This window comes from Bradyrhizobium sp. UFLA05-112 (assembly GCF_053572325.1).
This window is the reverse complement of sequence record NZ_JBANBK010000031.1, coordinates 1-55851: the sequence shown is the minus strand read 5'-3', so window position 1 is coordinate 55851 and position 55851 is coordinate 1. Positions and strand designations below refer to the sequence as shown.

Here is a 55851-nt window from a genome sequence, read left to right as displayed (position 1 = left end):
ACTTCCGCCTTCAACAGATTGTAACCCGGCGTCGGCGTCTCTGCGATCGCGGCGATGTTGTTCTGCGGGAAGGCGTGCAACAGGTTGACGCGCATCAGCCAGTTGTCGTCGCGCCAGAATAGGCCGCCGCCCATCCTCAAGGGAGGAATCCGCGGCACGTTGGTGCCGTCGGTGAAGGTGGCGCGGACCACGTCGCCCTGGGTCTCGATGCCCCAGATCCCGCCCTGGATAGCTCCGACGTCGAGCTGCGACTGGAATTCACCGCCGCGGAAGTTCGCGTTCGCCTGCGAGTAGACGGCCTGGTTCACTTCGGCACCCGGCGTACCGCATGAGGCAAAGTCGTCGCCGCACATCACGCCGGTGAGCCGGCGATAGATGAAGTTGTCGAAGTGGGTGTAGTAGGCGGTCGCCTCGAAGCGGAACGGCCCCGTGGCGTTGCGCAGGCCGATCTCGACGGATTTTGCCGTCTCGATGGTGAGGTTCGGATTGCCGATGTCGAATGTCGCGGTCGCATCATGCGCGCCGCGCGAAAACAGCTCGGCAGGCTTTGGTGCGCGCTCGACATATTGCGCGGTGATGCTGCCGACCATGCCGCCCGGAAGATCCTGCAACAGGCCGATGCTGCCGCTCTTCGGCGTAAAGGACGGATTGCGAACGATGCTCGTCTGTGGCGTGCCGTCGGGCAGGAAATCCGCAGGGAAGTCCGGCGTCGAACCGTGCAGTTCGACGCGCTCGACGCGGCCGGCGATCTGCGCCCTCGTATGGTCGCTGAATTTGAACTCGTTGAAGGTGTAACCGGCAACGCGATAGTTGCGGTTCGGGTCCCACAGGCCGTTGAACAGCGTGCCGGGATTATCCGGGCTCGGTGCCGTCAGCTCCTGATGGCCGGCCTGGAAGCCGAACGCGGTCGTCACTTCGGCAAAGCGGGCATTGAACGGCATCAGCTGCGTTTCGATGCGCATCTCCTCTTCGCGGTTGGTGAAGGTCTGCCGGACACCGTCTGTCGTCGGGTCGGCGGGATCGGCGAGCCCGAGCTCGTTGTGGCGGTAGTTGGTGGCGCCCATCCACAGGCGAATAGTGTCGATCGCGGCGGCATCGGGGCGGTATTCGCCCTTGACGTTGATCTTGGTCTGATGCGCGTCGATGCGGGTCTGGTGATCCGCGCCATCGATGCCGGGGATATGATAGAGTGCGTCATTCTGTGTGATCGACGCGCCGATGAAGCCGCCCGTGAAGATGTAGGACCCGCCGATCGACGCACCGTCAGCCTGTGTCGCCGAGTTCGGCTGATGGCTGCCGACCGGCCGCGTCTGGTCGAACAAATAAGGATAGCTTGGAATCGAATAGTCGGACGTCTTCCGGCCGTAGACATCGGCATGGAATGCGAAATTGCCGCCGCCGGTATCGAGCAGGAGACCGCTTTCGACGCCGCGATCGACCGAGCTGAACGAGGTGCGGGTCTCGGCCGTCACGCAAGGCGAGGTTTCAGCGGTGGCGAGCGGTGCCTTGGCCGGCATGCCGTAGCTCTGGAACGAGGGCGCGCAGGAGGGCAGGGCATCGGGAATGCGATTGTTGGTCGCGCTCACCACGCCGCCGATCGAGGTCGAGCCGTAGCGCAAGGCGGCGGGGCCGCGCACCACCTCGATCTGATTGGTCGCGAGCGGATCGATCGGAACGAAGTGATCTTCGCCGAGATCGGAGGCGCCGCCTGCATTGGTGCCGTTTTCGACGATGCCGACACGGTTGACGTCGAGCCCCCGGATGATCGGCCGGCTCGACGCGCCCGGTGCGAAGCTCGAGCCGGTGATGCCGGGCTTTGCGAAAAGGAGGTCGCCGAGCTGTCCGCCGCCGTCGCGGCGGATCTCGTCGTTGGGTACGACGGTGACGGTTGCGAACTGGTTGGTGACGACCGGCAGCACACCCTGCTGGGGCGTGGCGGGCGCCGGTTCTGCTGCTGGCTCCGGCGGATGCTCGCGGTGGCGGGTGGGGGCGCTACGCGCGACGCGCGTCGTCGGGCGCGCCGGCACGATCGCTCTGCGCACGATCGGGCTTGGTGCGGTTACCTCGACCGCCGGTAGCTCTGTGGAGGGTTTGTCCTGTGCGATGGCGGGGGTCGCGGCAAGGCCGAGCACGAGCCAGCTCGCTCCGCTCAGACGCTGCGCGCGTCTTGGATAAGATGTCATTGTCCTGATTCCAATCAGGCGCCGACCAACAGCTATGTGCGGGTACGTGGCGACCTGCCGTCTTGATCTGACGGAATTCGACCTCAACTGCTCCCGGGTGCTCGTCCGCGTGTCAAAAGCGAACGAATCCAGGCTTGCTCAATGCTGGAGAGATCAGGACGCGGGAGGCGCGCGCGGCTGGAACGCGTGGCTGGCCGACTTCAGATGGATGAATTCGGCATCGGTGGTGCGGTAGAGGAATTCGACCGCCTGCGGCAGATGCAGCAGCGGCGGCGTCGCGAACACCACGGTGCTCGCCATCGCGACCACGGCGCAGATCGCGCAATTGTCGTCGCCCTGCTGGTCGTGGTCGGGATTTGCCGGTGCCTGCTTCTGTAGCGCTGCACGATCGACGGACGCGATGCCGCTCGCCTGTTGCGACGACTGGAGCAGCGGGGCAGCCCGCGCGAACCAGTGGCTGTGGCCGAAGGTCAACGCGAACTGCACCAGCATCGCGAAGATCGCGAGCCGGGCACCGTGCCTGATGTTCGAGCGGAACCACTTCATTGGAAAACGCACCCCGCATCGCGAGGGCCAATCCCCCGGCCATCACGATGTTACAATGTAACATCGCAGGATCGTGGCGCGCATGTCAACTGCGGGAGGCGCGGCCGCTGTGGCCGGCCTCCCGATGTGATCTTCATGCAACGGAATTCGTAGTCCTAGAGCATGATCCGGAAAAGTGTGGAGCGGTTTTCCGAAAAGATCATGCTCAAACAATAACCTAAAGCGCGATGACGATTCATCCCAATCTCATCGCGCTTTAGCGCCCTTCGCGCACCCAGGTCGCGGCGAATGCTCCGAGCAGCAAGAGCAGCCCGATCAGCCCGGCGAAGATCGGCAGCACGCCGACGCCCTTCACCACGCTGGCATCGCGCATCCTGACCCCCATCCAGCCGTCGCCGTGGAAGATGGAGGCGGAATGCACCGGCACGACGCGTGGCAGCTCGACGCTCGATCCGTCGACGACGCGCACGGCATCGCCGCCGGTCGCCTGCGTCAGCGGCCTCAAGGTCTCGGTGGTGGAGGTGACCTCCGAAAATTCCTTCGGGTTGGTCGGCCCGACATTGATCAGCGCCTTCAGCGTGCCGTCGGTGGCCTGCCAGAGACCGAGCTCGCCGGCCGGCAGGCTGGCGCGCCACTCGCCGGGGTCGCCGGCATTGAGCGTGAGGTCGCGCGTCACGCCGGAGGGCGAGGTCACCGTCACCGGCTGCACGCTGTCCGACATCGTCTGGCGCACCACCACGAGATCCTTGCCCTGCACCTGGAGGCGCAGTGCCTCCTCGTCGAGATCGGGCTGCTTCATCAGCCAGTGCGACATCCGCCTGAGCAGGTCGAGATGCGGGCCGCCGCCCTCATAGCCACGCGCCCACAGCCAGATGTGGTCGGAGAGCAGCAGCGCGACGCGCCCCTCGCCGAAGCGCGACAGGAACAGCAGCGGCTTGCCATCGGCGCCGGTCATCACTGGCGAGCCCGTCGCATTCCTGGTGTCGACGGTGCGGAAGAAGCGGGCCCAATGCGGTGGCTCGCTCGCGGAGCCCTCGAGGCCGCGCGTCACCGGATGGCGCTTACCGGTGTCGGAGAGATGCGCATAGAACGGCTTCTCGGTGACGCCGACCGGCTCTGCCGGCAGCACCGAATCCAGCGGCGTGCGCCAGATGCTGGTGTTGGAGGCATAGTCCGGACCCGCCGAGACCAGCACCGCGCCGCCCGAGCGGACATAGCGCGCGATGTTGTCGAAATAGGCAATCGGCAGCACGCCCTGGCGGGCGTAGCGGTCGAAGATGATCAACTGAAATTCGTTGATCTTCTGCTGGAACAATTCGCGGGTCGGAAACGCGATCAGCGACAACTCGTTGATCGGCGTGCCGTCCTGCTTCTCCGGGGGGCGTAGAATCGTGAAATGCACGAGATCGACGCTGGCGTCGGATTTGAGGAGGTTGCGCCAGGTGCGCTCGCCGGAATGCGGTTCGCCCGAGACCAACAGCACGCGCAGCTTGTCGCGCACGCCGTCGATCGCAACGACGGCGCGGTTGTTGACCGGCGTCAGCTCCTTCTCGAGCGGCGAGGCCTCGATCTCGACGATGTTCGGGCCGGCATGCTTGATCTCGACATCGACGCTTGCGGTCTGGCCGCTCGACAGTGTGCGCTCGTTGATCGTCTCGCCGTCGCGGCGCACCGTGACCTTGGCGCGATCGCCGCTGACGCCCTGGTCGTCGAGCCGGTAGGTGATCGTCTGGGTCTGGCCGACGATGCCGAAGCGCGGTGCGGCCGTTATCGCGATGCGGCGGTCGCGCTCGTTCTTCTGGCCGGTGATCAGCGCATGCACCGGCGCCTGGAAGCCGATCGCCGCGGCATTCGCGGGGATGTCATGGACGCGGCCGTCGGTGATCAGGAAAGCGCCGGCAACGCGATCGACCGGCACGTCGGAGAGCGCGGAGGTGAGCGCGCCGAACAGTTTCGTGCCGTCGGTCTCGCCGTCGGCCTGTCCGGCTTCGACGACGCGCACCTCGAGGCCCTTGATCCGCTTCAGGCTGTCGACCAGCGCCTCCTGCGCCTGGGCAGCTTCGCGGGTGCGATTGCCAAAATTCTGGCTCGGGCTCTTGTCGACGACGACGGCAGCAACCGAGGTGAGGGGATCGCGGTCCTCGCGGGTGAAGGAGGGATTTGCGAGCGCAAGCAGGAACAGCGCCAGCGCCGCGACGCGCACCGCTGCGCCACGTGCGCGGGCCAGCAGCAAGAGGGCTGCGATGACCACGATCGCGGCGAGCGCGATCCACAAGACGATCGCAGGGACAAGCGGCGTGAACGCGATGCCGTAATTCATGTCGCTCCTATTGCCCGAGCCGCTCGATCAGCGCCGGCGCGTGCACCTGGTCGGCCTTGTAGTTGCCGGTCAGCGTGTACATCACGATGTTGACGCCGGCGCGGAAGGCGAATTCGCGCTGGCGCGGCTCGCCCGGCGTCATCGGCAGCATCGGCTGGCCATCGGGACGGATCGCCCAGGCGCCTGCGAGATCGTTCGAGGTGATGATGATCGGCGAGACGCCGTCGCCGCCACGCGCCGGGCGCTGCGCGCTCTCGTCCTCTTCCTCGCGCGGCAGCGTCTCGACCCAGGTCTGCCCGGTGCTGAAGCGGCCGGGGAAGTCGCGCAGCAGATAGAAGGTCTTGGTCAGCACGTGCTCGCGCGGCACCGGCTCGAGCTCGGGCACGTCGAGCGAGGACAGGATCTCGCGCAGCGCCTGCATGCCCGGCGTCTGCGAGGCGCCGTTCTCGCCTGGCGATGCTTCGACCGCGTCGCGGGTGTCGAAGATCACCGTGCCGCCTTGCTTCATGTAGGCGTCGATCTTGTTGATGGCGTCCTGCGGCGGTTTTGGTGCGCCCGGAACGATCGGCCAGTAGATCAGCGGGAAGAAGGCGAGCTCGTCGCGCGCCGGATCGACGCCGACGGGATCGCCGGCCTCGAGCGCAGTGCGCTGCGCCAGGAACAGCGTCAGCCCGGACATGCCGGCCTTCACGATGGAATCGACGTCGGCATTGCCGGTGACGACGTAGGCAAGGCGCGTCTGCGAGACCGCCTTCATCGCAAAATCGTCCGATGCGCTGTCGGCGCGTGACGGTGCGGGAGACGTGAGGCTGGCGAGCACCAGTCCGATCGCGAGCACGGCGGGAGCGGCGCGTCGGCGCAGGAGCGCGGCGAGGCCGCCGCCGAGCAGTGCGACGATGATGGCGTCGATCAGGAACAGCGCCAGCGAGGTCGAGAGCAGCCAGCCGCGCAGATCGCGCGGCTCGGCGTTGGTATAGGTCGCGTGCCGGGCGCGCAGGCTCGCGGTGTTGAGCGGAGCGATGCGGTCGGCGGCGGCGAGCGTGTTCACGGCCAGCGGTCCCTCAGCCGGGCCGTAGAAGCCGGGCGGATGATCTGATGTGGCGCGGTCGCGGAAATCGGCCGACAGCGGCTTGGCGGTCGCCGGCGGCGGGCCAAAGGCGCCAAAGCCGTCGAGGATGTGCAGCGGCGCCACCGTCTCGGTGCTGGCCTCACCGGCAACGCCGGCGCCGGGCTTGGAGGTGTAGCCGGACATGTCGACGATTCGTCTCAGCATTTCGACAAAGGTGCCCGACATCGGAAGGTCCGACCAGCGCATGTCGGCAGACACATGGAACAGGCTGACCAGACCCTTGCCGCGATGCTCGCCGGTGACGAGCGGCGTGCCGTCTTCGAGCGAGGCCCAGCTCTTGGTCGCCAGCACTGCATCGGGCTCGGCCAGCACCTGGCGGGTCACGGTGACGTCCTTCGGCACAGGGACGCCGGTGAACGGACCATCCGCGGTGAAGGCGGCGAGGTGCTGCGGCTTCTCCCAGGTCAGGCTGCCGCCGAGCGTGCGGCCGCCCTTGCGCAGCTTCACCGGCACGAGGTCGTCTTCGGCCTGTGCAAGGCGGGGACCTGCAAAGCGCACCAGCACGCCGCCCTGGTCGACCCAGGCGTTGAGGCGCTCGCGGATTTCAGGGGCGATGGTGCCGACATCGGCCAGGATGATCATCGGCAGCTTCTGGTCGAGGAATTGCGTGATGCCCTGCTGCGGCGCGCCCTTGTCGGCGAGACGGACGTCGGCGAACGGCGCCAGCGCGCGGGTGAGATAGAAGGTCGGTGCCAACAGTGGCTGCGCCGTCTCACTGGTCGCGCCGGAGACGATGCCGATGGCACGGCGTCGCCAGCGCTTGTCGAGCAGTTGCACGGCGCCCGCGGAACGCTCGCCGGAGATCTCGAGCCGGGTGATGTCGTTGCGCAGCTCGACCGGAAGGTCGAATGACGCCTCGGTCTCCCTGTCCTGCGGGGCGAACGCGTAGCGGGCTTCGCCGATCGGCGATCCCTTCTGGTCCAGCGCGCGCACGGTGCCGGCGGCAATGCCGCTGTCGGTGCGCAGCACCTTCACGACCATCTTCGCGGCTGCGTTCTCAGCCGCGACCAGCGCCAGCGGGGAGGGCGTGCCACCTTCAAACACCGTCAAGGTGCGGTCTCCAATCGTCTTCGTCAGGCCTTGCAGGAATTCCTCGCCGCGGCCGGTGTCGACGCCGTCGGACAGCCAGGCGATCTCGCAATCACCGGTGGCTTTCAGGAAACGATCAATCGCGGTGAGAGTTTCAACACGCTCGATGGAATAGGGTTTCGGCGCGAGCTGTCGCAGCGCAACGCGCGCTGCGCCTGCTTGCAGCAACGTGATGTCGCGGTTCGGCTCCGAGAGCGGCACCAGCGCGATGGCGCGGCGATCGCCGTCGGCATTCGCGATCAGTTCGTCGGCCGCCTTGATCCGCGTGTCCCAGTTCGAAGCCGCGCTCCAGCCGTCGTCGAACATGATCATCAGCGGCGCCTTGCTGCTGGCAAGGCCGGTCTGCGGATTCCAGATCGGGCCGGCGGCGGCGAAGATCACCAGCGCCGCGGCGAGCAGGCGCAGCGCGGTGAGCCACCAGGGCGTGCGCGAGGGCGTCTCTTCCTTTGGCGCGATGTCGAACAGCAGCCGCGTCGGCGGGAATTCGATGCGGCGCGGCCGCGGCGGCATCACGCGCAGCAGCCACCACAGCACCGGCAGGCTGACGAGCCCGATCAGGAGCAGCGGTTCGGTGAAGGCGAGCGGCAGGCTTCCGATCATGCGGCGGGTCCCGCTTTGACGGTGGTCGAGCGCACGCCCGATTTGCTGACCTGCATGCCGGCATGCAGGAACAGCAGCAGTTCGGCGGCGGAGCGATCGGTGACGTGGGTGGCGAACAGCCAGTCGAGCTTGTTGGTCTCGTCGCGAATCTGATCACGATGCAGCGCGAGCCGCGCGGTGTAATCCTCCGCCCAGCTTTCGGCGCGCCCCGCCGTGATTACGCCAAAACCCTCGGGCTCGACGAATTCGACACGGCCGGAATAGGGGAACGTCTCCTCGGCGGGATCGACGATCTGCACCAGCGTGCCATGGGCGCCGGAGCCGGAGAGCGCTGCAAGCATGCTCCTGATTTCGGCGATCGGCGACCAGAAATCGGACAACACTACCGTCTCGGCGAGCGCGGAGGGTACGAAGGACGGCGGCAGGCTCGGCCGTTCGGCGTCGTCATGCAGCATCGCCTGCGCCATCTTGTCGATGACGCTGCGGCTCGCGGTCGGCGCCATCAGGCCTGGAATGCCGACGCGTTCGCCGCCGGAGACGAGCAGCTCGGCCAGCGCGAATGCCACGATCAGCGTGCGCTCGAGCTTGGAGTCACGCGTGTTCCTTGATGCAAACGCCATCGACGGCGAACGGTCGGGCCAGATCCACACGGTGTGCGCGGCTTCCCATTCCTGCTCGCGGACATAGAGATGATCGTCACGCGCCGAGCGGCGCCAATCGACGTTCTGCGACGGCTCGCCGGAGACGAAGCGGCGATACTGCCAAAAACTTTCGCCCGAGCCGGCGCGCCGGCGGCCATGCAGACCGTGGATGACGTTGGCGGCAATGCGGCGGGCCTCGAGCACCAGGCGCGGCAGCGAAGCGGCGAGCGTACGGCTTTCGCCATCGGCACGTCGGATCGCAATGATCTCCTTCGCTGTGTGCCCGTTGTCTGCGGCCATCAACCGATCCGTGTCTTCAATTGCCGGATCACGTCCGGAATCGTGCGGCCTTCGGCGCGCGCCTGGAACGTCAGTGCCATGCGGTGCTTCAGCACCGGCTCGGCGAGGTCGAGCACGTCGTCGATCGACGGCGCGAGGCGGCCGTCGAGCAGCGCGCGTGCGCGCACCGCCAGCATCAGCGACTGGCTGGCGCGGGGACCGGGTCCCCAGGCGATCAGCTTGCCGGTTTCGCCACCCTCGGGGCCCGGACGCGCCGAGCGCACCAGCGACAGAATGGCCTCCACTACGGAATCGCCGACCGGCAGGCGCCGCACCAGCCGCTGGGCCGCGATCAGCGCATCGGCGGTCATCGAGCCCTTCGCCAGCGTCTCTTCGGCGCCGGTGGTCTCGAACAGGATGCGCCGTTCTGCATCGCGATCGGGATAGTCGACGTCGATCTCCATCAGGAAGCGGTCGAGCTGCGCTTCCGGCAGCGGGTAGGTGCCTTCCTGCTCCAGCGGATTTTGCGTCGCCAGCACGTGGAAGGGCTTGGGCAGGTCATGACGCGCGCCGGCGACCGTGATGTGCTGCTCCTGCATCGCTTGCAGGAGCGCGGACTGCGTGCGCGGGCTGGCGCGGTTGATTTCGTCGGCCATCAGGAGCTGCGCGAAGACGGGGCCGGCGATGAAGCGGAAGGAGCGCTTTCCGGCGGTGCTCTCGTCCAGCACTTCGGCGCCGAGAATGTCCGACGGCATCAGGTCGGGCGTGAACTGGATGCGCTTTGCATCGAGGCCGAGCGTGACGCCGAGCGTCTCGACCAGCTTGGTCTTGGCAAGACCCGGCACGCCGATCAGGAGCGCATGGCCGCCGGAGAGGATCGTTACCAGCGTGTTCTCGATCACGCGGTCCTGGCCGAAGATGACGGTCGCGATCGCTTCCTTGGCGGCGCGAATCTGTCCCGACACCTGCTCCGCCGAGCGGACGATCACGTCTTCAAGTTTTTCGACACTTTCCGCCATCCGTCAGCTCCTTAAGCCGTTCACGCGGCCCGCTTGCGTCGTCATCTTACGTCATGTCAGCTGGTGACATGTTCGCTCTTGGGCCCCATGCTAGACTTGCAGGAAGGCCCTGTATTCGCTGAATTAACCTATCCCCACCTTATCGGCTTCGGGATATGTACGGCATCACGAAGTGGCGACCTTGCACACCGGATGATTCCGGTGTGGAACCGCTCACCGAGGTACAACGTAGACCTGCACCAATCGTGCCAAAGACAAAGTCAGGGCAAACCATGGCGAACCAAGGGCAGAGCAGCAATCGGGGTCTTGACGGGTTGACGGCCGCCGCCAAGAACGCCGGCGCTGCCCAGAAAGGGTTGCCCCCGGTACATCTTTGGAATCCGCCGTTCTGCGGCGATCTCGACATTCGAATCGCCTCCGATGGTACGTGGTTCTACATGGGGACGCCAATCGGCCGCCCGGCGCTGGTGCGCCTGTTCTCGACTGTCCTGAAACGCGAAGGGGACAAGCACTTTCTCGTCACGCCCGTGGAGAAGGTCGGGATTCGTGTCGATGACGCGCCGTTCATGGCAGTCGAGATGCAGAAGGAGGGCGAGGGCAGCCATCGCGTGCTGAGCTTCCGCACCAATGTGGACGACTGGGTGAGGTGCGATGCTGCGCATCGCTTGCGCTTCGAGCAGGCGCACGACGGCGGGCTGACGCCCTATCTGCACGTGCGCTCTGGCCTTTGGGCCAAGGTGACACGCGCACTCTACTACGATCTGGTTGACATGGGCGAGGAGCGGATGGTCGATGGCCTGCCAATGTTCGGTGTCGAGTCGGCCGGCGAATTCTTCGCCATGGCGGATGCCGAGCAGGTGAGGGCTGCGCTTTGACCAAGCCGTTTCCGAGGGACGAACCTGCCCGGTTGGGCGCGGCGGATTTCTTCGCCCGCTCCAAGGCGCGGCTGACCTTCGACGTGCCGCCCGCCCTCTATGATCCCAACATCGTGCCGATGTCGGGTGATCCCGGCACCGACAAGATGCTCGAGATCATTGCGCGCGAGCAGCCGGTCCGCCCCGCGGCGGTCCTGATCCCGGTGATCGATCGGCCCGAGCCGACCGTGCTGCTGACGCTGCGCTCGGCGCATCTGAACGACCATGCCGGGCAGATCGCCTTTCCCGGTGGCAAGATCGACGCGGTGGACGCCTCGCCGCGCGATGCGGCGCTGCGCGAGGCCGAAGAAGAGGTCGGACTAAAGCGCGATTTCGTCGAGCCGGTCGGTTATCTCGATCTCTACGGCACCGGCTTCGGCTTCCGCATCCTGCCGACGGTTGCTAGGGTCCGGCCGGGATTTGAGCTTGTGATCAACCATTCTGAGGTTGATGACGCCTTCGAGGTGCCGCTATCCTTCCTGATGAATCCGGCGAACCACCAGTTGCACAGCAAGGAATTCCGCGGCATGGAGCGCTTCTATTACGCGATGCCGTTTGCCGAGCGGTACATCTGGGGCGCCACCGCCGGGATATTGCGTGTGCTGTATGAGCGGATCTATTTGCCATGATCCGGCCGGCGCTGACCGAGATCGGAATTTTCCTCGTTCCCTTCGCGGTCTATGCCCTGTTCCTGGTCGCAACGCGCTCGGGCCTGTTCGTGCAGTCGTCCTGGCCGGTCTACACCATCGCCCGCCTCGGGCTGGTCGCGCTGGTGCTGGTGATCGCAAGCCTGGTCGGACTTGCACATTTCACGGGCGCATCGCCGAACTCGACCTATGTCCCCGCGCATGTCGAGAACGGCAGGCTCGTGCCAGGCGTCGAGAAATAGGGGTTGGCAGATGAGCGCGGAGCCCATGCTTGCCGATGCTTCCTGGCTGACCTCCGGCGGGACGGCGCGCGTCCTGAAGCTCCTGAACGCGGACGGCGAGGAGGCGCGCGTGGTCGGCGGCGCCGTGCGCAACGCGCTGCTCGGCTTGCGGCCGGGCGACATGGACATCGCGACCACCGCATTGCCGGAGGAGGTGGTGCGGCGTGCAAAAAACGCCGGCATCAAGAGCGTGCCGACCGGCATCGAGCACGGCACCATCACCCTGGTCATCGACGGGCACCCGTACGAAGTCACCACGCTGCGCGAGGACACCGAGACCTTCGGCCGCAAGGCCAAGGTCGTGTTCGGCCGCGACTGGGTGAGGGACGCCGAACGGCGCGACTTCACCATGAACGGGCTGTCGGTCGACGGACACGGCGTGGTGCACGACTATGTCGGCGGGCTTGCCGATGTCGCCGCACGCCGCGTGCGTTTCATCGGCGATCCCGACCAGCGCATCGCCGAGGATTACCTGCGCATCCTGCGCTTCTTCCGCATCCACGCCGCCTTCGGTGTCGGTGAGCCGGACCGCGACGGCTATCTCGCCTGCATCCGTGGCCGCGCCGGGCTGGCCGGTCTGTCGGCCGAGCGGGTGCGCATGGAAATGCTGAAGCTGCTGGTCGCAGGCGGTGCTGCGGCCGCGATGCTCGCCATGGCCGACGGTGGCCTCTTGCAGTCGCTGATCGGTGGCGTCGCCTATACCGGCTCGCTGGCGAGGATGATCGCGATCGAGCACGAGCTTGGCCTTGCCGCGAGCGCGACCCGGCGCCTTGCCGGCTTGACTGTCGCCGTCACCGAGGATGCCAAGCGCGTGGCATCGCGGCTCAGGCTCAGCAATGCGGAGGCCAAGGCGCTGGATTCGATGGGGCATCGCTGGTGGCGGTTCGCGAGTACGGACGAAGCCAAGGCGCGGCGGCTGCTCTATCGGCTCGGCGTCGAGCGCTATCACGATCGCGTGTTGCTGGCCTGGGCGAGGGATGCCGGCGAGGCGACTTCGGCGCGCTGGCGCGAGCTTGCCGAACTGCCGCAACGTTGGATGCCGCCGAAATTCCCGCTGAAAGCCGCTGACTTCATCGCGCGCGGCATGGCGGAAGGGCCCGCGCTCGGACATGTGTTGACGCTCGCCGAGGACGCTTGGCTTGCCGCGGATTTTCCCCTAGAGGAGGCGGCGCTCGCTTCCATCGCCGATCAAGCTGCGGCACGCTTCAGCCGCGATCAGAGAACGTGACCATCGTATCAGGCTTTGCCGATATCTCGGTTCTGCAGCTCCTGCTGGTCGCGTTGATGGCGTTGTTTGCTTCGATCATTGGTGGGCTCGCAGGTTACGGCACCGGCGCCCTGATGCCGCTGGTGCTGGTGCCGATGGTCGGCGCCGAACCCGTGGTGCCGATCATCGCGATCTCCGCGATCTTCACCAATCTTAGCCGCGCCATTGCCTATGTCAGCTATGCCGATCGCCGCCGCGCTCTCGTCGTGCTCGCCTGCGCAGCGCTGACGACGGCGCTCGGTGCCTACGGCTACACGCGCCTCACCAATGCCGGCGCGGCGCTGGTGATCGGCACCATGCTGATCCTCAGCGTGCCGCTGCGCCGCGTGCTGCGCCGCCGCCAGGTCAAGATCGGCAACACGGGCCTTGCAGCAGGGTCGGTCGGTTATGGCGTGCTGGTCGGCGGCACCTCGGGCTCGGGCGTGATCCTGCTCTCGCTGCTGATGGCCGCGGGCCTCGAGGGCGCGGCGGTGATCGCGACCGATGCGATGATCTCGCTCGGCACCGGGCTCATCAAGATCTCGGTGTTCGGCCTCGCCGGCGCGGTGACCGCGCAGGTGCTGGCGTTCGCGCTCCTGATCGGCGGAATGGCGGTGCCTGGGGCATTCCTCGCAAAGGCCTTCGTCGAGCGGATGCCGGTGCACATCCACGCCGCGATCCTCGACGTCGCTGTCATCACGGGCGGGCTCGTGATGATCTCGGCCGCGGTGAAGCAGCTCGTCGCCTAAGGCATGACGAGATTGGGGGCGGTCATCCCAAATTTCGCAATGATGGCATCATGCCCCTGATTTGCCCGACGCGTCAAGCGATTTCGTAAAATCCGTAAAAGGTCGCGTCGGCAATTGCCGGCTACTTTGCATGGGGTTGTTTTCGAGATTTTTGTCGGACGGGGCGAAAGCCGGAGGCCAAACCCGATCTCGTCGCGTTTTTCGAGTGGCTTTAGGTTAGCACGATTGGGCCGCGGGCTCGGTCGAACCTCCCCCGCGTGCGGGGGAGGTCGGCGCGAAGCGCCGGGTGAGGGCTCTCTCCCCTTGGGGATTGTCCACTGCGGAGACACCCTCTCCCCCGCAAGCGGGGGAGGGAGCGCACTTCCGACGTGGCAGCCATCGAATCCAATCTCGTAGCGCCTATTCGTCGTCCTCGTCGTCTTCCTCTTCGTCCTCGTCTTCATCCTCGTCGTCTTCGTCCTCGTCCTCTTCGGGCTCGGCCTGTTCGAGAACAGCGAGCGGCAGTGTCTCGCGAAACAGGTTGCCTTCGATGCCCATCCAGAGGCACAGCACGTCCTCCTCCTTGACATCGACGACGGTCAGCGGCTGGCCGCCGGATTTCAGCATCACGACATCGCCGGCTTTCAGTTCCATGGATTTGTCCTCTGTGTTGATCGACGCGGCAACGCTAGCAAGCCGTCATGACATGCCGATCACGCATCGGGAGAGAGACTTCGTTCCTGTGGATGATCTCAGCTGCGCTCGCTCACCGCGGTCCGGATGGGCGTGCACTGGTCGCTGAACAACCCGATGACATCGCGCGCCAGCGGAACATGACAGAGGAAACCGGAGGGACGGTATTTCACCCTGATACGCTCGAGCTGGGCCATCGTCAGCGTCATGTATGCATCGATGCGTCGGGCCTGTGTGTTGAGCCTCTCCTTGTAGTCTTCCTGCTGCTTTGAGAGTGCCGGTTTCCCGCTCTGGTTCATATCGATTGCGGCGCCCGGCCTGCCTCGCAGTGCCTCGAAGCAATGGTGCATGATCAGCACGTGGTGCTTGGCGCTCCACCAGTTGATGTTGACCACCTTCCGCAACGGATCGACCGCGCCGCTGCCCGGCAGTCTGGCACAGAGATCGACGTAGGTCTTCGGTCCATTGGCCGTCGGATCCGTGCACAGCTCCTCGTTCGGCGGCCCGTGATCGCTGCCGTCAAAGATGGCTCCCTTGAAGTGCGGCAGATTGGCTTCGGCGTCGCAGTCGAAATTATACTCGGTGAGCAGCGTGTCCGTGAGCGGGTCCTGATCGAGGGCGCGCGGAGCGGCCGGATCGCGGCTGAGATCGCTCGGCCAATCGATGTAGATCTCCGCCTTGCGCGCGAAGACGAGCCCGTTCTGTCGCAGCGCCGTCCGCGCCTTGGAATAGTCCGAAGCGAGGTCGGACGCTGCCTTCGCGTCCACTTGCACGACGGCAGAATCCGCCTTCGCCGTCCGAGCCTCGGCATAGTCGGCGAGGATGCTCTCTTGAAGCATCTGGACCTCGGCGAAGGCGTTGGAAATCTCGATGAAGGTCGAAGTGGCTGCGGCCATGTCCGCCTTGGCCTGCTCGCCGACTTTCTCCTCGTAGGAATTGAGATACTGGAAATAGCCGCCAAAAAACCCGGTGAGCAGGGTGACGATGGTTAGTCCCTTGGTGACGGAGAGGCGACTGTCCCAGGACTGGATGCTGTCCCACAGGCCCGGCTTCTTGGCGGGCGCCTGCGCGCGCTTGGTTTCCTTCGGAACGTCCTGCATCGCTGCCTCCGTTCGCGCCTCAACCCCCGCGCCCGAGCGCTATCGTACCGCAATCGCGGATTGCGGTCTGTGACGAATTTCACTTGCGGAGGTCGCGGCTAGGGCAGGGGCAACAACTCGGTCAGCGAGCGGATGATGCGGTCGGGCTTGATCGGCGATCCCGCAGGCAGGCCCTCGCCATGCACGTCCATCCAGACGGCGTAGATGCCGAGGCGCTGCGGCGTCACGACCTCCCATTCCAGATTGTCGCCGATCATCCAGGTATCCCCGGCGGTGACGCCGAGCGCTTCCATCGCGTGCAGATAGGCGCGCTCCTCGGGCTTGCCGAAACCGTGCTCGCCCTCGATCTGGATGTGGTCGAAGCGGTGGGTCAACTCGAAACGCTCGACCTTGGCGCGCTGCATGTCGGCAGCCCCGTTGGTCACCAGCGCGAGCTTGACCCCAAGCGCCTTCAGCCGGTCGATCGCCTCATGCGCGCCGGGGAAGACGAACATCTCCTCCTCGCGATAGGTGGTGAAGCGGTCGGCCAGGCGAATGGCGAGATCGTCGGGCAGGGCGCGGTGCCCGCTTGCGGCGAGCGCTGCGAAGCCTCCTTTCACCGTCAGGCGCCGGGCCTCGCCGAGCTTGAGCCGCCAGGCGGCTTCCGCATTGGCCCAGAAATTCCGCGCAAACGTCAGAACGGCTGCTGCGACCTGCTCCGGCGGCAGCGGTGCAAGCTCGGCCGCGAACTCGGTTGCGATCGTGTTCCAGGCGATCTCCGGACGGCCATAGGCCGACAGGATGGTATCATCCATGTCGATCAGCATGGCGCGGGGGAGGGGCTTTGCGGTCTTCATCGACGTCATGGCCATTTCACTTCCGGTGGCAGCGAGGACAGGATCGAATCCACGTTGCCGCCGGTTTTGAGCCCGAAGATGGTGCCGCGGTCGTAGAGCAGGTTGAACTCGACGTAACGCCCGCGCCGTACCAACTGCTCCTCGCGATCGGCAGCGGTCCAGGCGGTCGCAAAATTGCGCCGCACGAGCTCCGGATAGATCTTCAGGAAGGCGCGGCCGACGTCCTGGGTGAAGGCGAGATCGGCGTCCCAGTCGCCGCTGTCATGCCAGTCGTAGAAGATGCCGCCGATGCCGCGGGCTTCTTTCCGGTGCGGCAGATAGAAATATTCGTCGCACCATTTCTTGTACTTGTCGTAATCGGCGACTCCGTTCGGCCCGGTGCAGGCTTCCTGCATCGCGGCATGGAAGGCGATCGTATCGGCGTCTTCCTGTGTGCGCCGCCGCTCGAGCACCGGCGTCAAATCGGCGCCGCCGCCGAACCAGGCTTTCGTCGTGACGACGAAGCGCGTGTTCATGTGCACGGCGGGTACGTTCGGATTGCGCATGTGCGCGATCAGCGAGATGCCGGAGGCCCAGAAGCGTGGGTCCTCTGCCGCGCCCGGGATCTGCGCGCGAAACTCGGGGGCGAACTCGCCATGCACGGTCGAGCAGTGCACGCCGACTTTCTCGAACAGGCGGCCATGCATCATCGACATCACGCCGCCGCCGCCGGGCGCGCCAGTGTGGTCGCTGCGCTGCCAGGGCGTGCGCACGAAGCGGCCGGCCGCACCGGGATGGAGACCTTGCGGCGCGTCGTCCTCGAGCCGCTCGAAGCTTGCGCAGATGTCGTCGCGCAGAGCCTCAAACCAGCTCCGCGCGCGTGCCTTGCGGTCTTCGATCATCGAAACGTCCATGTGCAATTCCCGTCGCCGACTTGCGAGACGCGTAGGGTGGGCAAAGGCGCTCTAGCGCCGTGCCCACCACTTCTGCAACCGCTGCCACTGCGTTTGCCAAAGAGGTGGGCACGCTTCCGCCTTCGCTCTTTCGAGCTTCGGCGGAGCTTTGCCCACCCTACGAATCTAGCTCTGCGGACCGTAATAGGTGCAGCTCTCGTTGCAACTGTCGCGATGGATGCTGACGCGGGTCAGCCCGCCGAGATGTGCCAGGCGCTCCCAGACGTAGCGCGAGAGATTTTCAAGCGTCGGGATGCCCAGCGCCTCGATCTTGTTGAGGAACTTGTGGTCGAGCGTGAGGCGCACATCCTCGATCGCGCGCTGGAGGAGGCCGAGATCGACCACCATGCCGGTCACGGGATCCGGCGTGCCGCGCAAGCTCACCTCGGCGCGGAAGGAGTGGCCGTGAATCTCCTCGCTCGCCGCGCCAAAAGTGGTACCCGACAGCGTGTGCGCCGCCTCGAAGCGAAATGATTTCGTCAATTCCCACATCTTGTGAACGTCAGCCCTATCTGATGCCAGCTACCTGATGCCGAGCGTCTTGTGTGTTTGCACGCTGAGCCGCCATTGCGGGTGGCGCAGGCAATAATCGATGGCGCGCGCGGTGTTCTCGGCCACGTCTGGCCCGTCCATCGGTTGCAGCGAGAACCGCTCGAAGGCGAGAGCTTCGAAAGCTTCCGGCAGCGCCTGCGCTTGCGGATAGACAAGCTTCAGCTCGTGACCGCGCCGCACGACGAGATCGCTTCCCGCTTTCGGACTGACGCAGATCCAGTCGAGTCCGTCCGGCGGGAGGATCGTACCGTTGGTTTCGACCCCGATCTCGAAGCCGTTCGCATGTAGCGCATCGACCAGAGGGGCGTCTACCTGCAAGAGCGGCTCGCCACCGGTCAGCACGACATAACGGTTCCCTTGATGCCTTTCTTGGGTTCCCGTCCATTGCGCGGCGATCGTCGCCGCAAGCTCCTCCGCGGTGGCGTAGCGTCCGCCCAGCGTGCCATCGGTACCGACGAAGTCCGTGTCGCAGAACTGGCAAATGGCTCCGGCGCGGTCGGCCTCGCGCCCGCTCCAGAGGTTGCAGCCGGCAAAGCGGCAGAACACGGAAGCGCGCCCGGCATGGGCGCCTTCGCCTTGCAGGGTCAGGAAGATCTCCTTGACCGCGTAACTCACAAATCCTCTCCTTGAAACGCTAGGTTTGAATATCGCGGACCTGCCGCAGCGCTTCGCCTGCGGCCATCGCCGCGGTCATCGCCACATTGAGCGAGCGCAGCCCCGGCCTGATCGGGATGACGAGCCGCGCATCTGCGGCCGCGACCACCTCGTCGGTGACTCCTGCGCTCTCGCGCCCGAGCAGCAGGATGTCCGACGGCTGGTAGCGAAAATCAAGGTAGTTGGTCGCGCCCTTGGTGGTGAACAGCAGCAGCCGGTACCCTTGTTCCGTGCGCCAGGCCTGAAATTTCGACCAGGAGTCGTGACGGGTCATGCTGACCTGGTTCAGATAGTCCATTCCCGCGCGGCGGAACAGGCGGTCGGAGACGGGAAAACCTGCCGGCTCGATGATATGGGCGGCCATGTCCAGACAGGCACAAAGCCTGAGAATCGTGCCGGTGTTCTGGGGAATGTCGGGCTGGAAAAGCGCTATCTGCATGGCGTGATGACGGGTCGGTTGCGGCTGGAATTGTCTCAATAAAACATCGGTGGGCCGGGAATTCGTGCATTGCACGCTTCCGCGCCGATAGCGGGCTTGCGCTCGCCCGGCAAGGGTGCCAATAGAACGATTCTGGACTGCTGTTTCGCTCGTTTTGGCGCGGATCAAGCAAAGTTCTGCCGCCGCGGGGGGCCGCGGGCGCCGGCAGCCTGTTCTGGGGACCTTTGGGCGCCCCCTGGGGCGGTTCCGCCGGTCGCATAAGAAGAAAGGGTTGGAATCGTGACGACAGCGTCTTCGGCGGACCATCCGACACGCCGTGATTTCCTTTTCGTTGCAACGGGGGCAGCAGCGGCAGTGGGGGGCGTTGCGACGCTCTGGCCGTTCATTTCCCAGATGAATCCGGACGCCTCGACGATCGCCGCCGGTGCGCCGATCGAGGTCGATCTGACCCCGGTCGCCGAGGGCCAGGACATCAAGGTGTTCTGGCGCGGCAAGCCGATCTACATCAGCCATCGCACCAAGAAGCAGATTGACGAGGCGCGCGCGGTGAACGTCGCGAGCCTGCCCGATCCGCAGTCCGACGAGGCGCGGGTCAAGACCGGGCACGAGCAGTGGCTGGTCGTGATCGGCATCTGCACCCATCTCGGCTGCATCCCGATCGCCCATGAGGGCAACTACGACGGCTTCTTCTGCCCCTGCCACGGCTCGCAGTACGACTCTTCGGGCCGCATCCGCCAGGGGCCGGCGCCCGCGAACCTGACGGTGCCGCCGTATCAGTTCGTCTCCGACACCAAAATCCAGATCGGCTGAGCTTCGGACCCCGCGCCCGAAGCTTCGAGCCGTCGCGTCGTTTATTTCCTCAGGATCGCATCATGAGCGGACCCTCCGACTACCAGCCGAGCAATCCAGCCCTGAAATGGATCGAGCGGCGGCTGCCGATCTTTGGTCTTATGCATTCCTCGTTCGTCGCTTATCCGACGCCGCGTAACCTGAACTACTGGTGGACCTTCGGCGCCATCCTGTCTTTCATGCTCGGGATGCAGATCGTCACCGGCGTGATCCTGGCGATGCACTATACGCCGCACGCCGATCTGGCCTTCAAGTCGGTCGAACTGATCGTGCGCGACGTGAACTACGGCTGGCTGCTCCGCAACATGCACGCCTGCGGCGCGTCGATGTTCTTCTTCGCCGTCTACGTCCACATGCTGCGCGGACTGTACTACGGCTCCTACAAGGAGCCGCGCGAGGTGTTGTGGATCCTCGGCGTCATCATTTACCTCCTGATGATGGCGACCGGCTTCATGGGCTATGTGCTGCCGTGGGGCCAGATGAGCTTCTGGGGCGCCACCGTCATCACCAACCTGTTCTCCGCCATTCCCTATTTCGGCGAGAGCATCGTGACGCTGCTCTGGGGTGGCTATTCCGTCGGCAATCCGACGCTGAACCGCTTCTTCTCGCTGCACTATCTGCTACCGTTCATCATCGCGGGCGTCGTCGTGCTGCACGTCTGGGCGCTGCACGTCGCCGGGCAAAACAATCCGGACGGCGTCGAGGCCAAGACCGAGAAGGACACGGTGGCGTTCACGCCGTATGCGACGATCAAGGACCTGTTCGGCGTATCCTGCTTCGTGATCCTCTATTCCTGGTTCATCTTCTACATGCCGAACTATCTCGGCGACGCCGACAACTACATCCCGGCGAACCCGGGCGTGACGCCGCCGCACATCGTGCCGGAATGGTACTACCTGCCGTTCTACGCGATCCTGCGCTCGATCCCGAACAAGCTCGCGGGTGTCATCGCGATGTTCTCGGCGATCATCGTGCTGGCCTTCCTCCCCTGGCTCGACAGCGCCAAGACGAGGTCCTCGAAGTATCGTCCGCTCGCCAAGCAGTTCTTCTGGATCTTCGTCGTGGTCGCGGTACTGCTCGGCTATCTCGGCGCGCAGCCGCCGGAGGGCATCTACGTGATCGCGGGCCGCATCCTGACGGTCTGTTACTTCGCCTACTTCCTGATCGTGCTGCCGCTGCTCTCGCGCATCGAGACCCCGCGGCCAGTGCCGAACTCGATTGCGGATGCGGTGCTTGCCAAGGGCGGCAAGGTCGCGGCCTCCATCGTGGTTGCTCTGGTTGCTGCCGGCGCGCTGTTCGCAGCAACGCTCGGCGATGCCCGCGCCGAGGGCGGGGACAGGCCGCCAGGCAACAAGTGGTCGTTCGCCGGTCCCTTCGGCAAGTTCGACCGCGGTGCGCTCCAGCGCGGCCTGAAGGTCTACAAGGAGGTCTGCTCCAACTGCCACGGCCTGTCCTACATCGCCTTCCGCAACCTCGCGGAAGCCGGCGGCCCCGGCTATTCCGCGGCGCAGGCGTCGGCGTTTGCCTCCGAGTACAAGATCAAGGACGGTCCGAACGACCAGGGCGAGATGTTCGAGCGCCCGGGCCGCCCGGCGGACTACTTCCCGTCGCCCTTCCCGAACGAGCAGGCGGCTCGCGCGGCGAATGGCGGCGCGGCGCCGCCCGACCTGTCGCTGATCACCAAGGCACGCTCCTATGGTCGCGGTTTCCCCTGGTTCATCTTCGACTTCTTCACCCAGTACCAGGAGCAGGGCCCGGACTACGTCGCCGCGGTGCTCCAGGGCTTTGAGGACAAGGTGCCGGAGGGTGTGACCATCCCGGAAGGCTCCTACTTCAACAAGTACTTCCCGGGCCACGCCATCAAGATGCCGAAGCCGCTGAACGACGGCCAGGTCACCTATGACGACGGTTCGCCGACCACGGTCGCGCAATACGCCAAGGACGTCACCACGTTCCTGATGTGGACCGCGGAGCCGCACATGGAGGCGCGCAAGCAGCTCGGCTTCCAGGTGTTCGTGTTCCTCATCATCTTCACCGGCTTGATGTACTTCACCAAGAAGAAGGTCTGGGCCGACGCGCACTGAGCTGTCGAATAGCCATGGAAATGGAAAAGCCCCCGCCAGGGGGCTTTTTTAATGTTGGCGTCATTCCGGGGCGATGCGTCAGCATCGAACCCGGAATGCCGGGAGTGTGGATTGCGCCCCGCGCATACAACGGCCAAAATACCCGCAACGACCCCATAAACTCGTCGGAGGAAAGCATGGGCACCGTCATCACCTTCAAGCGTCCGGACGGCAAGGATACCTCGGGCTATCTCGCCAATGCCGCGCGCGGCAATGTGCCGGGCGTGGTCGTGATCCAGGAATGGTGGGGATTGTCGGACCAGATCAAGGGCCTGTGCGACCGCTTTGCGCTTGCCGGCTTCGATGCGCTCGCGCCCGACCTCTACAAGGGCAAGGTGGTGCCCTATCACGACACCGATGCGGCCAATCGCGAGATGAACTCGCTCGACTTCATGGACGCCACCACGCAGACCGTGCGCGGCGCCGCGCAATATCTTTCGCGCAACGGCGCCAAGGTCGGCCTGACCGGCTTTTGCCTCGGCGGTGCCGTGACCATCATCGGCGCGACCAAGATCCCGGAGCTTGCGGCCGGCGTTGTGTTTTACGGTATCCCGCCGGAGCAGGCGGCCAAGCCCGCTGACGTCAAGATCCCGCTCCAGGCGCATTTCGCCAACAAGGACGATTGGTGCACCCCGGAACTCGTCGGTGGTTTCGAAAAGGCCATGAAAGCCGCCGGCAAGTCGCTGGAGCTGTTTCGCTATGACGCCGAGCACGCCTTCGTCAACGAGCAGCGCCAGGCCGTGCACGACCGCGAGGCCGCCGAGCTCGCCTGGGGCCGCGCGACGGAGTTTTTCAAGAAGCATCTGGGATGAACGCAGCGGCGCGCTGATGCGACACAAGGCAAGCCGCCCGGCATCGGGCGGCTGCTTTGGCGCGGTCACGCGTCGGAGCCAACACATTGGCGCCGAGCATCCCCATGAAAGCCTTGCTGATCGCATCATTGTTCGTGACCGCCTTTATCGCGCCTTGTTGGGCCAAGGATCCGGCGTGCAACGGGCCGGAATTTCAGACCTTCCGGACTGACTTCGAAGGCGCGGCGAATGCGAACGACAAGAGCCGCATCGTCAAGCTGATCGCTTTTCCCGTCGAGTTCTGGTCGGCGGAAGGCAAGCACGACGTTCAGAGCGGCCCGGTCAAGAGCGAGGCAGAATTCCTGCAACGCTACGACACGCTGTTCACGCCCTTCATGCGCAAGCATGTGCACACCGCAAAGCTCCTGTCGCTGCCCGACAGCCGCTGCGCGCTGACCTGGCATGATGCGAATTCCGAGTTCACGTTCGAATTCCGCTATGTCCCCGACGCCGGATTCAGGGCGATCGGATATGGGGTCGGGGCGTATTAGGTCCCGCGGCGCGCCCATGACGACATCGACGAGGATCGCACAGTACGATCGGCGCGCAGGCACTAGCGCTCTTGCAGTGGCTTGACGTTCATTGCAAGTTACAAGTGTAGGTGTAAGACGTTACGCCATTGGGGCGAATGTGGGTGCGCGATGATCGTAGGTGGCCGTTTATCAACTGTTGTCGTACCTAGCGATGCGCTGGAAGCGGCTAGCAACCCCGAGAAGGCTTACTATCTGACCTGTGCTATCGTCGATTTCGTCAACGCAATTCAACGTGTCGGCATCTACGCGCGGCATGAAATGCCGGCTGTGGCCATGCAGGCATATCACGCCGACTATTATCTCGCTCAGGTCAACAACGGTGGTCATAGCCAGTTCATCGGCAACACGGGCGCCAACCAGCTTCCAACGACATCTGAAGATGCGCTCGCGGCACTGAAGGCGATGGGAGCGAGCGCGCAACACTAGATATTGCAAGAAATGGTGGCGTGGGTGGAAGCAAACCCCGGCGAGGCTGCAGCGCAGAACGGATTCTCCGAGCGCGCCGCAACCCTCGATGAACTTGATAGAGCGCTTCTACGAGGCGGAGCGACAGCAGCCGATGACCACGCTCGCGGCCCGATGGATCGCGGGCTGGCCGGAATTGCGCGCCGTAAAACGCGAGCAGTACGCTTCCGAAATCGATCGGCTTGCCCAACTCCAACCACATCTGACGCCGCGCCGGATTTGGCAAAGCGTGCATCAGATTCGCGTCCAGATGACTGATCGCCTGCAAATCACGATCGCCGCGGCATGCGGAGCAGCGGCGGAGCTCAAACTCGGGGTCGGGGCGGGCAGCTACATGGACGTGGAGGGCCAGCAATGCATGGCCTTCAGTGTCAGCACCGACAAGGGATCGCGGATATGCGTCTTTGAAGAAACGGGGGGACGACTCTATGAATACCTCGTGCGCAGTCCGATTCCGAAGCTCGAGGATGTGAAGCTTGAGAATTTGAAGACTTTCCAGCCGCCAGTTGTCGGTGCGCGACTATCTGTCGTGGGCGCGGACACTGTCGGGAATTTCTCTAGGGTTGCGGAGCAAAACCTGGCCGCCGAAGCCATCGATTTGCTCCTGCGAAGGTCGGATCTAGGTCCAGCCGCGATGATCACGGCAGTTGAGGTGGGCGATGAATGGGCGGCATGGTGCGCAGTCACCGGAACGACCGCCACTATGATTGCGACTCTCCGCGACCGCGCCGACATCGTCGGATCAGACGGCAAAGCCGCGCTCACCGTAACGCGCGCCGAAATCGAGCGCCATGCGGCAGAGGCGGCCGCTGGCCGCGACAGCATTCAGACCTCCGCATGATGCATTTTCGCGGCGCCGCCGCACCATTTTGGCGATCGAGGGGGCCTCGCCATCTTGACGCCGTCCCCGCGCCATGGTGTGTAGTTCCCCCATGAGCACCGCCGTCCGCCCATCCCGTCTTTGGTGGCGCACCTCCTAAAGAGGTGGCCGGTGCGATTTCATTTTCCCAAATCGTCGAAGGTCGCCAACGCAGAGCGGCGGCCTGATCGTTTGTCCTGTGTGGCGTTCCCTCGGCAAGTCTCGTAAGAGGAGCCCAAGAGGATCACATGAACAGGACAGTCTTTGCCCTTCCGGCCAGAAGCGACTATGTGACCCGCGCGGGTCTCGCGATCACGCGCGTGGCGGAGCAATTCAGCGGCGGCGCCAGCCGGCTCGACGATCTCGTCAACCTGCTCGACCGTCGCCGCGGTGTGGTGCTGTCGTCGGGCACCACCGTGCCCGGCCGCTACGAGAGTTTTGACCTCGGCTTCTCCGATCCGCCGCTCAAGCTCGAAACATCAGGCGTCAATTTCCAGCTCGAAGCGCTGAACCAGCGCGGCCAGGTGCTGATCGCCTTCCTCGCCGATGTCCTGCGCGAGCCCTGCGTGGTGATCTCCGAGAAGACGGCCTCGCGGCTTGCCGGCCACATCATCCGCGGAGATGCGCCGGTCGAGGAGGACCAGCGCACGCGGCGCGCCAGCGTGATGTCGCTGGTGCGCGATCTCGTCAGCGCCTTCTCCGCCAATGATGACGGGCTGCTCGGCCTGTTCGGGGCGTTCGCCTACGACCTCGTCTTCCAGATCGAGGATCTCGTGCAGAAGCGCCCGCGTGAAAAGGACCAGCGCGACATCGTGCTCTATGTGCCCGATCGCCTGCTCGCCTATGACCGCGCCACCGGCCGTGGCGTGGTGCTGAGCTACGACTTCACTTGGAAGGGCAAATCGACCGAAGGTCTGCCGCGCGAGACCGCGGACAGCCCGTATCTCAAGACGCCGCGGCAGGGCTTTGCCGATCATGCGCCCGGCGAATATCAGGCGACGGTCGAGACCGCGCGCGCGGCCTTTGCCCGCGGCGATCTCTTCGAGGCCGTGCCGGGACAGCTCTTCGCCGAGCCCTGCGAGCGCTCGCCTGCGGAAGTGTTCCAGCGTCTCTGCGTCATCAACCCGTCGCCCTACGGCGCGCTGATGAATCTCGGCGACGGCGAGTTTCTCGTGTCGGCTTCGCCGGAGATGTTCGTGCGCTCTGATGGCCGTCGCGTAGAGACCTGCCCCATCTCGGGCACCATCGCGCGCGGCACGGATGCGATCGGCGATGCCGAGCAGATCCGCCAGCTCCTGAACTCGGAGAAGGACGAGTTCGAGCTCAACATGTGCACCGACGTCGATCGTAACGACAAGGCGCGCGTCTGCGTGCCCGGCACCATCAAGGTGCTGGCGCGGCGGCAGATCGAGACCTACTCAAAACTTTTTCACACCGTCGACCACGTCGAAGGCATGTTGCGTCCCGGCTTCGACGCGCTCGATGCATTCCTCACCCATGCCTGGGCCGTCACCGTCACCGGCGCTCCGAAGCTCTGGGCGATGCAGTTCGTCGAGGATCACGAGCGCTCGCCGCGCCGCTGGTATGCGGGTGCGATCGGCGCGGTGAATTTCGACGGCAGCATCAACACCGGCCTGACCATTCGTACCATCCGCATGAAGGATGGGCTTGCCGAGGTGCGTGTCGGCGCGACCTGCCTGTTCGACTCCGATCCGGCCGCTGAAGACCGCGAGTGCCAGGTGAAGGCCGCCGCCCTGTTCCAGGCGCTGCGCGGCGATCCGCCAAAGCCTTTGTCGACCTTCGCGCCCGATGCGACCGGCTCGGGCAAGAACGTGCTGCTGATCGACCATGACGACAGTTTCGTGCACATGCTCGCCGACTATTTCCGCCAGGTCGGCGCCAGCGTCACCGTGGTCCGCTATGTGCATGCGCTCGACATGCTCAAGCAGAAGACATGGGATTTGCTGGTGTTGTCGCCCGGACCAGGCCGCCCGGAGGATTTCGGGATCAAAAAGACCATCGACGCGGCGCTTCAGAAGAAGCTGCCGGTGTTCGGCGTCTGCCTCGGGGTGCAGGCAATCGGCGAATATTTTGGCGGCGAGCTCGGGCAACTGACGTATCCCGCCCACGGCCGGCCCTCGCGGGTGCAGGTGCGGGGTGGGCGCCTGATGCGCAACCTTCCGAATGAGATCGTGATCGGCCGCTATCATTCGCTGTATGTTGAGCGCGACAGCATGCCGGAAGTTCTGTCGGTCACGGCGAGCACCGAGGACGGCGTCGCCATGGCCCTCGAGCACAAGACGTTGCCGGTCGCCGGCGTGCAGTTCCATCCGGAGTCGCTGATGTCGCTCGGCGGCGAGGTGGGTTTACGAATTGTCGAGAACGCATTCCGGCTGAGTGCGGGCGTCGATTGAGAGGCACCAATGACTTTTGACTACGATCTGAAGGCGAGCGTTCGAACGATCCCCGACTATCCCAAGCCCGGGATCATGTTCCGCGACATCACCACGCTCCTGGCCGATGCGCGCGCGTTCCGCCGCGCGGTCGACGAGCTCGTGCATCCCTGGGCCGGTAACAAGATCGACAAGGTCGCCGGTATGGAGGCGCGCGGCTTCATCCTCGGCGGCGCGGTGGCGCATCAGCTCTCGGCCGGGTTCGTACCGATCCGCAAGAAAGGCAAGCTGCCACACACCACGGTGCGCATCGCCTATTCGCTGGAGTACGGCATCGACGAGATGGAGATGCATGTGGATGCGGTCGCGCCCGGCGAGCGCGTCATCCTGGTCGACGACCTCATCGCCACCGGGGGCACCGCCGAGGGCGCGGTGAAGCTGCTCAGGCAGATCGGCGCCAACCTGGTCGCGGCCTGCTTCATCGTCGACCTGCCGGAGCTCGGCGGCGCTGCCAAGCTGCGCGCCATGGACGTGCCCGTGCGTACCCTGATGACGTTCGAGGGGCATTGAATAGAGCCGCGTAGGAGATGCGCTCCCTCTTCCGCACGCGCGAGAGGTGAAGGAGCCCGCGGCAAGCGCTGGCCTTAGATCGCCTCGGCCTTCAGCTCCGACAGCCAATGTAGCATGCGCTCCTTCAGCAGCGCGTCGCGGACATAGCTCACGTCCTCCTCGTCCAGCCGCTCGCATTCGGCGAACCTGATGCCCGCGGCGCCATGCGCGTTCCATGCCGCCTGAAGGGAGCGGCAGGGATGTCCGCCCTGGCGCAGCGTGAACCAGATCCGGTTGGGGACCTTCTCCAGATCGAGTGCCTGGCCGACCCAGGCTTCGCCTGTCGCCGCGCAGCGGACGACGTAGATGCCGCCAGCGGCCTTGCGCTCCTTGTAGGCGGCAATCGCGGCCTTTCGGTCGATGCTCATTGGCTCGGTCTCGCGGGGAATGGTGTCGCGCGAGGTCATACAAGCCGCCAGGCGATCAGTCAATATTACCCGGGTAAAATAATTAAGAACTCTGCAGAATCAGGCTGAGCTCGAGCTCCCGGAAGGCGAGATAGTTCCGCCGGATCCACTGGTGCAATTCGGTCGACGAGTCCTTCTCCTGGCGCAGATAGCCGGTGAAGGAGAAGTTGAGCCGGTCGATATAGGTCTTCAGGAAGCCCGGCAGCGCCGGCAGACGGAACAGCCGTCCGCCGGCCATGGCAGGCGGCAGCTCGCCGCGGACGACATATTCGTTGTCCACGGTGATCAGGCTGATCCGCGGGATCTGCTGGCGCAGCATTTCATGCGCGCGGCTCGACACGCGGTCGGTGTCGGCGACGAACAGGATCATCGGCGCCACGTGGCGGCGGGCGGCTTCCTTCAACAAGCCGATCTCGTCGGTCATCTTGAAGAATTCATCGAAGGCGTGGAAGCCGAGGTCGATCACCTTGCCGAGGCCGTCATCGACGATGACGCGGTCCATGAGCTGCATCTTGCCGTAGGTGTCGATGACGTCGGCCGTCTCGGTGACCTTCGGCAGATAGTCGAGCAGTGATGGTTCCTTCAGATTGACGTCGAAGGCGGCGACATCGCCGTTCTTGAGCAGCAGGAACTCGGTCAGCAAGCGCGCAAGCAGCGTCTTGCCGACCTGCGGTCGGGGGGAGCAGATGATGTAGACGGGCGTGGCGGCCATTGGCAGCTATATCAGGCGGGTTCGGCGCCCAATCCAGCCGCATCCGCAGCTTGCCCGCAACTATTTTTCGCTGCTACGGGCGGCGGGCTTGGAGCCCACGATGTCGGTCAGCCGGATGCGGTCATACTCGCTCCAGACGTTCGCCAGCCAGTGCCGGACATAGCCGCGCAGTACGAACGAATAGTTCGCGGCCTCGTCGTGGATGCCCTTGTTGGCGACGAATTTCAGGAACGGAACGGACGAAACCTCGACCTGCTCATAGGCCATTTCGTTGAGCTTGGGGATGGTCAGCTCGGTCGCATCCTTGATGCGGTGGAAGTAGGAGTTGTAGGTCGCCTGGTCCCACTGGAAGAACTGGGTGTCGTTGATGAAATTCTTCACCAGGAAATATTTTGCGCCGGTCATGAAGCCTGCGGTCTCTGCGATCTCCTCCAGCGAGGCGATCGAGGGCCCGAGGATGTGGAACACGGCGAAGGTGATCTGGCCGGCCTTGGCGGCGTCGAGGAAGCCGATGTCGCGCAGCGAAGCCAGCGCCGGTGAGAGCAGGCCGGCGCGGACGTCGATCACGGTCACCGACGGGCTCACCGCGTTGAGCGTGTCGAAGATCTTCATCTGATCGGCCGTCGTCGTCATGTCGACGATCTCGGTGATGTCAGGGTGGAAGCGCTTCAGGGTTCCGCGCGGCGACTCCGTGTCGAACGCGCGGGTCGGCACGTTGTTGGCGGAAAAATAATCGAGCAAGGTGCGCGATACCGTGGTCTTGCCGACCCCACCCTTGTCCGCGCCCACCACAACCACTGCCGGCTTTGCCATTGACGTCCCCTAAACGCGCGCCCCCGATCGCGATGCACGATCGGTCAGGTCCCAAATCGACTTTCCCAGCCGACTTGCCCAAGTCTGCTGTTGGGCGCGAACATGGCAGAAACAAGGGAGAATTCAATTCCTCCGGACCTCGTTGCAGCAATTCCCGCGGTTTTTCCCAATCGCACCAAAATCCCTCCGCATCCAGCCTCGTGGCGCGGCAAATTGTGCGATCAATGATGGCCCCAGGGTCCCATTGGATTGCCGACCGGGGTTCCGGGGCGGCTCGGCACGGTGGCATCGGCCGGCGTGCCAGAATCGGTCCACGGGCCGGTGGGCACCGCCGGCGGGATGTCCTGCCGTTCCGCCTGCGTTCCCGATTCCTCGGATTCGTCCGAGGGCGGCGGCAGCGGGCCCGGATCATGGCCACCGGCAAAATTGACCAGCGCCTTGATCCGCGAGTCGACCGAGGGGTGGGTCGCAAACAGGTCGGCGAAGCCCTCGCGGGGATTGTCGACGCAGAGCTCCATCACGGCAGAGGTCGCGCCCGGCAGCTCGCCGCGGCCGTCGATCTTGCGCAGCGCCGAGATCATCGCGTCGGGATTCTTGGTGAGCTCGACCGAGCCGGCATCGGCCAGGAATTCGCGCGAACGCGACAGCGCGAGCTTGACCACCTGCGACACCAGCCAGGCCACCACGATCAGCACGACCGCGATGATGACGACCACCACCGCGCCGCCGCCCGAGCTCTTGCTGTCGCTTGATGACGAGGATGATCGCGACGAGGAGGACGAACCCGACGACCACGAGCCGCCGGAACCGGAGCTCCAGCTGAAGCTCGTGAACATGCGGAAGAACAATTCGCCGAAGAAGCCGACCACGCCGGCGATGATGACGGCGACCACCATCAGCTGCACGTCGCCGTTCCTGATGTGGGTCAGCTCGTGGCCCAGCACCGCCTCGATCTCCTGGTCGTTCAGGGCTTTCATCAGACCCGTGGTGACGGTGATCGCATATTGCCGCGGGTTGAGGCCGGTCGCGAACGCGTTCAGCGCCGGGCTCTCCATGATCTTCAGCTTCGGCATGGTGATGCCACGCGAGATGCAGAGATTTTCGAGGAGATTGTAGAGCCGCGGCTCTTCCTGTCTTGTCACGTCGTGGCCGCCGGTGACGGCATCGATCATCGACTGGTGGAAGAAATAGGCGATCACGATCCAGGCGATCGCCGCGGCGGTCGCGAAGGGCGATGCCTTGATCAGGTCGGAGAGAGCGTGGGTCAGATAATAGGCGACGGACTGATTGCCGTTGATGACGACTTCGGCGATCAGCGCGCCGGCATAGACCAGCACGTAGAACAGCAGGAACAGGCCCGCGAGCAGCACCATCGAACGAAACCTGTTCGAGGCGATATGCGTGTAGAGACCATACGCGGCCATGGCGCGCTGTCCTGCCGGTCTATCGTTTCAGATCAGAACTTGACCTGTGGCGCCGCCTCGACCTCGGTGCGGCTCGCGCCGAGATCGAAGAACTCCTTGCGCGTGAAGCCGAACATGCCGGCGAACAAGGCGGCGGGCATCTGCTGGATGCCGGTGTTGTATTCCTGGACCGCGTTGTTGAAGAAACGGCGGCTCGCCGCGATCTTGTTTTCGAGGTCCGAGAGCTCGCTCGCGAGCTGCTGGAAATTGGCGTTGGCCTTGAGGTCGGGATAGGCCTCCGACAGCGCGATCAGCCGGCCGAGCGCGCCGGAGAGCTGGTTCTCGGCCGCGGACACCTGCGCCGGTCCCTGCGCCGACATTGCCGAATTGCGCGCCTTGATCACGTCGTCGAGCGTGCCGCGCTCATGCGCCGCGTAGCCTTTCACGGTCTCGACCAGGTTCGGGATCAGGTCATGCCGCTGCTTGAGCTGCACGTCGATGTCGGCAAAGGCCTGGCCCACACGCTGGCTCAGCGCCACCAGGCGGTTGTAGGCGCCGAAGGCGAACAGCACGAGGACGACGATGACGCCGAGAACGATCCAGCCGGTCGACATGGAGAACTCCTGAAGGGGAAGAAGGCGGATAGCGTAGACCAAAACGACGCCGGGCGGCAGGCCGGCGCGCAAGGCAGGCAAAAGGCAAGTAAGGCTTGGTCGGGCGCAAGCCTATTCCAGTTCAAGAGAAAAGCACTGATCGAGGTTAACTTTCGGCCATGACGGCGTCGCCCCAACGCCAGCGGCGGGCACCCGCATAGGCCGCCTTGTCCCGGCGCGGCACCTTCGCGAGCTCGGCGCCTTGCTCGGTGCAGAGCTTGGCCGTGATCTCGGCCTTGCCGACATCAGGCTCTGCCAGCACGCGTGCAAAGCGCGCGGCGACAGGCGCGCGGGTCAGCGCCACATAAATGAACTTCTCGTCCTCGAAGGGGACCTCGGCGCCCTTGAGCTGCCGGTGCGCCTGTGAGCGCGGCAGGCGCTGGGCAAAATGGCACCAGTCGGGCGGTGTGAGCGGGCAGGGTTTGTCGTGCGGGCAGGGCGCCGCGACATGCGCGCCTGATGCAATCAACTGCTGACGCAGCGCAAGGGTACGTGCGTAGCCGGCTGGCGTGCCGGGCTCGATCACGACGAGGGCGTGCCGGGCTTTCGCCCACATCGCGTCAGCGAGCGCGCGCTGGTCGTGCTCGCCGAGCTCACCGATCAAATAACTCGCGATGACGAGATCGGTGGGCGTGGCCCCCGCGAGGTTCGCGGCGGCGTCGCCCGGCAAATAGCTGATGTCAGCCAGTCGCGTGCTGTCACGCGCAAGCTCGAGCGCCAGGCTGCTCAACGTGCGATTCGCGTCGAGCAGGGTGAAGGATTGCAGCGAGGCAAAAGCTTCCGCGGCCGCCCAGCTCGCGGTGCCCGGCCCTGCGCCGACATCGAGCAGGCTCTCGGGAGCAAGCTCCGGCACGATCATGGTGAGCGCATTCAGGCTTGCAGCGACGGCGGCATAGGTCGCCGGCATGCGAGCGAGCGCATAGGCGAGTGCATCAGCTTCGGATTTGATGGCGGCGGAGCCACCGCCAGCGCGATAGGTGTTCGAGATGCGCCCGGCCCGCTGCGCGGCGTCAGTGCGGGAAAAGCCCACGAGCTTGGCGTCAAGCGCGGCTTTGAGCTCGGCAGGAAGGGTAGGGGAAATCATCATCCATCGTCATGCCCCGCGCAGGCGGGGCATCCAGTACTCCGAGACAGCGCCGTTCAACCGAGAGGCCGCGGCGTACTGGATCATCCGCTTTCGCGGATGATGACGTCAATGGGTGTGGAACGACTGCCGCTTCACGCCACGTTCTGGTCGAGAATGTCCACCGCCTCTGCCAGGCTCACCGACACGAGCTGCGAGACGCCGCGCTCGGCCATGGTGACGCCGAACAACCGGTTCATTCGCGCCATGGTGATCGGATTGTGCGTGATGATGATGAAGCGTGTGTCGGTCGAGCTGGTCATCTCGTGCAGGAGGTTGCAGTACCGTTCGACGTTGTGGTCGTCCAGCGGCGCGTCGACTTCGTCCAGCACGCAGATCGGCGAGGGGTTGGTGAGGAACACCGCGAAGATGAGCGCCATCGCGGTCAGCGCCTGCTCGCCGCCCGACAGCAGCGACAGCGTCTGAGGTTTCTTGCCCGGGGGCTTTGCGATGATCTCGAGACCGGCTTCCAGCGGATCATCGCTCTCGATGAGGTGCAGAGCCGCCTCACCGCCGCCGAACAGTTCGACGAACAGGCGCTTGAAGTGGTTGTTGACGACCTCGAACGAGGTCAACAGCCGCTCGCGGGCCTCCTTGTTGAGGCTCTGGATGCCCTGGCGCAGCCGCTTGATGGCTTCGACGAGGTCGTCGCGCTCGGTGGTGAGGCCGGTGTGCTGGGTCTCGACCTCCTTGAGCTCTTCCTCGGCGCGCAGGTTCACCGCACCGAGGCGCTCGCGGTCGCGGCGCATCTTTTCGAGGTCCTCCTCGATCTCGTGCAGCGGCGGCAGCTCCGCGCCGGGTTCGATCTCGGCAAGGCCGGCGACGGCCTGCGGCTCGACCTCCAGCATGTCGCGGATTTCGCGCTCGATGTCTTCCAGACGGCGCCGCGCGCCTTCCATGCGCTCCTCGGCACGCGCGGTCGCTTCGCGGGCGCTCGACAAGGCTTCGAGCGTCAGCTTTGCGACACGATCGGTCTCGGCCATGGCGGTTTCGGCCTCGGCGAGCGCGTCGGCGGCCACGCGGCGGTCGTTCTCGGCGTATTCGATCTCGTTGATCAGCGCGCTGCGCTTCTCGGCGAACACGGCAGGCGCATTCTCGAGATCGCCGCGCTCGACCGAGACCTCGGTGATGCGAGCCTGGATGGTGTCGATGTGGGAGGCCGCGCTTTCCTTGCGGTTCTGCCATTCGGTGCGCTCGGCGAGGATCGCCTGCACGCGACGATCGGCGAGCTCGGCCTCGCGCGCCAGCGCCTGTGCCTCGGCACGGACCTGGGCGGCCATGCGGCGCTGGCCCTCGATGTCGCTGCGCACGGCCGCGAGCCGCACTTCGGTGTCTTCGCTCGACGGCAGCTCGGAGATCGCGGCTGCCGCGTATTCATGCGCAGCCTCGGCCTCGGCGCGGTCGGCGGCGAGGCGGCTGTGCGCCTCCGACAGCGCCGACTTGCGCGCGGCGTGACGGTTGATCTCGCGCTCGGCGGTGGCATGGCGCTCGCGGGCGGCATTGAGCTCGCGCTGCGCTGCGCGCCAGGCCTCACGTGTGGCGCCTTCGGTGCTGGCGGCCATCTGCAATTGGCCTTCCGCGTTCTCCAGCGCCTGGCGCTTGATCTGCGCGTCGATGCGGGCCTGCTCCAGCTCGTTCTCGATGTCGACGAGGCGGGCGCGTTCGGCGAGCCGTCGCGCGGCGCCAGTCGGCGCGTGAGCTGCAGCGACAAAACCGTCCCAGCGCCAGACGTCGCCTTCGGGCGAGACCAGGCGCTGGCCGGTCTTGAGCTGCGAGACGAGCTCTGCGCCGCGTTCGCGCGGCACGACGCCGATCTGCGCCAGTCGGCGCGAAAGCTCGATCGGCGCCTGCACGTGATTGGCGAGCGGCACGACGCCCTCGGGGAGCGCCGGATCGCCTTCCGTGACGCCGGCATTGGTCCAGCGCATCGGCGCGGAGGGATCGACGGGCGCATCGAGGTCGTCGCCGAGCGCAGCGCCGATCGCCTTTTCAAAACCCTTGTCGACGGTGATGCCGTCGATGATCGGCGGCCACAGATTCTTGGTCTCGCCGTTGACGATCTTGGAGATCGTGCGCGCCTCGGTTTCAAGACGCTGCACGCGCTTGTCGGCTTCGTTCAGCGGCGAGCGCGAGGATTCCAGCGTCTGGCGAGCCGCGACATGCGCGGCTTCGCTGTCCTGCGCCGCGGCCTCGGAGGCTGCCAGCGTCTGCTCGGCATTCTCGACGGCAGCGGTCAGCTCGTCGAGATCACCGAAGCCGCCGGTCTCCTCCGCAAGCTTCTGCTCTTCCGCTGCGACATTCGCGATCTCCTGGTCGAGCCGCGCGAGCTTGTCGCGGTGGGTGCGGACATTGGCTTCGAGTTGATTGCGCTTGGCGGTGAGGTCGGCAAGCGCCGTGGTCAGCTCGGAGAACTGCTGTTCGGTCTCGGTGAGCGTCGCCTCGGCCTCGGACACGCGCTCATCGACACCGGAGCGCTTCTCGACGCGCGACTTGATTTCTTCCTTCAGCTCCAGATCCTCGGCGTCGAGCCGATGAAGCGCCACGTCGGCATCCATGGTCTGCTGCTGCGCGCGGGCGATGTCGCCCTCGAACTGAGCCAGTCGGCGCTCGAGCTCGGTAACGCGATCCTTTGCGCGCACTTCCTCGCGATCGAGCAGCTCGCGTGCATTGGTCAGCCGTTGCAGGCCTGCCGCGGCGCGCGCTTCGGCATCACGCAGCGCCGGCATCCCGGCGGCGCGGATCGCCTGGATGCGGGCGGCTTCGGCCTGGTGCTGGGTGCGCTCGGCCATCTCGCGAACCGCGAGATCATGGGTGTGGCCGGACTCATTGACCTCGGCATGGGCGCCGACCCAGCGGAGATGGAATAGCGTGGCCTCGGCCTTGCGCACCTTGGCTGCGACCTCGCGATAGCGCACGGCCTGGCGGGCCTGCTTCTTCAGGCCTTCCATCTGACCGGAGAGCTGGCCGATCACGTCCTCGACGCGGGTGAGGTTGGTTTCGGCCGCCTTCAGCCGCAGCTCGGCCTCGTGGCGGCGGGCGTGCAGGCCGGCAACGCCGGCGGCATCCTCGAGCACGCGGCGGCGCTGCTCGGGTTTGGCCTGGATGATCTCGCCGATCTTGCCCTGGTGGACGAGGGCCGGCGAGCGCGCGCCGGTGGCGGCATCGGCAAAGAGGATCTGCACGTCGCGGGCGCGCACGTCGCGGCCGTTGATGCGATAGACCGAGCCCGCCTCACGCTCGATGCGGCGGGAGATTTCGAGAAGCTGGCTGTCGTTCATCGCCGCCGGCGCGGTGCGATCGGCATTGTCGATCGTCATCGTCACTTCGGCGTGGTTGCGCGCGGGGCGATTGCCGGAGCCTGCGAAGATCACCGCGTCCATGTCGGCGGCGCGCAGCGATTTGTGCGAGGTTTCACCCATCGCCCAGCGCAGCGCTTCGACCAGGTTCGACTTGCCGCAGCCGTTCGGTCCGACGACGCCGGTGAGGCCCGCTTCGATCACGAAGTCGGTGGGCTCGACGAAGGACTTGAAGCCATGAAGGCGCAGGCGGGTGATCTTCATAAAACACGCTTCTCTGTTGGCAGGACGCGAATCTCCCTGCCGTGACAATACCATAGAAGGCAAATGTCGGGGTCCGGATGAGTCGCTTGATGCGGCTCATGCGGCTGGACAATGGCCGCGCCGGCGCGTCAGGGCAACCGGCGAAAGCCGCTTTTCACAAGGGATTTGAGGCTTCGCAGGTCGCGAATCAGGATCAAAACGTGAAGATCAGCTCTTCAACACGGGGCATGATTTTCGGCAGGTGTGTCGGCATTTATCAACAGCAAACAAAGCTTTGGGCGTTGGTCGGGCAGGGGAGTTAGAGCGCTCGGCAAACGAGCCATTGCCCGCGCCGGAGTTGGTCCTGACGTGACGATCCAGCTATTTGCCAAGCCTTCGGGTTGCATCGCCGCTCAGGTGGCCTTTTCCTTGAGGTCAAAATCCATTGTCCAGGTCGACTTGCCTGGCTGCTTCCGGAATATCCAGATCGTCAGAGTTGAGCCGGTTGGAATGACGATACTGTCGCCCTCGAACATCGTGAACTGCCGGATATTGTTTTCTGTCGCCCAGATTGAGTGAGAATAGACGTCCTTGCTGCTTGTTTTGGTGCAGCTCAGAACCCCTCCATTCTGAACAGCGCACGTGATCGTTTGGCTCACGGAAGAGTCCATATGGATGGTGGTCATCTGGCATTCTCCAAAAAAAGATATGAATGAACGCCCTCATGCTCTCGCAGGTTGTGATTGTGGTCAAGGAACAATCTCTGACGCGGCTTCGCTTACATCCTTGACGGGAGCGGACAACCAATTTCCGAGGGGGTGGTCGGCTTGGCTCTACGTTGTCTGCCGCGCCACAACTCGGCTCTTTGCCTACCTCCGAACCACCAGACGGGCTTCTTCACTAACTCACGGAGCAGCAAGAGGCCCATCTGCCCGCCCGCAGCGCATCTCGGTTCGGAAGACGTGATTTTGCAAGTACTTCCAGTCCAATGCCAAAGCTTCGCTTTCTCGATGGACCGCGCTGCTCGGATATGTACTGAAGAAATTCACGTAACTGTCGGCAACTCGTGGCTTAACTAGTTTGGTTGCGACGTCGCTATCGCAAGGCGCCACGCAAGCTCGGCTCGCGTCTCGGAAATCGGGGGCGAAGCCAGATCAGCTCTTCAACAGCGGATTGATCTTCTTCGCGAATTCCTCGAACGAGGCCTCGCCCTTGATCTTCTCGCCGTTGATGAAGAAGGTCGGCGTCGAATCGACCTTCAGAACCTCGCTCGCATATTTCTGGTCGGCGGCGATCTTGTCGAGCAATGCCTGGTCCTTCAGGCAGGCCTCGACCTGGCTCTGCGAGAGGCCCGCCTGCTTGCCGATCCGCGCGAGCGTCTCCGTGGTGTTCTTCGTCACCCAGTCGGCCTGCGAGCGGAACAACATGTCGGTGACGGCGAAAAATTTCGGCGCGTCGCCATTGGCGATGCAGCGCGCCAGCATCGAGCCGGCGGCGGCCTTGATGTCGAGCGGGAACTCGCGGAAGATGTAGCGCACCTTGCCGGTGTCGATGAATTCTTTCTTGATCTTCGGGAACACCTGCTCGTTGAAGGCCGCGCAGTGCGGGCAGGTCATCGAGGCGAATTCGGTGATGGTGACGGCGGCGTTGTCCGGACCGAGCGCCATGTCGGGCAGCGACACCGGTTTGGCGACGTCGGAGGCGCTCTGCGCCATGGCCTCGGTGATGAGCCGCAGTGGCGACAACCCGGCGGCCACGGCAAGTCCGGTCAGCGAAAGCATCGTGGTGAAGACGCGGCGGGTGATCATCAAAGGTCCAACTCCCGAAATTGGCGTGGGCACGCCCAAAGTTCGCCGATTGAGCGGCCTGTCGCTAGCTTGAAACCGCAATGGAGGCAATGGCGGGCCGCAACAACGGCTCCAGATTAGCGGCGGAATGAGGCTCAATTTCGCTTGATTGCAGCGCCCAGCCGCGCCAGCGCGTCTCGCAATTGTTCATCTTCGATATTGCCGAGGGTCTCGGCCACCTTGGCCACCGCCCCGGCATCGGGTGGGCGGGGCCGGGCCGGGCGGCCGCGGCTCGACAGCGGGGCCTGGCGGAAGGCGAGCTTGCCGACCGCGTTCCAGCCGAAGAAGCGGTTGACCCGCTCCAGGATGACGTCGGCGGAGTGCTGGATCTCCAGCGCCATCGGCCCCTCGACCCGCAGCACCAGCGTCGCTGGTTCCTGTGGCTGGCCCTCGACCGGCCGCGGCCATTGCATCTTCAACGGCTCCGCATTCGTGGCGATCTCGGAGCCGGCGATCTCGCCCCACCGCGTTACCAATTCGCGCGCGGCAAAGCCCTGCTTGGCATAGGCCTCGGCAAAGACGTCGTTGAGCAGGATCGACAGCGGCTTTGCGCTGATGGGACCGGGTTTGGACATGGCTGCCTTATATCATCATATCATCGTGCGACGCTGACCAGAAATTATCCGCGTCATGCCGGGCCGAGCCCCGGCCATCCACGTCGTGCCGTGAAGAAAGGCGTGGATGCCCGCGACAAGCGTGGGCATGACGTGGAGAGTTCGGTGCGACGTCGATACAGTGTCAGCATGAGCCCCACACCCGCCCTGAAGGCGAAATCGGAACCAGTTCGGCCGGAAGTCTCCGCGCGTCCTTTGGCGCTGCTCCAATGGTACGACCGCCATCGCCGCCGGCTGCCATGGCGCGCGGCGGCGGGCGAGACGCCGGATGCGTACCGAGTCTGGCTGTCGGAGATCATGCTCCAGCAGACCACCGTCAAGGCGGTCGGGCCCTATTTCGCAAAATTCGTCGCGCGGTGGCCTGATGTCACGGCGCTCGGCCACGCCTCGCAGGACGACGTGCTTCGGATGTGGGCCGGGCTCGGCTACTATTCGCGGGCTCGCAATCTCCATGCTTGCGCGGTCGCGGTGGCGCGCGAGCATGGCGGCATTTTTCCAAATACCGAAGAGGGCCTGCGCGCATTGCCGGGGATCGGGCCTTACACGGCGGCGGCGATCGCGGCGATCGCTTTCGACCGCCGCACCATGCCGGTCGATGGTAACATCGAGCGGGTGGTGTCGCGGCTGTTCGCAGTCGAAGAGGAATTGCCGCAGGCAAAACCGCTGATCCAGCAATTGGCGGCGACGCTGCTCGCGGATTCCCGCGCGGACGACGGGAAGTCTCGCGCCGGCGACAGCGCGCAGGCGCTGATGGATCTGGGCTCCTCGATCTGCACGCCGAAGAAGCCTGCGTGTTCGCTGTGTCCGTTGAACGAGGATTGCGTCGCGCGGGTGCAAGGCACGCAGGAGACGTTTCCACGCAAAGCGCCGAAGAAGAGCGGCACGCTGCGCCGCGGCGCGGCCTTCGTTGTCGTTCGCGGCGATGAGCTGCTGGTCCGCTCGCGGTCCGAAAAGGGCCTGCTCGGCGGCATGACCGAGGTGCCGGGCTCGGACTGGCTCGCCGGGCAGGAGGACAAGGCTGCGCGTGCGCAGGCGCCTGAGATCAAGGGCCTCACCCGCTGGCAGCGCAAGCTGGGCGTGGTCACCCATGTGTTCACGCATTTCCCGCTGGAGCTCGTGGTCTACACCGCCGAGGTCGACAGCCGCACCCGCGCGCCAGGGGGCATGCGCTGGGTTCCGATCGCAACCCTTGCCAATGAGGCGCTGCCCAACGTCATGCGCAAGGTGATCGCGCACGGGCTGGATCTCTAGCTCCGCGCGCACTCCTGACAGGATGCTGGCAGCAGCGCTGCGGTATCGCGAAGCTAGATGGAGGCTCCCGATGGTCATGACCGCGCTCGACGATTTCAACATGCCACCCTGTGCCAAGCTCCTGGGCTGGCGCCTCTTGGACGCCCGGCCCGAGCAGGGCTGGATCAAGCTTGGCTTCGAGGGCAAGCCGGAGTTCTGCAATCCTGCCGGCTTCATCCAGGGCGGCCTGCTCTCGGCGATGCTCGACGATACGATGGGTCCGGCGGTGTTCGTGATGAGCGAGGGGAGGCTTTACACCACCACAATCAGCATGACCGTGAATTTTCTCGCTCCGGCCAGGCCCGGCCCGATCATTGCCGAAGCCAAGGTGACGCAGCTCGGCAAGACGATCGCGTTCGTCGAAGGCAAGCTGATGACCGAGGACGGCACGCTGCTCGCAACCGCCAGCGCGACCGAACGGCTGCTCGAGGCCGCGCGGGTGATGCGGTGAGGCTCAGGCGCTCGCTCCTGTCGCGTGCTGTCGCGACACGATCGGCGGCTTGGCGTTCAGCGCTTCGACCTGGAAGCCGGCGACACGCTTGTAGTTCGCGGCGATGTCTTCCAGTTCCTTCTGCGACAGCACGTCGGTGACGACGTCGTAGCCATCAGGCGCGCGCTCCTCGACGAGCTGCATCACCTGCTCCGGGCCGTTCTTGCGGTTGAGCAGCACGAGATCGGTCGTCGCCGGTCGGCGCTCGGCCTCATAGGCCGATAGCGCTGCATTCGTCAGTCCATTCGCAAGAATCTCGCGGGTGATCACGCGGGCATCGAGGATCGCCTGCGAGGCACCGTTCGAGCCGATCGGATACATCGGGTGCGCGGCATCGCCCATCAGGGTGACGCGGCCAAAAGTCCATTGCGAGATCGGATCGCGGTCGACCAGTGGATACTCGTAGGCGTGCGGGCAGTTCTTGATCAGGCCGGGCACGTCGAGCCAGTCGAACTGCCAGCTCTCGAACCACGGCAAGAACTCCTCCAGCCGCGCGGTGCGGTTATAGTCCTCGCGCCGCCACTGATAGGTCGGCGGCATATGCCGCTCGGCGACCCAGTTGATCTGGTGGCTGCCGGACGCGTCCGGCGTCTTGGTGATGGGATAGCAGACGAATTTCAGGATCTCGTGCCCGGCCATGATCATGGTGCGGCCGGAGAGGAACGCTTTGGCCGGCGTCACGCCGCGCCAGAGGATGCGGCCGTTCCAGATCGGTGGCCCCTCTTGCGGGTAGAGCTTTTCGCGCACGGCGGAATGGATGCCGTCGGCCGCGATCAGAAGCGCGCCTTCGTAAGCCCCGGCGCGCTTGCCGGTCGCCTTGTCGATGAACTCAGCGCGGACACCGTCGGCCGTCTCGTGCCAGCCGGTGAGATGATGGCTGGTCAGGATGTTCTCGCGGCCGAGCCGCTCGACCGCGGTGTCGAGCAGGAGCTGCTGGAGGACGCCGCGATGGATCGAGAATTGCGGCCATTTGTAGCCAGCCTCCAACCCGCGCGGCTCGCTCCAGATCGGCTTGCCGTGCTTGGAGAAATAGGCGAGCTCGCGGGTGCGCACGCCGCTCGCATCGAGCTTGTCCATCAAGCCGAGCTCGATCAGTTCGCGCACCGCATGCGGCAGCACGTTGATGCCGACGCCGAGCGGTTTCAGCTCGGCGACGCTCTCGAACACTTTTGCGGGCACACCGATCTGGTGCAGGCTGAGCGCAAGCGTCAACCCGCCGATGCCGCCGCCGGCGATAAGGACCGTCATGTCAAATCCCCCGTTTGCGGGGTCTTCGCACGGGAGGCGGTCGTCGGCAACTGCGAAGAGAGCAGCCTATGGACGCCGCGCCGGCCTGCCGTTAACGTTGCCCTTTCGGTACGAGGTCTCCCATGCTCAAGCTCTACTACACCCCCGGCACCTGCGCGGTCGCCTCCCACATCGCCCTGGAAGAGGCCGGGGCCGACTACACGACTGAACGGGTCGACTTCAAGACCAACCAGCAGAACAGCCCGGACTACCTCGCGATCAATCCCAAGGGCCGCGTGCCTTCGCTGGTGACCGATCGCGGGGTTCTCACCGAGACGCCGGCAATGCTTAGCTTCATCGCGCAAATGTTTCCCAAGGCGAAGCTCGCGCCGCTCGACGATGCCTTCGCATTCGCGCAGGCGCAGTCGTTCAATTCCTATCTGTGCTCGACGGTGCACGTGGCGCACGCCCACAAGATCCGTGGCGCGCGCTGGGCGACCGAGGAGACTTCGTTCGCGGACATGAAGCGGATGATCCCGAAGACCATGGGTGCCTGCTTCTCGCTGATCGAGCAGAAGATGCTCGGGGGGCCCTGGGTGATGGGCGAGCAGTACACGATCTGCGATCCCTATCTCCATACGCTGTCGCTCTGGCTCGAAGGCGACGGCGTCGACATCAAGGCGACACCGAAGGTCGCCGATCATTTCAAGCGGATGTCCGAGCGGCCCGCCGTGCGCAAGGTGATGGACGCGCACAAGGCGTGAGGGTCCGCGGATCGTAGGGTGGGTTAGCGAAGCGTAACCCACCTCTTTGATTTCCGCGGAGACAGAAGCGGTGGGTTACGCCTTCGGCTAACCCACCCTACAAAGTTACAAAGCCTTCCGCTTCTCCAACTCCCGTCCCGTCTCCAGCATCAGCCGTCTCAGCCAGATCGAGCCTGGATCCATCTGCGCTCGGGTCGGATGGAACATGAACTGCTCGTCGATGCCGGGATCGAGCGGCGGGGTGACGGTGGCGAGCGCGAACTGCTTCGACAGCGCCGTGATCAGCCGGCGCGGCACGAAGGCGACGAGGTCGGTGCGCGCGGCGACGTGCAGCGCCTCGAGATAGCCGGACACGACCAGCGCGATATGCCGCTCGATGCCCTTGGTGCGTAGCCAGGTGTCGATCAGGTCCTCGGCCTGGCCGCGGATGATGACGGCGACGTGACGGGCAGCGAGGAACGTGTCGCGCCGCTTCAGCTTGGTACCGACGGGATGGCCGCGCCGCACGGCCAGCGCGTCGCTGTCGGTGTAGAGCAGTTGACGGTGAAAGCCCTTGAAGGCGTTGCCGATCGAGATCACGAGATCGATGGTGCGGGCGAACTCCGCGTGGAAGATCGCGGGCCCTCGCCACGGCACCACGTCGATGCGCACATTGGGCGCAAGGCGCGTCACCTTCTCCATCAAGGGCGGCATCAGCAGCTCGACCGCGAGGTCCGGCATCATCAGCCGAAACTGTCGCTCGCTGCGCGCCGCATCGAACTCCTCCGGCACGAAGAGCCCTCGCACCTGGTCGAGTGCCTGGGCGAGCGGGGCGCGCAGGGCCTGCGCCCGCGGCGTCAACTCCATCCGCGCGCCGGTGCGCACCAGGAGCGGATCGCCGAAGATGTCGCGCAGGCGCTGGAGCGCGTGGCTGGTCGCCGGCTGCGACAGCCCGATCCGCAAAGCTGCGCGGCTGACATTGGCTTCGCGCAAGAGCGCATCGAGTGCGTTCAGAAGATTGAGGTCAAGCGAATGCAAATTCATGAAATGAATAGATATCATATCCATTATCGATTGGAAGAATTCGCGTGAGGCGACGATGATCCGGGCGGACTCAAGCAAAGGAGAGCCATCATGAGCGCTGCCGCCAACAAGAAACTGATGCAGGATATTTTCGCCGCCGCCGCGAATCCCGACCCCGAGGTACGCGACCGCGCGCTGTTCATCGCAAGCCTTGCGGAGGACGCCAAATGGGTCGTCACCGGGCAATATTCCTGGTCGCGCACCTTCACCGGCAAGGATGCCATCCTCAACGACCTGCACGGCCATGTCCGCTCGCGCCTTCGCGACCGCACGCGCACGGTGGCGCACCGCTTCATCGCCGACGGCGACGTCGTCGTGGTCGAGGCCAAGGGCGACAACGTCACCAAAGAAGGCGTTCGCTACGACAACGACTATTGCCTGGTGTTTCGACTCGAGGACGGCAGGATCAAGGAGATCCGCGAGTATTGCGACTCGGTCCTGACCGAGAAGGCGCTGGGCCCGTTTCCGCAAGCCCCAAGCAGGGCCGCGGGCTGATCCGGTTCGCATTGTCTCACGGTTGCGGTCCAGTCCCGGGGATGCCTTTTTCGCACGAGCTTGGGTCCGGGTTCCATCGGAGTCCACGCGAAGCGGGTGAAGGACACAATTAACAAGTGTCGCGCATTGTCTCGCGGCGGAGCACGAGTCGCCGGGCGATTTCAGGTTCGTCCGGCTGCCCCGCGTCTCTTGCTAGGGGTGGACAGAGGAAATGGCGGGCGTTCGTTTGAAGATCAGGGGGCGTCTCTACGCCGGCTTCGCAGCTCTGGTGGCGGTCGGCCTGATCATGGCCGCAGTCGCGGTCTGGAATCTGTGGGCCGTCCAGGACCAGGTCTCAAAGGCGTCGGCTCTCTCGGACAGCACGGCGCGGGTCCTGGAAATATCGGGCCATCTGCAGGCGATCCAGCGGGCCAACCTTCGCTACATTCATGATGGGAACGAGCCGTCTCTCAAGGAGGCTGGCGACCGCGAGGCCGCGGCGACCCAGCTGCTTCAGGTGGGAGCAAAACAGACACTCTCCGAGGAGCGGCGAAAGCTCTACAACGATCTCGCCAGCGATATCGCAAAGATGCGGACCCTGCGCGACGATCTGGGCGATGCCGTCAACGAGATGAGGACGGGCAGGGCGACCCTGTTGCCGGGTGGTGACGATCTGGCCGCCAAGACCGCCAAGCTGGTCATCGCTGCGCGCATCTCCCACGATGCCGACGTCGCAGCCGCGGTCGCGGATCTCGAATCCAAGATCGTTCTTGTCCGGATTGCGAACTGGCGCTTCCTGGCCTTGCGCGACAGCAAGGGGGCTTCTGCCTTCAGGACGAGCGTGGAGAATACGCAACAAAAACTCGACGCGCTCGAGAGTGCTGCGCTGCCCGAGGCGGTCCGGTCCGCGATCGCACCGGTGAAGGCCTCGCTGACGATCAACAAGAACGCCTTCGAGACGACATCCGCCGCGATGCTCAAGTCGGACGACATCTACAGCAACAACCTCGCGCCCCTGATCGTCCGAAGCATCGACAAGCTCAAGGTCGCGGAAAGCGGATTGAAGACGGAAAATCAGGCATCGCGCGCAGCGGCCGAGGGTGTCATCGCGAGCACGACGTCGATCCAGGAGGCGGCCGGCGCCCTGGCCCTCCTGTTCGGCTGCATCGTCGCCTTCCTGATCGCCCGCAGCATCGTCGGACCACTCACCTCGATGACGCGCGCGATGGGATCGCTAGCCGGCGGCGACCTTGGGATCGAGATCCCCGGACGGGGCAATCGCGACGAGATCGGCGACATGGCGAAAGCGATCCATGTCTTCAAGGACAATATGATCGAGACCGAGCGCCTGCGCGCCGAGCAGAAGGAGCTCGAGGCGCGTCAGGCCGAGCAGCGCAAGGCCGGCATGGTCGAGCTCGCCGACCAGTTCGAGCAGGCGGTGGGCGAGATCGTGGAGGCGGTTTCATCGGCGTCGGGCGAGCTGGAAGCGTCGGCCGGCACGCTGACCACGACCGCCTCGCGCGCCCAGGATTTGTCAACGGAGGTCGCAGCCGCCTCGCAGGAAGCCTCCACCAACGTGCAGGCTGTTGCGTCGGCGACCGAGGAGCTCTCCTCGTCCGTGGGCGAGATCGCACGCCAGGTGCAGGAATCGGCACGCATCGCCAATGAAGCCGTGGCGCAGGCGGGCAGGACGAACGAGCGGGTCGGTGAGCTCTCGAAGGCGGCCGCCCGGATCGGCGACGTCGTCGAGCTGATCAGCACGATCGCCGGCCAGACCAACCTTCTGGCGCTGAACGCCACCATCGAGGCCGCGCGTGCGGGCGAAGCCGGCCGCGGCTTTGCCGTCGTCGCCACGGAGGTCAAGGCATTGGCCGAGCAGACCGCGAAGGCGACCGGCGAAATCGCCCAGCAGGTGTCCGGCATCCAGGCGGCGACCGAGGAGTCGGTCGGCTCGATCCGGGAGATCGGCGGCACCATCGAGCGGCTGTCGGAAATTTCAGCAGCGGTCGCGGCCGCGGTGGAAGAGCAGGGCGCGGCGACGCAGGAGATCTCGCGCAACGTTCAGCATGCGGCGCGCGGAACGCAGCGCGTCTCGACCAATATCGGCGACGTGCAGCGCGGCGCCTCGGAGACCGGCTCGGCGTCCTCGCAGGTGCTGGCGTCCGCCAAGTCGTTGTCGGCGGACAGCAGCAGGCTGAAGCTCGAGCTCGCCAAGTTCCTGAACTCGGTGCACGCCGCCTGATCGTCGGTAGCTGCGCCTCGCGAACACTGGGCCGCGCTTTGGATGCGCGACCCGGGACGACAGGCGGTCAGGCCACCTTTGTCTTCATGTGCTTGAACATGTTGTCGCGAGCCTCGTCGTCCATCACGGTCTTGAAGGTGAACTTGTCCTTCAGCGCGATGGCGCGCGCCGCTGCGGGCCGCGCCGATATCTCGTCGACGAGACGCTTGACGTTCGGGTATTTGCCAGGTGCGTCCTCGCCGAGCACGAAGGCGGCCATGCGTGCCCAGCCCCACAGCGCCATGTCGACGATCGAGTAGCTGTCACCGACCATGTAGCGGTGCTTTGCCAGATGGTCGTCGAGGATCTGGTAGTGGCGGTGGCCTTCGTACTGATAGCGGTTGTGCGCGTAGTCCTGGTCCTTCGGCGAGAAGTGCCTGAAGTGCACGGCCTGTCCTGAATAGGGGCCAAGGCCGGTGGCGATGAACATCAGCCATGACAGGGTCTGCGCACGGACGGCGGGCGCGGGCAGGAATTTGCCGGTCTTCTCGGCGAGATAGAGCAGGATGGCGTTCGAGTCGAACACGATTGAGCCGTCATCGTCGATCGCCGGCACCTTGGCGTTGGGATTGATCTTGAGGAATTCGGGCGTGAACTGCTCGCCCTTGCGGGTGTCGACCGCGACCGGCTCGAACGGCAAGGCGGACTCTTCCAGATAAAGCGCGACCTTGGTCGGGTTCGGCGAGCCGTTGAAGTAGAATTTGAGCATCGAAAAGTCTCCCCGGTCCTTTGTGAGCCGAGATCGGACGCAGCATCATTGCCGCCGGCGGCCCTCTCTTGCCCGAACCCTTGCGGCAAGCACAAGTGACGAGTTCGTGGATGGAGCCTGCACGCCGTGCAGGTCAGCCGACGTAGAGGAAGCCGAGGATCGCGACGATGATCACGCCGAGACCCGCAGCTTCCACACGGTGCGCAAGGCGCGTCGCGGCATGCACGTCGGAGGCCCGCGCGGCGCGCTCGGAGCCCTTGGGATAACCGTGGACGATGACGTCGTGATTGAAGGTGTCATGAGCCTCGTTGCCGCTGGCAAGCCCGACGCAGATCAGCAGCACGCCGAACAAGGCGAGTCCGGCAAAGCCCAAAAGTCCGATCATCAACATCGGAAACATGCCGATCAGGAAGATCGGCAGCAGCGGCAAGAACAGCAATGTCTCGGACTGTCGTCGCATGGCCCGACCGGTCAAGACTGGAAGCCGATATTGAATGTAGTCCCGGGGGCTTGGCCGTTCAAGTCTTCCAGTCATTCCGGGGCGCGCGTCAGCGCGAACCCGGAACCTGGAGATTACGGCGCGAGATTGCGGGTTCTCGCTTCGCGAGCCCGGGAATGACGAAAAGGTGAAGCAGGGCTACTCCGCGGCCATGCCGGAGCGGATTTCGGCGCGCAGCTCGTCGATCAGCTTGAGGCCCTGCTTGGTCTCGACGTGCCAGTAGGTCCAGCCGTTGCAGGCGGCCGAGCCCTGCGCCACCGCGCCGATGCGGTGGATCGAGCCGACCTTGTCGCCCAGCATGATGGCGCCGTCGGCGCGCACGAGCGCGCCGAGCTTCTTCTTGGCGTCGAACAGCTTCGTGCCGGGCATGATCATGCCGCGCTCGATCAGCTCGGAGAACGCCACACGCGGCGCCTCGCGTGCGGTCATGAACGGTGCGAGACTCGCTTCCGGCAGTGGCTCGACAGCGGCGATACGCTCCTCGGCGGCTTCTGCGTAGGTTCGCTCGCGCTCGAAGCCGATGTAGCTGCGGCCGAGCCGTTTTGCGACGGCGCCGGTGGTGCCGGTGCCGTTGAAGGGATCGATGACGAGATCGCCGGGCTTGGACGACGACAGCAGCACGCGCGCCAGCAGGCCTTCCGGCTTCTGCGTCGGGTGAACCTTCTTGCCGTCGGCGCCCTTGAGGCGTTCCTCGCCGGTGCACAGCGGGATCAGCCAGTCGGAGCGCGCCTGCACGTCCTCGTTGGCCGCCTTGAGCGCTTCGTAATTGAAGGTGTAGCCCTTGGCCTTCTCGTCACGCGCGGCCCAGATCATGGTCTCGTGCGCGTTGGTGAAGCGGCGGCCGCGGAAATTCGGCATCGGATTGGACTTGCGCCACACGATGTCGTTCAGGAGCCAGAAGCCGAGATCCTGCATGATCGCGCCGACGCGGAAGATGTTGTGATAGGAGCCGATCACCCAGATCGTCGCCGACGGCTTCATCGCGCGGCGCGCGGCGAGCAGCCAGGCGCGGGTGAAATCGTCATAGGCGGAAAACGAATCGAACTTGTCCCAGGCGTCGTTGACGGCATCGACATGGGATTCGTCGGGGCGCTTGAGATCGCCCTTGAGCTGGAGATTGTAGGGCGGATCTGCGAACACCAGATCGACGCTACCAGCCTGAAGCTTCGACATCTCGGCGACGCAATCGCCGACGATGATGCGATGCGATGCGGACTCAAAATTTGTGCGGGGCGCCTTTGCAGACGCCCCGCGACGCGACACTACCATGACTCAAGAACTCTGACTCAGGCGACGCTGTCGGCGACGCGGGACCAAACAACCGACTGGCCGTTACATTGACCGCGCAAAGTAAAAAACGACTTAACTCGCATCTTCTCGAGATTGCTTCGACATCGCGGATCGCGCGTGGGAAGATGCGCGGATCACTCGTGTTTTGCAGCATATTTCGCGTTCGCACTGCTGCGATCGCCTCGTTCGGGCTAAACTTTCTTCTCGGAAAAAATTGCTGCTCCTCCGGAAAAAATTGCAGCCGTCGGCAACGCGCCGCACTAGGCAATTTTTGCCGAGCAGGATATTGATTAACAGAACGGAAATTTTACGTTTGTGACGCGGGTAGGTCTTGCGCTGTTGCGTGCCCCCCGCGGATGCAATCAGGGACTCAAAGGGAAGCCGCCATGCGTTACGATGATTTTCGCCGCAGCGACGACATCGAGGATCGTCGCGACGAAGGTGGTGGTGGGTTTGGCGGTGGCGGCGGCGGTGGGTTCGGTCTGCCGATGGGCGGCGGCGGCCTCGGCATCGGCACCATCATCGTGCTCGGCCTGCTCGGCTATGCCTTCGGCATCGATCCGCGCATCCTGATCGGAGGCGCCGAGATCCTGACCGGCGGTGGCCAGGCACCGAGCTACCAGACCGATCGCCAGGCCTCGGGCGGGCAGGTGAAGCGCGGCGCGCCGACCGACGAGATGGGCAGCATGATCTCCGGCATCCTGGGCGAGATCGACGATCGCTGGAGCGAGATCTTCCAGGCCAGCGGCCAGTCCTACACCGGTCCCAAGATCGTGCTGTTCCGCAACGCCACCAATGGCGGCCGCTGCGGCATGGCGCAGTCGGCGATGGGCCCCTTCTACTGCCCGCCTGACAAGACCATCTTCCTCGACACCGGCTTCTTTCGCGAGGTCGAGACACGCTTCCGCGGCTGCTCCGGCAAGTCCGCCTGTAATTTCACGACTGCCTACATCATCGCCCACGAGGCCGGCCATCACATCCAGAATCTGCTCGGCATCATTCCGCGCGTGACCCGATTGCAGCAGCAGGCCGGCAGCAAGGCCGAGTCCAACGCGCTCCAGGTGAAGGTGGAATTGCAGGCCGACTGCCTGTCCGGCGTCTGGGTCAACCGCGAGGCGAAGAAGCGTCCGAACTTCCTCGAACCGGGCGACATCGACGCGGCGCTGACCACGGCGAGCGCCATCGGCGACGACACGCTGCAACGCCAGGCCACGGGCCGTGTCGTGCCCGACTCCTTCACCCACGGTTCGGCCGAGCAGCGCAAGCGCTGGTTCATGACCGGCTATCAGCAAGGCACGGTCCAGGCCTGCAACACGTTTGGCGGCGGATCGTTGTAGTTGGAAGAGTTCGTGCCCCGGACGCTGCGCAGCATGAAATGCTGCGCTGCTGATCCGGGGCCCAGAATGCCGGTCCCACAGAGGTATCTTAGAAACGGGTCCCCCGGCTCTGCGGCGCATCGCTGACGCGCTGCACCGCGTCCGGGACACGAGAGGAAAGCGCAATGTCCTCCATCGATGAGACAAAGCAGTTCATCCCGCTCAACATCGCGGTGCTCACCGTCTCCGACACCCGCGCGCTCGCCGATGACAAGTCCGGCCAGACTCTCGCGGATCGCATCAGCGCTGCCGGCCATCATCTCGCCGCCCGCGAGATCGTCACCGACGACGTCGAGGCGATCCGCGCCGTCATCCGCCGCTGGATCGCGGACGCCGGTGTCGACGTCGTCATCACCACCGGCGGCACCGGCTTCACCGGACGCGACGTCACGCCGGAGGCGATCGAGCCGCTGTTCGAGAAGCGGATGGATGGCTTCTCGATCGCGTTTCACATGATGAGCCATGCCAAGATCGGCACGTCGACGATCCAGAGCCGCGCCACCGCGGGCGTTGCGGGCGCGACCTACATCTTCTGCCTGCCAGGCTCGCCCGGCGCCTGCCGCGACGGCTGGGACGGCATCCTCGCCGCCCAACTCGACTATCGCACGCGCCCCTGCAACTTCGTCGAGATCATGCCGCGCCTCGACGAGCATTTGCGCCGACCGAAGGCGCAAGGCGCGACGGTTTAGTTGTGCGCGAAAAGCGTTGAACGATCAAATGCTCGGCGGATCAGTATCCGCCGAGTGTCAGGAGTAGCTGGTGCTGCCACGGACTCGTGAGCCGCAAAACAGGTCCTTTACCGCCGCACTCCAACGCGATTGACTCCCCCATTCAAATTGCCGCCGACGTTATGACGGACCGCAGCACGCGCCACTGGCCGAGGCCGGAGCACGACGCCCGCCCTTGCAACGCAACCGGCTGGATATTCGACGTACTGGCAGTACACGACCGCGCTCGCCGGTGATGGATTGAGCGTGAGACCTGCAAGCCCCAACATGGCGCTGGCGGCGAGCCCGGCAACTGTCACTGATCCAAACGAAAGAAGGTTTCTCTGGTGCATGGTGATCCTCCGCGCTTGCGCACAGTAAGTGTCGCGAGCCGCCCAGGGTGCGGCGGGACCCAACGTGAAGATCGGACGATGGGCGGACGTTGACGTAGATCAACATTGTAAACGAAGCAGGTTTCCAAGCCCCCGGCACAAACTGCGCAGGCTGCTTTGCTGCTGCAATTGCGCGCGACGGCAATGCGCTTCGCATGCGACCTTCCGTCGCCCCGCACCACGACTTGATTTAGATCAAGCGCCACACGCCCAACTTGTCGAGCCTGTACGCCGCAGGGGGGCGTGGATCGTCGCATGCCCCTGACCCGCTACTTTGCGTTCGTTGGCATCATTCTGCTCGCGCTGCTGTTCATCGCTGACGCCTGCATGCCGATATTGCCGATTCTCGAGAGGGCCGATTCAAATCGCATTGCGATCCGTATCCACTCGGAGCTGAAATTGCCGGAGCGCGTGGTTTACGACACCAGTCTTCCGACCATCCTTCCCTCACAGACCGCGAACGCAGCGAGCAGTACGCAAAATTCGGCGATCGCGCGCGAAGCGATTCCAGTCAGGACACGCGAGGCGTTGGCGCAGTTGCAGCCGTCCGATACGGCGCGCCCCCGCGCTTCGGAGACGAAAACGCGAGGGACCAGACCGCCACACCAGCGCAAAGCCGCAAGGCGACGCGCGCCGCCATACGAGTTCATGATGGCACGGCAGGCGCATTTTGGCTGGTTTGGCATCTGGTAGGGATGTGACGCGATGGCCGGGTTCTGAAGCAATGTCCTTGCTAGCTCTTCCGTGTCATCGACAACCACACCACGCGCCATAGCTCCCGGCAGGCGTCGCGGCGCAGGCGTCGCGCGCGGCGTTTGTAGAGATCGACCAGCTCTGCCGTGACGCGGCGCGACAATTGGTGCCGCTCGCGCATCAGAGGTCGCGCTCCCAGGTTTCGCCGGTCAAATTCTGTCCGAAGCTGCGATGCGGCTCGCTCGCGACCAGCTTGAATCCAGCGTCCTGGTAGATCTTGCGCGCGCCGACCAGAATGCTTTGCGTCCACAGCGTCATCCGCCGATAGCCGCAGGCGCGCGCGAAGGAGACGCATTCGGCGACCAGCCGCTGGCCGAGGCCGCGGCCGCGCGCGACGGGATCGAGCAGCAGGAGACGCAGCTTTGCGACGTCGTCGCTCGCCTTCACCAAAAACACCGAGCCGACCGGGCGGCCCTCGATGTCGGCGATCCAGCAGCGCTCGCGCGATGCGTCGTAGGAGGTCATGTATTTCGCGACGATCTCCGCGACGAGGGCCTCGAAGCCCGAGTCAAATCCATATTCGCTCGCATAGAGCGCGCCGTGGCTCTGCACGACCCAGCCCATGTCGCCAGGACGTGGATCGCGCAGGATTGCCGGCGCCGGCTCGGCGCGCGGCATGGCGAGCAACCGCTCGACCGTGTCCATCGCACCCGTCAGCCGTTTGCGATCGGTCTCGGTGAGCGGCCGCAGCATTGCGGCGACGTCCTCTTGCGACGAGCGCTCGAGCCTGGCGAAGGCCTGGCGCCCCTTCGCGGTCAGGCTCAACTGATACTGCCGCCGGTCGGTCGGAAGCGGCTTGCGCGCGATCAGGCCGGCTTCGTCGAAGTTCTGCACGATGCGGCTGAGATAGCCGGGGTCGAGCCCAAGCTCGATGCCGATCTCCTTGGCCGAGCGCTCGCCGCCATGGGCGAGCTCGTAAAGCACGCGCGCTTCGCTGAGGGAGAAGGGCGTCTTCAGCAATTGCTGGTCGAGCACGCCGAGCTTGCGGGTGTAGAACCGGTTGAAGGCGCGAACCGCCTCCACCTGGTCGTCGGACACCGGTCCGGCCGAACCGCCCGAGGGCGCGCTTGATGACAGACTGGACGACGTATTGGGCGACATGGGCACCTCCAATACTTGCCATTGTCAATTAATTAATTGCCTTTGGCAAGTATCTTCTGGTTCACGCCATGCTGACGATCTTGCTCCGCAACAGCGTCCGGGACGAGCGTCCGAGCCGCCGCAGCAGCCGCGCCTCGGAGCGGCGGGCCTGGGGCGGGTAGCCGCCGATCCGGTCGTAATGATCGCGCGCGATCAGGAGCCCCTGATCGCCAAAGGGCCCCACGATCTTCCGCGCCACGAAGCGGATGACGTCGCGCAGGCCGGTATCTGCGTAGGGCGAACGCGCATAGCGGAACACGGCCGCGCGGTCGCGTCCGCTGGCCGAGACGGTCTGAATGAACTGCGTGGTCTCTTCGATCCAGCCGGTCTCGAGCACGGCACCGGCATGCAGGAACATCAGCCAGGGCGAACGCGCCTGCAGCGCACCGGCGGCAAGCGCCGCGCCTTGCGAGGAGCCTTCGTAGCCGATGAAGCGGCAGCCGGCGACGTCGGCGACGCGCTCGATCACGCCGTTGCGCGTGCCGTCGACGAGCAGCACTTCCTTGATCAGGCCGGCGGCAGCACCCGGCACCAGTGAGGCCAGGGTGGCGACCGCTGACCGCTCGACGCCTTCCGTCGGTATGATGACGCTCAACATGATGGAGGCTTCAGTTGTCTCAAGGGACAGCGCAAGTGTTATACGGTATAACCATGGCCTTGCGCCCCGTGCAACGTTTTGCGCGGCCGTTGATGCGGCCGCGCCGCTGGATGGTAAACCGTGCAGCCGGCCCCAGCCAAGCCTGTCGCACGCAGGCCGTAATACTGCGGAATATATCTGCAGCTGCGCGCCGACTGCGTGCAACCTGATTTCACAGCGGAGACTCGCGTGAACGCCGATCAACTCGCTGTTGGTACGACTGCAACATCACCTCGGCAGGACGCCGCACCTGCATTGCGGATTCGTGCCGTGATGCTGGGCGACCGCATCAATGCGGCGGGCCTGGAGATCGGAACGCTGGTATCGTCGACGCCGGTCGCGTTCCGCGTCCATGCCGGGCTCGCCGTGATCTTCCGCTACGGCGTCGTGGTGCTGATCGGCCTCTTGCCCTCCGAAGAGAAGGTCTTGATCGACACGTTGAAGCCGCGCGTGACCGGCGAGTTCAGCCCCTACGAGGAGGAGACCGCGCAGGCGCAGCTCTGCAACGACGAGAACGCCGAGGTGATCCAGCCGGGCGGACCGATCTGCCTCAGCAAATTCTCCGAGGACCGCCTGCTCCTGATCGCAGATGCGCTCGCCAAGAGCACCGCGCTCGCCCGCGACGAGCGCCGTGTCGCCGCCGTCTTCGACGTCATCGAGCCGTTTGCGCGCGAGCTTGCTCAGCGTGGCCGCACGCCGCGCCGTCGCAAGGGAATCCTGCAACTGATCGGCAACGCGCTGCTGGTGCAGCAGCGCGTCGCGGGCCGCGTCGCCGTCGCCGAGAAGCCCGACGTGCTCTGGGAGAAACCCGGGCTCGACCGCCTCTACTCGCGGCTCGAGGACGAGTATGAATTGAAAGAACGTCTCGATACGCTCGAGCGCAAGCTTGCCGCGATTTCCGGGACCGCAAACGCGCTGACGGATATCATCGACACGCAGCGTTCACTACGCCTCGAAGTGGCTGTGGTGGTGCTGATCGTGATCGAGGTCGTGATCGGCTGCATCCAGATCATCGCCGGAACTCACTAGGCCAGGGCACGTAGTCATATTTCGGTCGTATCTGCTTTGCTCCAAATAGCGATGACTTTTGTGCAGGCGCAGCAAATGACGCGATGGCCATGAACGGCCATTTGACCGCCGTGGCACCAGACGATGCCTGGTGCATTTGGCGGTCAGTGAGATACCATATGGTCGATGACTGACGGCAAGGTGAAACGGCGGCTGACCACTGTCCTGTGCGCGGATGTGCACGGGTATTCTCGCCTGATGGGAGCAGACGAAGCGGGAACGCTGGAGATGCTGCGCCGCTGCCGCACTGCCATTGCAGGATTGGTGGAGCGTCACGACGGGCGGATTGTGAATACTTGGGGCGACGCCGTGATCGCCGAGTTCGCCAGCGTTGTCGAGGCCGTGCAATGTGCGGTCGAAATTCAACAGGAAGTTTCCAATCAGAATTCGGTCCCACCGCCTCACGCGCCCCAGATGCGATTTCGCATCGGCGTCAATCTAGGTGACGTGATGGTGGATGGTTCCGACATTTTTGGCGACGGGGTCAACATCGCGGCGCGGCTGCAAGAACTCGCCGAGCCCGGTGGCGTCATGGTCTCGGCTTCCGTCTACGATCAGGTGCACAACAAACTATCTCTTGGCTTTGACTGTCTCGGCCAGCAACAGATGAAGAACGTGGCCCCCATAACCACCTATCGGGTGACCGTTGGTGGCGGAGCCGTTGGGCGAGGTAGCGCAAGCCCTGCTCCTCAGGTTGGAGCAGCTGCAGGCCCGGAAGCTGGCGCTCAAACGATTCGCGGCCGATACGAGCCGTCCAACTGGATGAGCTCCATCGCGGATCGGTGGGCGATCCTGCCTCGCCCCATTGCAGCAATCCTCACAGTTTCGTGTTTTCTGATTCTGATCAACATTTTCACCGGTCTGCACAGGATCTGGTTTCATTGGCCAGTTGCAGTGCTGCTTTTCATTGGCGCCCTGCGGACGCTCCGGCATGGACCTGCGTCGGACGGAAATGAGGGACGGCGGAGGACTCGCGACTAATCTCATCGCGCGTTAATCTTACTGTGTCATAAAATCATCCGCACGGTACGTCTTTGGATGAGAGCAGTACAGCACGGACATCGTCGCAGG

At 64.7% G+C, this 55851-nt stretch carries 56 protein-coding genes (1 of these 56 only partly in view); 24 read left to right on the top strand and 32 right to left on the bottom strand.

The genetic code is table 11. The features are described from left to right. From SO180_RS19535 to SO180_RS19510, 6 genes are all read right to left on the bottom strand, one after another. Window positions 1–2183: the 5' portion of a TonB-dependent receptor gene (locus SO180_RS19535; protein WP_449380466.1), read on the bottom strand. The gene continues 172 nt to the left of window position 1, outside the view; 2183 of the gene's 2355 nt are visible here — the first part of the coding sequence; the start codon lies at window positions 2181–2183; its stop codon lies beyond the left edge, outside the window. A gap of 153 nt (window positions 2184–2336) precedes the next feature. Continuing rightward, window positions 2337–2729: a DUF2946 domain-containing protein gene (locus tag SO180_RS19530; RefSeq protein WP_449380465.1), complete on the bottom strand. Its 393-nt coding sequence runs from the start codon at window positions 2727–2729 to the stop codon at window positions 2337–2339. A 256-nt stretch (window positions 2730–2985) separates the two neighbouring features. Continuing rightward, window positions 2986–5049: a hypothetical protein gene (locus SO180_RS19525; RefSeq protein WP_449380464.1), complete on the bottom strand. Its 2064-nt coding sequence runs from the start codon at window positions 5047–5049 to the stop codon at window positions 2986–2988. A gap of 7 nt (window positions 5050–5056) precedes the next feature. Beyond that, entirely contained in the window at window positions 5057–7867 is a 2811-nt protein-coding gene (locus SO180_RS19520) for a DUF4159 domain-containing protein (protein WP_449380463.1), read from the bottom strand. Further along, complete coding sequence (locus SO180_RS19515; RefSeq protein WP_449380462.1) at window positions 7864–8808, bottom strand: DUF58 domain-containing protein; 945 nt, start codon at window positions 8806–8808, stop codon at window positions 7864–7866. Before SO180_RS19515 ends, SO180_RS19520 begins: the two co-directional genes overlap by 4 nt. After that, on the bottom strand, window positions 8808–9806 hold the full coding sequence (locus SO180_RS19510) for an AAA family ATPase (protein WP_449380461.1): 999 nt from the start codon (window positions 9804–9806) through the stop codon (window positions 8808–8810). The genes SO180_RS19515 and SO180_RS19510 overlap by 1 nt, the downstream gene beginning before the upstream one ends. Window positions 9807–10078: 272 nt before the next feature. Between SO180_RS19510 and SO180_RS19505 the strand changes: the two genes are divergently transcribed. Genes SO180_RS19505 through SO180_RS19485 form a run of 5 tightly spaced genes read left to right on the top strand, consistent with a single transcriptional unit; the run spans window position 10079 to window position 13643 of the window. Beyond that, complete coding sequence (locus SO180_RS19505) at window positions 10079–10681, top strand: DUF1285 domain-containing protein (RefSeq protein WP_449380460.1); 603 nt, start codon at window positions 10079–10081, stop codon at window positions 10679–10681. After that, window positions 10678–11349 (top strand): CoA pyrophosphatase, encoded by a 672-nt coding sequence (locus SO180_RS19500; RefSeq protein ID WP_449380459.1) that lies wholly within the window; start codon window positions 10678–10680, stop codon window positions 11347–11349. The genes SO180_RS19505 and SO180_RS19500 overlap by 4 nt, the downstream gene beginning before the upstream one ends. Beyond that, window positions 11346–11609 (top strand): DUF6111 family protein, encoded by a 264-nt coding sequence (locus tag SO180_RS19495; protein WP_027522823.1) that lies wholly within the window; start codon window positions 11346–11348, stop codon window positions 11607–11609. The genes SO180_RS19500 and SO180_RS19495 overlap by 4 nt, the downstream gene beginning before the upstream one ends. Before the next feature lie 10 nt (window positions 11610–11619). Then, a complete protein-coding gene (locus SO180_RS19490) occupies window positions 11620–12876 on the top strand; it encodes a CCA tRNA nucleotidyltransferase (protein WP_449380458.1) in 1257 nt (418 codons plus the stop codon). After that, window positions 12873–13643, top strand: a complete 771-nt coding sequence (locus tag SO180_RS19485; RefSeq protein ID WP_449380457.1) for a sulfite exporter TauE/SafE family protein — start codon at window positions 12873–12875, stop codon at window positions 13641–13643. The genes SO180_RS19490 and SO180_RS19485 overlap by 4 nt, the downstream gene beginning before the upstream one ends. Window positions 13644–14042: 399 nt before the next feature. Here SO180_RS19485 and SO180_RS19480 read toward each other — a convergent pair whose 3' ends face one another. The 7 genes from SO180_RS19480 to SO180_RS19450 form a co-directional block, all read right to left on the bottom strand. Beyond that, entirely contained in the window at window positions 14043–14276 is a 234-nt protein-coding gene (locus SO180_RS19480) for a YodC family protein (RefSeq protein ID WP_449380456.1), read from the bottom strand. Between the two features lie 98 nt (window positions 14277–14374). Beyond that, window positions 14375–15415: a hypothetical protein gene (locus SO180_RS19475; RefSeq protein ID WP_449380455.1), complete on the bottom strand. Its 1041-nt coding sequence runs from the start codon at window positions 15413–15415 to the stop codon at window positions 14375–14377. Between the two features lie 98 nt (window positions 15416–15513). Continuing rightward, window positions 15514–16266: an HAD family hydrolase gene (locus tag SO180_RS19470; protein WP_449380454.1), complete on the bottom strand. Its 753-nt coding sequence runs from the start codon at window positions 16264–16266 to the stop codon at window positions 15514–15516. After that, on the bottom strand, window positions 16257–17144 hold the full coding sequence (gene hemF / locus SO180_RS19465) for an oxygen-dependent coproporphyrinogen oxidase (protein WP_449380453.1): 888 nt from the start codon (window positions 17142–17144) through the stop codon (window positions 16257–16259). Before hemF ends, SO180_RS19470 begins: the two co-directional genes overlap by 10 nt. Before the next feature lie 165 nt (window positions 17145–17309). After that, window positions 17310–17675 (bottom strand): 6-pyruvoyl trahydropterin synthase family protein, encoded by a 366-nt coding sequence (locus SO180_RS19460; protein WP_449380452.1) that lies wholly within the window; start codon window positions 17673–17675, stop codon window positions 17310–17312. A gap of 30 nt (window positions 17676–17705) precedes the next feature. Then, a complete protein-coding gene (gene queE / locus SO180_RS19455) occupies window positions 17706–18350 on the bottom strand; it encodes a 7-carboxy-7-deazaguanine synthase (protein WP_449380451.1) in 645 nt (214 codons plus the stop codon). Window positions 18351–18369: 19 nt separating this feature from the next. After that, complete coding sequence (locus tag SO180_RS19450) at window positions 18370–18828, bottom strand: tRNA (cytidine(34)-2'-O)-methyltransferase (RefSeq protein WP_449380495.1); 459 nt, start codon at window positions 18826–18828, stop codon at window positions 18370–18372. Window positions 18829–19107: 279 nt separating this feature from the next. Here SO180_RS19450 and petA point away from each other — a divergent pair, with 279 nt between their 5' ends. The 8 genes from petA to SO180_RS19410 all read left to right on the top strand — a co-directional run bounded on the left by petA (window position 19108) and on the right by SO180_RS19410 (window position 27471). After that, complete coding sequence (gene petA / locus SO180_RS19445) at window positions 19108–19638, top strand: ubiquinol-cytochrome c reductase iron-sulfur subunit (protein ID WP_449380450.1); 531 nt, start codon at window positions 19108–19110, stop codon at window positions 19636–19638. A gap of 62 nt (window positions 19639–19700) precedes the next feature. Beyond that, window positions 19701–21761, top strand: coding sequence for a cytochrome b/c1 (gene fbcH, locus SO180_RS19440; protein ID WP_449380449.1), 2061 nt, complete (start codon window positions 19701–19703; stop codon window positions 21759–21761). 176 nt (window positions 21762–21937) lie between these two features. Then, complete coding sequence (locus tag SO180_RS19435; protein WP_449380448.1) at window positions 21938–22612, top strand: dienelactone hydrolase family protein; 675 nt, start codon at window positions 21938–21940, stop codon at window positions 22610–22612. 104 nt (window positions 22613–22716) lie between these two features. After that, window positions 22717–23142 (top strand): hypothetical protein, encoded by a 426-nt coding sequence (locus SO180_RS19430; protein ID WP_449380447.1) that lies wholly within the window; start codon window positions 22717–22719, stop codon window positions 23140–23142. 150 nt (window positions 23143–23292) lie between these two features. Further along, entirely contained in the window at window positions 23293–23610 is a 318-nt protein-coding gene (locus tag SO180_RS19425) for a DMP19 family protein (protein WP_449380446.1), read from the top strand. Between the two features lie 88 nt (window positions 23611–23698). Further along, window positions 23699–24490: a hypothetical protein gene (locus tag SO180_RS19420; protein ID WP_449380445.1), complete on the top strand. Its 792-nt coding sequence runs from the start codon at window positions 23699–23701 to the stop codon at window positions 24488–24490. Window positions 24491–24756: 266 nt separating this feature from the next. Continuing rightward, entirely contained in the window at window positions 24757–26922 is a 2166-nt protein-coding gene (locus tag SO180_RS19415) for an anthranilate synthase component I (protein WP_449380444.1), read from the top strand. Between the two features lie 9 nt (window positions 26923–26931). Then, complete coding sequence (locus SO180_RS19410) at window positions 26932–27471, top strand: adenine phosphoribosyltransferase (RefSeq protein ID WP_449380443.1); 540 nt, start codon at window positions 26932–26934, stop codon at window positions 27469–27471. Between the two features lie 74 nt (window positions 27472–27545). Here the strand turns inward: SO180_RS19410 and SO180_RS19405 are convergent, their stop codons facing one another. The 7 genes from SO180_RS19405 to smc form a co-directional block, all read right to left on the bottom strand. Continuing rightward, entirely contained in the window at window positions 27546–27878 is a 333-nt protein-coding gene (locus tag SO180_RS19405) for a GIY-YIG nuclease family protein (protein ID WP_449380442.1), read from the bottom strand. Between the two features lie 82 nt (window positions 27879–27960). Next, window positions 27961–28629 carry a hypothetical protein gene (locus SO180_RS19400; RefSeq protein WP_449380441.1) on the bottom strand — a complete coding sequence of 223 codons (669 nt, stop codon included), beginning with the start codon at window positions 28627–28629 and terminating at the stop codon, window positions 27961–27963. Window positions 28630–28689: 60 nt separating this feature from the next. After that, entirely contained in the window at window positions 28690–29442 is a 753-nt protein-coding gene (locus SO180_RS19395; protein WP_449380440.1) for a P-loop NTPase family protein, read from the bottom strand. A 221-nt stretch (window positions 29443–29663) separates the two neighbouring features. After that, entirely contained in the window at window positions 29664–30866 is a 1203-nt protein-coding gene (locus SO180_RS19390) for a M48 family metallopeptidase (protein WP_449380439.1), read from the bottom strand. A gap of 32 nt (window positions 30867–30898) precedes the next feature. Next, a complete protein-coding gene (locus tag SO180_RS19385) occupies window positions 30899–31459 on the bottom strand; it encodes a LemA family protein (RefSeq protein ID WP_027524255.1) in 561 nt (186 codons plus the stop codon). 145 nt (window positions 31460–31604) lie between these two features. After that, window positions 31605–32585: a small ribosomal subunit Rsm22 family protein gene (locus SO180_RS19380; RefSeq protein WP_449380438.1), complete on the bottom strand. Its 981-nt coding sequence runs from the start codon at window positions 32583–32585 to the stop codon at window positions 31605–31607. A gap of 131 nt (window positions 32586–32716) precedes the next feature. Next, window positions 32717–36181 carry a chromosome segregation protein SMC gene (gene smc / locus SO180_RS19375; protein ID WP_449380437.1) on the bottom strand — a complete coding sequence of 1155 codons (3465 nt, stop codon included), beginning with the start codon at window positions 36179–36181 and terminating at the stop codon, window positions 32717–32719. Window positions 36182–36267: 86 nt separating this feature from the next. On the opposite strand from smc, the gene SO180_RS19370 reads away from it, so the two are divergent. Next, window positions 36268–36483, top strand: a complete 216-nt coding sequence (locus SO180_RS19370; protein ID WP_449380436.1) for a hypothetical protein — start codon at window positions 36268–36270, stop codon at window positions 36481–36483. Window positions 36484–36573: 90 nt separating this feature from the next. On the opposite strand, the gene SO180_RS19365 is transcribed toward SO180_RS19370, so the two are convergent. The 3 genes from SO180_RS19365 to SO180_RS19355 form a co-directional block, all read right to left on the bottom strand. After that, window positions 36574–36846: a hypothetical protein gene (locus SO180_RS19365; RefSeq protein WP_449380435.1), complete on the bottom strand. Its 273-nt coding sequence runs from the start codon at window positions 36844–36846 to the stop codon at window positions 36574–36576. Between the two features lie 468 nt (window positions 36847–37314). Beyond that, the gene (locus tag SO180_RS19360) at window positions 37315–37971 is read right to left on the bottom strand and encodes a DsbA family protein (RefSeq protein WP_449380434.1); all 657 of its coding nucleotides are present in this window, start codon (window positions 37969–37971) and stop codon (window positions 37315–37317) included. Window positions 37972–38102: 131 nt separating this feature from the next. Next, window positions 38103–38582, bottom strand: coding sequence for a DUF721 domain-containing protein (locus SO180_RS19355; RefSeq protein WP_449380433.1), 480 nt, complete (start codon window positions 38580–38582; stop codon window positions 38103–38105). 168 nt (window positions 38583–38750) lie between these two features. On the opposite strand from SO180_RS19355, the gene mutY reads away from it, so the two are divergent. Together mutY and SO180_RS19345 are read left to right on the top strand one after the other, a co-directional pair. Beyond that, window positions 38751–39872: an A/G-specific adenine glycosylase gene (mutY, locus tag SO180_RS19350; RefSeq protein WP_449380432.1), complete on the top strand. Its 1122-nt coding sequence runs from the start codon at window positions 38751–38753 to the stop codon at window positions 39870–39872. 70 nt (window positions 39873–39942) lie between these two features. Beyond that, entirely contained in the window at window positions 39943–40362 is a 420-nt protein-coding gene (locus tag SO180_RS19345; RefSeq protein ID WP_449380431.1) for a PaaI family thioesterase, read from the top strand. Window positions 40363–40365: 3 nt separating this feature from the next. Here the strand turns inward: SO180_RS19345 and SO180_RS19340 are convergent, their stop codons facing one another. Then, the gene (locus SO180_RS19340) at window positions 40366–41649 is read right to left on the bottom strand and encodes a flavin-dependent oxidoreductase (protein ID WP_449380430.1); all 1284 of its coding nucleotides are present in this window, start codon (window positions 41647–41649) and stop codon (window positions 40366–40368) included. 122 nt (window positions 41650–41771) lie between these two features. Here SO180_RS19340 and SO180_RS19335 point away from each other — a divergent pair, with 122 nt between their 5' ends. Further along, window positions 41772–42392, top strand: coding sequence for a glutathione S-transferase family protein (locus SO180_RS19335; RefSeq protein ID WP_449380429.1), 621 nt, complete (start codon window positions 41772–41774; stop codon window positions 42390–42392). A gap of 105 nt (window positions 42393–42497) precedes the next feature. Here the strand turns inward: SO180_RS19335 and SO180_RS19330 are convergent, their stop codons facing one another. Beyond that, complete coding sequence (locus tag SO180_RS19330; protein WP_449380428.1) at window positions 42498–43415, bottom strand: LysR family transcriptional regulator; 918 nt, start codon at window positions 43413–43415, stop codon at window positions 42498–42500. A 90-nt stretch (window positions 43416–43505) separates the two neighbouring features. Here SO180_RS19330 and SO180_RS19325 point away from each other — a divergent pair, with 90 nt between their 5' ends. Continuing rightward, window positions 43506–43949 (top strand): nuclear transport factor 2 family protein, encoded by a 444-nt coding sequence (locus SO180_RS19325; RefSeq protein ID WP_449380427.1) that lies wholly within the window; start codon window positions 43506–43508, stop codon window positions 43947–43949. A gap of 211 nt (window positions 43950–44160) precedes the next feature. After that, window positions 44161–46170 (top strand): HAMP domain-containing methyl-accepting chemotaxis protein, encoded by a 2010-nt coding sequence (locus tag SO180_RS19320; protein ID WP_449380426.1) that lies wholly within the window; start codon window positions 44161–44163, stop codon window positions 46168–46170. 67 nt (window positions 46171–46237) lie between these two features. Here SO180_RS19320 and SO180_RS19315 read toward each other — a convergent pair whose 3' ends face one another. The 3 genes from SO180_RS19315 to SO180_RS19305 form a co-directional block, all read right to left on the bottom strand. Further along, a complete protein-coding gene (locus SO180_RS19315; protein ID WP_449380425.1) occupies window positions 46238–46918 on the bottom strand; it encodes a glutathione S-transferase family protein in 681 nt (226 codons plus the stop codon). Between the two features lie 133 nt (window positions 46919–47051). Next, a complete protein-coding gene (locus tag SO180_RS19310; protein ID WP_449380424.1) occupies window positions 47052–47378 on the bottom strand; it encodes a hypothetical protein in 327 nt (108 codons plus the stop codon). A 177-nt stretch (window positions 47379–47555) separates the two neighbouring features. Next, window positions 47556–48686 (bottom strand): site-specific DNA-methyltransferase, encoded by a 1131-nt coding sequence (locus SO180_RS19305; protein ID WP_449380423.1) that lies wholly within the window; start codon window positions 48684–48686, stop codon window positions 47556–47558. A 407-nt stretch (window positions 48687–49093) separates the two neighbouring features. Between SO180_RS19305 and ypfJ the strand changes: the two genes are divergently transcribed. Both ypfJ and moaB read left to right on the top strand, forming a co-directional pair. Continuing rightward, window positions 49094–50044 (top strand): KPN_02809 family neutral zinc metallopeptidase, encoded by a 951-nt coding sequence (gene ypfJ / locus SO180_RS19300; RefSeq protein WP_449380422.1) that lies wholly within the window; start codon window positions 49094–49096, stop codon window positions 50042–50044. Between the two features lie 164 nt (window positions 50045–50208). Then, window positions 50209–50772 (top strand): molybdenum cofactor biosynthesis protein B, encoded by a 564-nt coding sequence (gene moaB, locus SO180_RS19295; protein ID WP_449380421.1) that lies wholly within the window; start codon window positions 50209–50211, stop codon window positions 50770–50772. A 107-nt stretch (window positions 50773–50879) separates the two neighbouring features. Here the strand turns inward: moaB and SO180_RS19290 are convergent, their stop codons facing one another. After that, on the bottom strand, window positions 50880–51143 hold the full coding sequence (locus SO180_RS19290) for a hypothetical protein (protein WP_449380420.1): 264 nt from the start codon (window positions 51141–51143) through the stop codon (window positions 50880–50882). A gap of 294 nt (window positions 51144–51437) precedes the next feature. Here SO180_RS19290 and SO180_RS19285 point away from each other — a divergent pair, with 294 nt between their 5' ends. Further along, the gene (locus tag SO180_RS19285; protein WP_449380419.1) at window positions 51438–51875 is read left to right on the top strand and encodes a hypothetical protein; all 438 of its coding nucleotides are present in this window, start codon (window positions 51438–51440) and stop codon (window positions 51873–51875) included. Between the two features lie 40 nt (window positions 51876–51915). On the opposite strand, the gene SO180_RS19280 is transcribed toward SO180_RS19285, so the two are convergent. The 3 genes from SO180_RS19280 to SO180_RS19270 form a co-directional block, all read right to left on the bottom strand. After that, the gene (locus SO180_RS19280; protein WP_449380418.1) at window positions 51916–52056 is read right to left on the bottom strand and encodes a hypothetical protein; all 141 of its coding nucleotides are present in this window, start codon (window positions 52054–52056) and stop codon (window positions 51916–51918) included. After that, complete coding sequence (locus tag SO180_RS19275; RefSeq protein ID WP_449380417.1) at window positions 52056–53036, bottom strand: bifunctional helix-turn-helix transcriptional regulator/GNAT family N-acetyltransferase; 981 nt, start codon at window positions 53034–53036, stop codon at window positions 52056–52058. The genes SO180_RS19280 and SO180_RS19275 overlap by 1 nt, the downstream gene beginning before the upstream one ends. Window positions 53037–53097: 61 nt before the next feature. After that, window positions 53098–53673 carry a glycosyltransferase family protein gene (locus SO180_RS19270; protein WP_449380416.1) on the bottom strand — a complete coding sequence of 192 codons (576 nt, stop codon included), beginning with the start codon at window positions 53671–53673 and terminating at the stop codon, window positions 53098–53100. A gap of 228 nt (window positions 53674–53901) precedes the next feature. On the opposite strand from SO180_RS19270, the gene SO180_RS19265 reads away from it, so the two are divergent. Next, on the top strand, window positions 53902–54741 hold the full coding sequence (locus SO180_RS19265) for an RMD1 family protein (protein ID WP_449380415.1): 840 nt from the start codon (window positions 53902–53904) through the stop codon (window positions 54739–54741). A 165-nt stretch (window positions 54742–54906) separates the two neighbouring features. Then, window positions 54907–55761: an adenylate/guanylate cyclase domain-containing protein gene (locus SO180_RS19260; protein WP_449380414.1), complete on the top strand. Its 855-nt coding sequence runs from the start codon at window positions 54907–54909 to the stop codon at window positions 55759–55761. The last annotated feature ends 90 nt before the right edge of the window (window positions 55762–55851 follow it).

What these genes read in the sequence shown, in the direction of transcription:
- SO180_RS19530 (WP_449380465.1), bottom strand. Translation starts at nt 2,729, where the DNA reads ATGAAGTGGTTCCGCTCGAACATCAGGCACGGTGCCCGGCTCGCGATC.
- SO180_RS19525 (WP_449380464.1), bottom strand. Translation starts at nt 5,049, where the DNA reads ATGAATTACGGCATCGCGTTCACGCCGCTTGTCCCTGCGATCGTCTTG.
- SO180_RS19520 (WP_449380463.1), bottom strand. Translation starts at nt 7,867, where the DNA reads ATGATCGGAAGCCTGCCGCTCGCCTTCACCGAACCGCTGCTCCTGATC.
- SO180_RS19515 (WP_449380462.1), bottom strand. Translation starts at nt 8,808, where the DNA reads ATGGCCGCAGACAACGGGCACACAGCGAAGGAGATCATTGCGATCCGA.
- SO180_RS19510 (WP_449380461.1), bottom strand. Translation starts at nt 9,806, where the DNA reads ATGGCGGAAAGTGTCGAAAAACTTGAAGACGTGATCGTCCGCTCGGCG.
- SO180_RS19505 (WP_449380460.1), top strand. Translation starts at nt 10,079, where the DNA reads ATGGCGAACCAAGGGCAGAGCAGCAATCGGGGTCTTGACGGGTTGACG.
- SO180_RS19495 (WP_027522823.1), top strand. Translation starts at nt 11,346, where the DNA reads ATGATCCGGCCGGCGCTGACCGAGATCGGAATTTTCCTCGTTCCCTTC.
- SO180_RS19490 (WP_449380458.1), top strand. Translation starts at nt 11,620, where the DNA reads ATGAGCGCGGAGCCCATGCTTGCCGATGCTTCCTGGCTGACCTCCGGC.
- SO180_RS19480 (WP_449380456.1), bottom strand. Translation starts at nt 14,276, where the DNA reads ATGGAACTGAAAGCCGGCGATGTCGTGATGCTGAAATCCGGCGGCCAG.
- SO180_RS19475 (WP_449380455.1), bottom strand. Translation starts at nt 15,415, where the DNA reads ATGCAGGACGTTCCGAAGGAAACCAAGCGCGCGCAGGCGCCCGCCAAG.
- SO180_RS19470 (WP_449380454.1), bottom strand. Translation starts at nt 16,266, where the DNA reads ATGGCCATGACGTCGATGAAGACCGCAAAGCCCCTCCCCCGCGCCATG.
- hemF (WP_449380453.1), bottom strand. Translation starts at nt 17,144, where the DNA reads ATGGACGTTTCGATGATCGAAGACCGCAAGGCACGCGCGCGGAGCTGG.
- SO180_RS19460 (WP_449380452.1), bottom strand. Translation starts at nt 17,675, where the DNA reads ATGTGGGAATTGACGAAATCATTTCGCTTCGAGGCGGCGCACACGCTG.
- SO180_RS19450 (WP_449380495.1), bottom strand. Translation starts at nt 18,828, where the DNA reads ATGCAGATAGCGCTTTTCCAGCCCGACATTCCCCAGAACACCGGCACG.
- fbcH (WP_449380449.1), top strand. Translation starts at nt 19,701, where the DNA reads ATGAGCGGACCCTCCGACTACCAGCCGAGCAATCCAGCCCTGAAATGG.
- SO180_RS19435 (WP_449380448.1), top strand. Translation starts at nt 21,938, where the DNA reads ATGGGCACCGTCATCACCTTCAAGCGTCCGGACGGCAAGGATACCTCG.
- SO180_RS19430 (WP_449380447.1), top strand. Translation starts at nt 22,717, where the DNA reads ATGAAAGCCTTGCTGATCGCATCATTGTTCGTGACCGCCTTTATCGCG.
- SO180_RS19425 (WP_449380446.1), top strand. Translation starts at nt 23,293, where the DNA reads ATGATCGTAGGTGGCCGTTTATCAACTGTTGTCGTACCTAGCGATGCG.
- SO180_RS19420 (WP_449380445.1), top strand. Translation starts at nt 23,699, where the DNA reads ATGAACTTGATAGAGCGCTTCTACGAGGCGGAGCGACAGCAGCCGATG.
- SO180_RS19415 (WP_449380444.1), top strand. Translation starts at nt 24,757, where the DNA reads ATGAACAGGACAGTCTTTGCCCTTCCGGCCAGAAGCGACTATGTGACC.
- SO180_RS19410 (WP_449380443.1), top strand. Translation starts at nt 26,932, where the DNA reads ATGACTTTTGACTACGATCTGAAGGCGAGCGTTCGAACGATCCCCGAC.
- SO180_RS19405 (WP_449380442.1), bottom strand. Translation starts at nt 27,878, where the DNA reads ATGAGCATCGACCGAAAGGCCGCGATTGCCGCCTACAAGGAGCGCAAG.
- SO180_RS19400 (WP_449380441.1), bottom strand. Translation starts at nt 28,629, where the DNA reads ATGGCCGCCACGCCCGTCTACATCATCTGCTCCCCCCGACCGCAGGTC.
- SO180_RS19395 (WP_449380440.1), bottom strand. Translation starts at nt 29,442, where the DNA reads ATGGCAAAGCCGGCAGTGGTTGTGGTGGGCGCGGACAAGGGTGGGGTC.
- SO180_RS19390 (WP_449380439.1), bottom strand. Translation starts at nt 30,866, where the DNA reads ATGGCCGCGTATGGTCTCTACACGCATATCGCCTCGAACAGGTTTCGT.
- SO180_RS19385 (WP_027524255.1), bottom strand. Translation starts at nt 31,459, where the DNA reads ATGTCGACCGGCTGGATCGTTCTCGGCGTCATCGTCGTCCTCGTGCTG.
- SO180_RS19380 (WP_449380438.1), bottom strand. Translation starts at nt 32,585, where the DNA reads ATGATGATTTCCCCTACCCTTCCTGCCGAGCTCAAAGCCGCGCTTGAC.
- smc (WP_449380437.1), bottom strand. Translation starts at nt 36,181, where the DNA reads ATGAAGATCACCCGCCTGCGCCTTCATGGCTTCAAGTCCTTCGTCGAG.
- SO180_RS19365 (WP_449380435.1), bottom strand. Translation starts at nt 36,846, where the DNA reads ATGACCACCATCCATATGGACTCTTCCGTGAGCCAAACGATCACGTGC.
- SO180_RS19355 (WP_449380433.1), bottom strand. Translation starts at nt 38,582, where the DNA reads ATGTCCAAACCCGGTCCCATCAGCGCAAAGCCGCTGTCGATCCTGCTC.
- mutY (WP_449380432.1), top strand. Translation starts at nt 38,751, where the DNA reads ATGAGCCCCACACCCGCCCTGAAGGCGAAATCGGAACCAGTTCGGCCG.
- SO180_RS19345 (WP_449380431.1), top strand. Translation starts at nt 39,943, where the DNA reads ATGGTCATGACCGCGCTCGACGATTTCAACATGCCACCCTGTGCCAAG.
- SO180_RS19340 (WP_449380430.1), bottom strand. Translation starts at nt 41,649, where the DNA reads ATGACGGTCCTTATCGCCGGCGGCGGCATCGGCGGGTTGACGCTTGCG.
- SO180_RS19335 (WP_449380429.1), top strand. Translation starts at nt 41,772, where the DNA reads ATGCTCAAGCTCTACTACACCCCCGGCACCTGCGCGGTCGCCTCCCAC.
- SO180_RS19330 (WP_449380428.1), bottom strand. Translation starts at nt 43,415, where the DNA reads ATGAATTTGCATTCGCTTGACCTCAATCTTCTGAACGCACTCGATGCG.
- SO180_RS19325 (WP_449380427.1), top strand. Translation starts at nt 43,506, where the DNA reads ATGAGCGCTGCCGCCAACAAGAAACTGATGCAGGATATTTTCGCCGCC.
- SO180_RS19320 (WP_449380426.1), top strand. Translation starts at nt 44,161, where the DNA reads ATGGCGGGCGTTCGTTTGAAGATCAGGGGGCGTCTCTACGCCGGCTTC.
- SO180_RS19315 (WP_449380425.1), bottom strand. Translation starts at nt 46,918, where the DNA reads ATGCTCAAATTCTACTTCAACGGCTCGCCGAACCCGACCAAGGTCGCG.
- SO180_RS19310 (WP_449380424.1), bottom strand. Translation starts at nt 47,378, where the DNA reads ATGCGACGACAGTCCGAGACATTGCTGTTCTTGCCGCTGCTGCCGATC.
- SO180_RS19305 (WP_449380423.1), bottom strand. Translation starts at nt 48,686, where the DNA reads ATGGTAGTGTCGCGTCGCGGGGCGTCTGCAAAGGCGCCCCGCACAAAT.
- ypfJ (WP_449380422.1), top strand. Translation starts at nt 49,094, where the DNA reads ATGCGTTACGATGATTTTCGCCGCAGCGACGACATCGAGGATCGTCGC.
- moaB (WP_449380421.1), top strand. Translation starts at nt 50,209, where the DNA reads ATGTCCTCCATCGATGAGACAAAGCAGTTCATCCCGCTCAACATCGCG.
- SO180_RS19290 (WP_449380420.1), bottom strand. Translation starts at nt 51,143, where the DNA reads ATGCACCAGAGAAACCTTCTTTCGTTTGGATCAGTGACAGTTGCCGGG.
- SO180_RS19285 (WP_449380419.1), top strand. Translation starts at nt 51,438, where the DNA reads ATGCCCCTGACCCGCTACTTTGCGTTCGTTGGCATCATTCTGCTCGCG.
- SO180_RS19280 (WP_449380418.1), bottom strand. Translation starts at nt 52,056, where the DNA reads ATGCGCGAGCGGCACCAATTGTCGCGCCGCGTCACGGCAGAGCTGGTC.
- SO180_RS19275 (WP_449380417.1), bottom strand. Translation starts at nt 53,036, where the DNA reads ATGTCGCCCAATACGTCGTCCAGTCTGTCATCAAGCGCGCCCTCGGGC.
- SO180_RS19270 (WP_449380416.1), bottom strand. Translation starts at nt 53,673, where the DNA reads ATGTTGAGCGTCATCATACCGACGGAAGGCGTCGAGCGGTCAGCGGTC.
- SO180_RS19260 (WP_449380414.1), top strand. Translation starts at nt 54,907, where the DNA reads ATGACTGACGGCAAGGTGAAACGGCGGCTGACCACTGTCCTGTGCGCG.